The following is a 53,398-nucleotide window of genomic DNA, read 5'->3' as shown; positions in this document are numbered from 1 at the left end:
CGGTAGTTGTCGAAGCGCATCTGGAAGTGCCACGCCTGCTGTGCGCCGACCGGCACGCATGCGGTCTTCGGCAACGCGATCCCCTGCACGCCGTCCGGAACTTCGAGGCATTCACCGGCGAGCGCGCCATCGACCTGGAACGCACCGCGCCGCGCGATCGCGAACGGCAGGTCAGGCAGATGGTCGAGCGCCACGAGCTCAGGCAGGTACCCGACGGTGAGTGCTACGCCGCTGAACGAACTGGCTGCCGACACTTCGACATACCACGTGGCCGCGGGGGTCTTGGGGTCGTTCGGATCGCTCCACCCCTGCGTGCACACTTCGTTGCTGGTGAAGTGGCGCAGGTCGCATACCGGCACCGCGTTCGGCGAATCGCGGAACACCTTGAGGTTGGCGTTGCCGTTGCCGCCGGCGGTTTCGATGCGCAGTTGGGTGATGCCGACCGGCGTCGTGAACGAGAAGTACAACTTGCCGCCGGCCGCTTGCTGCAGGCCAGTGAGCGTGTGGTAGTACGCTTCGGTAGGCTCGATAACGATGCTGTTCCAAGTCTGCGCGAATGTCGGCGCGGAGAACGTGGCGCAGGCGAGCGCTGCGCAGGCGAGCAGCGACTTGGTCGGAAACGATCGGTGTTGCATGCAGGTGACTCCGTCGAAAGGAGCCGCCAGTGTTTTGCGCGAATGCAACCTGCACCATGCGCACGCATCCCTGCGTGCGCATGGAAGACTCGTTTTGCGGCGTCAGAGTTGGAGTAACGCCGTCGCCCCAATTGTTACGCCAACAGCTGGCTGAAGTCGCTCGCGCTTACCGGGTGACCGAGCCAATAGCCCTGCGCGAGATCGCAGCCGCGTTCGCGCAGGATGGCGTACTGCCCTTCCTTCTCCACGCCTTCGGCGACGACGGTGATGCCGAGCGAATGCGCCATCGCGATGATCGCGGTGGTGAGTGCGAGGTCGTCGGGGTCGCGCAGCACGTCGGCGACGAAGCTGCGGTCGATCTTCACGCCGTCGACCGGCACGCGGCGCAGGTGGCTCAAACCGCTGAAGCCGGTGCCGAAGTCGTCGAGCCAGATCTTCACGCCCGACGCGCGCAGGCGTGCGAGCAGGCCGCTCGCATGCACTTCGTCGCCGATGACCGCGGTCTCGGTGAGTTCCAGGTGCAGGCGCGAGGCTTCCAGGCCGCACTCGCGCAACGTCGTCGCGACCTGGCGCGGCAAGTCGCCGCTGCGCAGCTGGCGCGGCGACACGTTGACGGAGACGAACATTTTCTCCGCGTTCGGATGCGCCTGCTGCCAGCGCACGGTGTCTTCGCACGCGGCGCGCAACACCTGCGGACCGATGGTTTCGATCAGGCCGCTCTGCTCGGCGACGTCGATGAACACCGACGGCGAGATGGCGCCGTGTTCAGGATGCTGCCAGCGCAGCAGCGCTTCGGCGCCGCGCAGCTGGCCGTCGGCGAGGCTGTACACCGGTTGATACGCGAGGCTGAGTTCGCCGCGCTCCCACGCGCCGCGCAGGTCCTGTTCCATGCGCACGCGGCGTTCGACCGCCTGGTCCATCGCGCGCGAATAGAAGCGGTGGCAGTTCTTGCCGGCGACCTTCGCCTGGTACATCGCGATGTCGCCGTTCTTCATCAGCATCGTCGAACCGGAGGCGTCCTCCGGGAACAGCGTGATGCCGATCGACGTGCCGAGGAACACTTGGCGTTCCTGCACCACGATGGGTCGGCTGAGTTCGGCGACGAGCGCTTCGGCGAGGCGGCTCGCGGCGGTGCGCACGTCGCCGTGGTTGCCGGTCGGCGAGAGCACGCTTTCGATGAGGATGACGAATTCGTCGCCGCCGAAGCGCGCGAGCATCGCGCCCTCGCCGCCCATGCGGTCGACGGTTTCGCGGATGCGGTTGGAGAATTGCACCAGCACTTCGTCGCCCGCGTCGTGGCCGAGCGTGTCGTTGACGCGCTTGAAGTCGTCGATGTCGGCGAACAGCAGCGCCAGCTGGCGGCCGGCGCCGCGCAACTGCAGCAGGCGGCGATCGAGCGATTCGCGGAACGCGAGGCGATTGGCCAGGCCCGTCAGCGCATCGCTGTACGCCATGCGGCGGATGTCGCGGTCGTGGCGCGCGACGCTGCTGCTCATGCGGCCGAATGCGCGCACGAGGTCGCCCACTTCGTCGCCGCGGCTGCTGACCGGGGCGTCGGCTTCGAAGTTGCCCGATTCGATTTCCTGCGCGACGTCGGCGAGCTGGCGGATCGGACGCACGAGCGTCTTCTGCACCAGGCCCACGACGATCGCGCCGAGCGCGAGCAGCGCCATGCCGATCAACGCGATCCAGCCCACGTGCTTGCGGCCGATCGCTTCCAGGCGTTGCTGCATCGCCTTCGTCGCGCTGTCTTCGTCGCGCTGCATCGAGGCGAGCGAATAGCCCACGCGCACGCCGCCGAGGCGCTGGTCGCCGATCATGATCGGGCTGGCGATGTCGACGATGCGATCGGAGCTTTGCGTGTGCGTGTTGCGCGCGGCGACGACTTCGAACGCGAACGGATCGTTCATCGGCTGGCCGAACGCCGGGATGTCGCCCGAGCCGTCGTGCACGATCCGGCCCTGCGCGTCGAACACGAGCACGTAGGCGACGTCCGGCTGGCGCATCGCTTCGCGCGCGAGCCGGCCGATCGTGTCCAGGTCCGAGTAGTACATCGGGTTGGTCAGCGCATCGGCGAGCTGCACGACGGTGCTTTCGCCGCGGCGCTTGAGGCGCTCGCCGACGAGTTCGCGCATCGTCTCCCGGCCCACGTCGAACACCTGCGCCTGCATCGACGCCTGCCGCTGCCACATCACGGCCATGAGCGCGAGCACGCCCACGAGGACGATCGCCATGCCGGCGAGGAACTTCGACTGCAGGCCGAAGCGCACTATTCGACCTCCGCCCGGATGCGCTTCACGCCTTCGCCGATGTAATCGAGCGCGTGGTCGGCGTTGTCGTCGAGCGGCATGAAGCGCGTGGTCTTGAAGAAGCGCAGCAATGCTTCGCGCGCGTCGGGATCGCGGGAGGCTTCCATCAGCACTTCGCGCAGGCGGGCGGCGACCTTCGGATCGAGGTCGCCGCGCACCATCTCCAGCGCGCGCGGATACGCGGGCGTCTCGTGCACGATGCGCAGGTCGCCGCGGAAGGCGGCCGGCACGCGTTGCGGGTTCTGCCAGTCGAGGTTGCTCATCACGCCGACATCGACCAGGCGCTTGTGCACCCACGTCGCGATGTTGAGTTCGGTGCGCGCGAAGAGATAACCGACCTGGTTCGACTCCGGGCGATCCATCGGCGACAGCAGGATCTCGAGCTTCAACCCGTGGTCGAGCAGCTCGGCGGCCGGCACGTAGTAGGCGCTGGTCGAATACGGATTCTGGAACGCGACGCTGCGCCCGCGCATGTCCTTCAGCGATTCGATGCCGCTGTCGCGACGCGCGAAGAACACCGTGGTGTAGCGGCTCACGCCGTCGCGCTCGGTCAGCAGCAACGGCTTCGCGCCCGAGCCCTGGCGCAGCAGCATGCCGGTGCCCGGGGTTTCGGTGACCCAGTCGACGCGGCCGCGGCGCAGGTAGGAGTTCATCTGCTGCACGTCGCGGGCCATGAGGATGCGGCCTTCGCGGATCCCGACGTTCGCCATGCGCGGCACGACGTAGTCGAGCAGGGGCTTGAGTTGCTCGTAGTGCGCCTTGGGGTCGTCGCTGATGCGGCCGATGACGAGCACGTGCGCGTCGTCGGCCGGGTTCGCGGCCCGGGCGCCAGACGAAAATAGAGGGAAGGAAAGCGCCGCGGCGATCGACAACAGCCCAACGGCGATGCGATGGAACGCAACCAAAGCCTTCTGCCCTGCTGACCCCCCAGCGGCGAAGCCTATCCCAACTGCAAGACCGGAAACAGCAGGCCGTCGCAGTTTTTTCAGTCGGATCGCGAATCCTGCTCGCCTCCCGTTCGCCCGGCCAGCATCGCCATGCGCTGGGTATCGGCGAGCACCCCGCGCAACAGGCGGATTTCGGCGCTGCCGAGGCCAGCGCGCAGGTACAGGCGACGCAACTTGCGCATTGCCGAATCGGGGGTGCGGCCCTTGTGGAAGTCGATGGCGTCCAGGGTCTGCGCGAGTTGCGCGAAGAAGCCTTCGAGTTCCTGGTGCGGCGCGGGGCCTTCGCCGGACGCGACCACGGCCGCTGCCGCCGCCGGTCGACCGCCCTCCCCGCCCAGCGCCGCCACGCGCACTTCGTAACTCAGCACCTGCACCGCCGCGGCGAGGTTGAGCGAACTGAAGTCCGGGTCCGACGGGATGTGGATCGAGGCGTGGCAGAGCTGCAGTTCGTTGTTGTCCAGGCCCGTGCGTTCGCGGCCGAAGACCAGGGCCACCGGGCCCTGCGCCGCGAAGGCCAGCGCGCGGGCAGCGCCTTCGGCCGGTTCCAGTTGTTCCAGTTGCACGCGCCGGCTACGGGCGGTGCAGCCCAGCACGAGGGCGCAGTCGGCGACCGCATCGGCCAGCGTGTCGAACACGGGCGCGGCCTCGACGAGGTCGTCGGCGCCGGCGGCCATCGCCACCGTGTCGCGGTCGGGCGCCTTTTCCGGGGCGACGAGGACCAGCCGGGCCAGGCCCATGGTCTTCATCGCGCGGGCGGCCGCACCGATGTTGCCGGGGTGCTGGGTGCCCACGAGGACGATGCGGACGCGCTCGCGCGCGAGGGATTCACGGGTCGACACGGATTCGCTCATGGCGCGAATGTTAAACTCCGCGCCCCTCGAATCCGGCCCCCACGATGCAGAAACCCGCCGTCACCATCATGGTCAAGGCCGCGCGCGCCGCGGGCAACGTGTTGCTGCGCCACATGAACCGCCTCGAGGCGATCAACGTCATCGAAAAGGACCGGCTCGACTACGCGAGCGAAGTCGACGAAGAGGCCGAGGCGATCATCGTCAAGGAACTCAAGCGCGCGATGCCGGACTGCGCGATCCTCGGCGAGGAAACAGGCGCCAGCGGCCGTGGCCGCTCGACCTTCGTCATCGATCCGCTCGACGGCACCAGCAACTACCTGCACGGCATCCCGCACTGGTGCGTGTCGATCGCGCTGGTCGAAGGCGGCGAACCGCAGCACGCGGTGATCTTCGATCCGCTGCGCAACGAGCTGTTCACCGCGAGCAAGGGCAGCGGCGCCGTGCTCAACGACAAGAAGATCCGCGTCACCGAGCGCAAGGACCTGTCCGGCGCGATGCTGATCACCGGCTTCCCGCCGCGCGAACGCGAACGCATCGGCCCGCACCTGGCGTGCGTGGGCGAACTGCTGCGCGACGCGGAAGACATCCGCCGCACCGGCTCGGCCGCGCTGGACCTCGCCTACGTGGCGTGCGGTCGCGTCGACGGTTACTTCGAGGCCGGCGTGAAGCCGTGGGACATCGCCGCGGGCGTGCTGCTCGTGCGCGAAGCCGGCGGCCGCGTCGTCGATTTCCGCGGCGCCGCGACGGGCCCGATGGACCAGCGCGGCGTGCTGGGGCGCCACCTGGTCGCGGGCAACCTCAAGCTCAGCGAGCAGTTGCAGAAGGCGATCGTGAATTCGGGGTACGCCGCGGCGTTCTGATTTTCGCGAGGCCTGGAAAACAAAAAAGCCGCGCAATGCGCGGCTTTTTTGTTGCCTGCGCCCCCGTTACGGCCGGCGCGCCAGGGCGGCTTCGTCGCGCGCCTTCGGCATCAGGTCCTGCTTCGTGACGCCGAACCACAGCAGCAGCGGGCACGCCACGAAGATCGACGACAGCGTGCCGATCAGGATGCCGATCAGCTGCGACTCGGCCATGCCGCGCAGCGAACCGCCGCCGTAGACGTACAGCGCGACCACGGTCAGGGCCGCGACGAACGAGGTGATCACCGTACGCGACAGCGTCTGGTTGATCGACTTGTTCAGCACTTCGCTCGGGTCTGCGCGCATGCTGCGGAAGTTTTCGCGGACGCGGTCGAACACCACGATCGTGTCGTTGATCGAGTAACCCATCACCGACAGCACGCCGGCGAGCACGGTGAGGTCGAACTCGTGCCCGGTCAGCGCGAACCAGCCGGCCACGACGATGACGTCGTGCAGCGTGGTCACGATCGCGGCGAGCGCGAACTTCAGCTCGAAGCGGAACGAGATGTAGATCAGGAACCCGAGCACCACGAAGATCAGTGCGTACACGCCGTTGAGCGCGAGTTCCTTGCCGACCTGCGCGGAGATCTGCGCGCTGCTTCGCACCTCGGCCGGGTTGTCCGGCGTCGACACGATCTGGCGCACGTCCTGCGCGACGCTCGTCGCGTGGCCGCCGTCCGTGCCCTGCGCCTGCGCCCGGGGCTTGTCCTGCAGGCGCACGAGGATGTCGGTACCGGTGCCGAAGGTCTGCACCTGCGCGGCTTCGTAGCCGGCGCTGGTGAGCTTGGCGCGGATGTCGTCGACGTCCGGGGCCTTCGGGAAGCGCAGCTCGATGCCGACGCCGCCGGTGAAGTCCAGTGCGAGGTTGAAGCCCTTGGTGGCCATCGCGCCCAGCGCGACGAACATCATCAGGGCCGCGATCGTCAGCGACACCCAGCGCAAGCGCATGAACTGGATGTTGCTGTCGTAGGGGAAGACGTTGAACGGTTTCATGTGTGCTGCTTCCCGTCAGACCGCGATGGACTTGAGCTTGCGGCGGTGGCCGTAGATCAGCGTGGCGATGCCGCGCGAGACCGACACCGCGGTGTACATGGACGTCAGGATGCCGACGATCAGCGACACCGCGAAGCCCTTCACCGGGCCGGTGCCGAAGGCGAACAGCGCGACGCCGGCGAGGATGGCGGTGATGTTCGCGTCGGCGATGGTGCCCGCCGCGCGTTCGTAGCCTTCCTTGATCGCGCCGAGCGGCGGCATGCCGAGACGCAATTCCTCGCGGATGCGTTCGTTGATCAGCACGTTCGCGTCGACCGACATGCCGACTGTCAATGCGATGCCCGCAAGGCCAGGCAACGTCAGCGTGGCGCCGAGGACCGACATCACCGCGACCACCATCAGCAGGTTGATCAGCAGCGCGATGCAGGTGATCACGCCGAACATGCGGTAGTACACGAGGAAGAACACCAGCGCGAAGCCGAAGGAGAACAGCACCGCGGTGAGGCCGCGCTGCACGTTCTCGGCGCCGAGGCTCGGGCCGACGGTGCGTTCGTCGATGAATTCCATCGGCGCGGCGAGCGCGCCGGCGCGCAGCAGCAGCGCGAGGTCGGCCGCATCCTGCGGGCTGTCGAGGCCGGAGGTCTGGAAGCTCTTGCCCAGCGGTTCGCGGATGTTGGCGATCGAGATCACCTCTTCCTTCACGCGCGTGGTGCGCACTTCCTTGCCGTCGACCAGCTTCACCTCGGGGATGCGCTCGATGTAGACGACCGCCAGGCCCTTGCCGACGTTCTCGCTCGAGTAGTCGAACATGCGCTGGCCACCCTGGCTGTTGAGCTGGATGGACACCGCCGGCGAACCGTCGTCGGGCGAACGCGTCGACTGCGCGCCGACGAGCTGGTCGCCGGAGACGATGACGCGCTTCTTCAGCAGCACCGGGGACGCGGGGCGATTCGGGCCGCCACGCGTGAAGAACAGGCGCGCGTCGCCCGGCACGTTGCCGGTGGTGACCGCGTCCTGCAGGTCGCCGCCTTCGTAGACGCCGCGGAATTCCAGCGTCGCGGTCGCGCCGAGGATGCGCTTGGCCTGCGCCGTGTCCTGCACGCCCGGCAACTGCACGACGACGCGGTCGTTGCCCTGGCGCTGGATGATCGGTTCGGCGACGCCGAGTTCGTTGATTCGGTTGCGCAGCGTGCTGACGTTCTGCTCGATCGCCTCGGTCGAGACGCGGTCGAGGTCGGCCTGCGGGATGCGCACGACGACCTGGTTGGCGACTTCGCTGTCGCCGATCTGCAGCGTCGGCAGGTTCTTGGCGATCAGCTCGCGCGCCTTCGCCGGATCGGCGTTGCTGGCGAGCGTGGCGACGATGCTGTTGTCGGGACGGCGCTCGACCGCGGTGTACGCCACGCGGTTTTCGCGCAGCAGCACGCGCACGTCTTCGGCGGTCGCTTCGAAACGCTTGGCGAGCGCGGCCTGTTGGTCGACCTGCATCAGGAAGTGCACGCCGCCCTGGAGATCGAGGCCGAGCAGCATCGGACGCGCGCCGATCTTCTGCAGCCAGTCCGGCACGGTCGAGGCGAGGTTGAGCGCGACGACGAAGTCGCTGCCCAGTTCGTCGCGGATCGCGTCGGCCGCCTTGATCTGCACGTTCGGATCGCGCAGGCGGACGAGCAGGTTGCCGTCCTTGGAGATCTCGAGTTCCTTCGGCGACACCCCGATTTTCTTCAGCGTGCCTTCGATGCGCGCCTTGAGCGCGGCATCGACGGTGGAACCGCGATTGGCGGTGACCTGCACCGAAGGATCCTGCGGATAGATGTTGGGCAGCGCGTAGACCGCGCTCAGCAGCAACACAAACAGGATGAGGACGTATTTCCAGCGCGCGTATACAAGCATCGGGCGACCCCGCGGCGACCGTCAGGCCGCCGCATCACAGCTATCGGTAAAAAGAATGGATCAGGCGGACTTCAGCGTGCCCTTGGGGAGCACGTTGGCGATCGCGGCGCGCTGGATGCGCAGCGTGACGCCACTGGCGACTTCGACGGAGACGAAGTTGTCGCCGAGGTCGGTCACCGTGCCGGCGATGCCGCCACTGGTGATCACCTCGTCGCCGCGCTGCAGCTTGTCGAGCATCGCGCGATGCTCCTTCTGCCGCTTCATCTGCGGGCGGATCATCAGCACGTACATCAGGCCGATGAAGACGATCGGGAGGAGCAGGGTCTGCCACATGCTGCCGCCGGGGGCCGGAGCGGCCTGGGCGTAAGCGGGGGCGATGAACAGGTCGAGCAGGTCCATTCTCGTGTCCGTCATGAATAAAAGGCGGGGGATTATGCCACGGTGGCCGGTTCGGCCGGGCCGGGCACGTCCAGCCCCCGTGCGGCGTAGAAGGACTCGCGGAACTGCGTGAAGTTCCCCCGCTCGATGGCCGCGCGCATGTCGGCCATCAGCTTTTCGTAGTACCAGAGGTTGTGCAGCGTGCCGAGCATCGGGGCCAGCATCTCGTTGCAGCGGTCGAGGTGGCGAAGATACGCACGCGTATAGCCGCCCGAACACGTCGGGCAACCGCAGCCCTCCTCGATCGGCCGCAGGTCCTTCTCGTACTTCGCGTTGCGGATGCGCACGGTGCCCGTGCTCGTGAAGTAGTGGCCGTTGCGCGCGTTGCGCGTCGGCATCACGCAGTCGAACATGTCCACGCCGCGCGCGACCGCCTCGACCAGGTCTTCCGGCCGGCCGACGCCCATCAGGTAACGCGGGCGGTCTTCCGGCAACTGCGGGACGGTGTGGTCGAGCATCGCGTTGCGCTCGTGCTCCGGTTCGCCGACGGCGAGGCCACCGATCGCGTAGCCGTCGAAGCCGATCCCGCGCAGGCCCGCGGCCGACACCGAACGCAGGCTGCGATGCACCCCGCCCTGCACGATGCCGAACAGCGCCGCGTCGTTGCCTTCGTGCGCACGCTTCGAACGTTCCGCCCAGCGCAGGCTCAGTTCCATCGACTTGCGCGCGACGTCCTCCGTCGCCGGATACGGCGTGCATTCGTCGAAGATCATCGCGATGTCCGAATCGAGCACGCGCTGGATGCGCATGCTTTCCTCCGGCCCGAGGAACACCGTCGAACCGTCGGTCGGCGCGGCAAACGTCACGCCCTGTTCGGTGATCTTGCGACGGTGCGCGAGCGAGAAGACCTGGAAGCCGCCGGAATCGGTGAGGATCGGCCCGTTCCAGCGCGCGAAACCGTGCAGGCCGCCATGCGCTTCGATCACCTCGAGGCCCGGGCGCAGATAGAGATGGAACGTGTTGCCGAGGATGATCTCGGCGCCGAGCGCGCGGATCTGTTCCGGCAGCACGCCCTTCACCGAACCGTAGGTGCCGACCGGCATGAACGCCGGCGTTTCCACCGTACCGCGCGGGAAGGTGAGACGGCCGCGTCGCGCCGCGCCGTCCTGCGCGAACTTTTCGAACGTCATGCGGCTCATTCGGCGTGCTCCGGCCACAGCAGCATCGCGTCGCCATAGGAAAAGAATCGGTAGCGCTCGGCGATCGCGTGCGCGTAGGCCTCGAAGATGCGCGCCTTGCCGGCGAACGCGGACACCAGCATGAGCAACGTGCTCTCCGGGAGGTGGAAGTTGGTCAGCAGCGCGTCGACGCTGCGGATGCGATAGCCGGGCAGAATGAAGATCGAGGTTTCGCCGGCGAAGGGATGCAATTCGCCGCCGGCCATCGCCGATTCGAGCGCGCGCACCACGGTCGTGCCCACCGCGATGACGCGGCCGCCGCGCGCACGCGTGGCGCGCACTTGCTGGACCAGCGCGGCGCCGACGTTCAACCACTCGCTGTGCATGCGGTGTTCGGTCAACTCGTCCACGCGCACGGGCTGGAACGTACCCGCGCCCACGTGCAGCGTGACGTGGCCGAACTCGACGCCCTGCGCGCGCAGCGCATCGAGCAGCGCGTCGTCGAAGTGCAGGCCCGCGGTCGGCGCGGCCACCGCACCGGTCTCGCGCGCGAACACCGTCTGGTAGCGCGCGTCGTCGTCGGCGTCGGGGTCGCGATGGATATACGGCGGCAGCGGCAGGCGGCCCGCGTGCTGCAGCCATTGTTCGAACGGACCGTCGACGTGGAAACGCAGGCGATAGAACTCGCCTTCGCGGCCCAGCACTTCCGCTTCGCCGCCCGCGTCGAGCGCGATGCGGGCGCCCGGCTTCGGCGACTTGCTCGCGCCGATCTGCGCGCGCGCCTCGGCGTTCGGCAGCAGGCGTTCGATGAGGATTTCGACCTTGCCGCCGCTCTCCTTCTGGCCGAACAGGCGCGCGGGAATCACGCGCGTGTCGTTGAACACGAGCAGGTCGCCCGCGCGGAGCAGGCCGGGTAGGTCGCGGACGCCGCGATCCAGCAGCGGCGCGGGCGCCGGCGGAACGACCAGCAGGCGGCTGGCCGATCGTTCGGGCAGGGGCGCCTGCGCGATCAGCCCGGGCGGCAGGTCGTAGTGGAAGTCGGAACGCTTCAAGGCGGGAAGGCCGCTGGGCTGGGGGTTCGCAAGGCCGCGCATTGTACCGGGCGATGGGGGTTATATCGGGAAAACCGGGGTGGTAGACTCGCGCAAGCTTTTGAAATCCCTCGGAAACACGCACTGCGCGGCCCCGCCGCGTTTTTGTTTTCAAGGCCCCCCATCGTCAAGATTTTCCCGAGGTTCGTCCCATGAACGCCAACGCTTTGCTCGCTCCCCTCGCCCCCCTGCGCGCCCATACCGGCACGCGCCGGACGCAAGGCCTCGACGACGCCACGCTGCAGCGCTTCGCGCCGGACCACGCGGACCTGGTCGAAGCCATCGCGTCGGCCGCGCAGGAATACGCGCGCATCAAGGGCGAGTTCGCCGACCTGCTCGACCTCGACGAAGACGCGCAGATCCGCGCCGTGCAGGCGGGCTTCGTGAACTTCTACTCCGCCGATGCGGTGAACCCGTACATCGCGCTCGCCGCGCGCGGCCCGTGGGTGATCACGCTCAAGGGCGCGGTGCTGCACGACTCCGGCGGCTACGGCATGCTCGGCCTCGGCCACACGCCGGACGCGGTGATCGCCGCGATGGCGCGCCCGCAGCCGATCGCCAACATCATGACGCCGAGCCTGGCGCAGCTGCGCTTCGACCGCGCGATGCGCAAGGAAATCGGCCACAGCCGCGGCGGTTGCCCGTACACGAAGTTCCTGTGCCTCAACTCGGGTTCGGAAAGCGTGTCGCTCGCCGCGCGCATCGCCGACGTCAACTCCAAGCTGATGACCGATCCGGGCGCGCAGCACGCGGGCCGCGCGATCAAGCGCGTCGTCGTGAAGGGCAGCTTCCACGGCCGCACGGAACGCCCGGCGCTGTATTCGGATTCCTCGCGCAAGACCTACATCCAGCACCTGGCCAGCTTCCGCGGCGAGGACTCGGTGATCACGGTCGAGCCGTACGACATGGACGCGCTGAAGAAGGTGTTCGCCGACGCCGACGCGAACGGCTGGTTCATCGAAGCGATGTTCCTCGAGCCGGTGATGGGCGAAGGCGACCCGGGCCGCAGCGTCCCGCCGGCGTTCTACGCCGCCGCGCGCGAACTGACGAAGTCGCACGGCTCGCTGTTCCTCGTCGACTCCATCCAGGCCGGCCTGCGCGCGAACGGCGTGCTGTCGATCGTCGACTACCCGGGTTTCGAAGGCCTCGAAGCGCCGGACATGGAAACCTATTCGAAGGCGCTCAACGCCGCGCAGTACCCGCTGTCGGTGCTCGCCGTGACCGAACGCGCCGAGAAGCTCTACCGCGCCGGCACCTACGGCAACACGATGACCACCAACCCGCGCGCGCTCGACGTCGCGGTCGCGGTGCTCGGCCAGTTCACGCCCCAGATGCGCACCAACATCCGCGAGCGCGGCAAGGAAGCGATCGCCAAGCTCGAAGCGCTGCGCGTCGAACTCGGCGGCCTCATCACCAAGGTCCAGGGCACCGGCCTGCTGTTCTCGTGCGAACTCGCGCCGCAGTTCAAGGGCTACGGCACCGGCTCGACCGAGGAGTGGCTGCGCGAGCACGGCCTCGGCGTCATCCACGGCGGCGCGAACTCGCTGCGCTTCACGCCGCACTTCGCGGTGAAGAGCGACGAGATCGATTTGCTGGTCGCGATGGTGAAGCGCGCGCTGGTCGAAGGTCCGCGCCAGGCGCAGGCCGCCGCGGCGTAACGCGCCGCGATCCTGGCGAACGAACGGCGACCGAGAGGTCGCCGTTCTTGTTTCAGCGCATCGCGCTTCAGCACATCGCGCTTCAGCGCATCGCGATCCAGAGCGCGCCGATCGCCCCGGCGAACATCACGCTCCACGTGATGCCGGTGCCGACGAAGCGGCCGATCGAGAATCCCGCGTGCCGCGACAGCCCCCACGCGTGCAGCGATCGCCCGACGAACAACGCGGTTCCGCCCGCGAGCAACCACGCGCGCGGCGCGCCGCCGATTTCCAGCAGTGCGAGCAGGAGCAGCGCCAGCGGCACGTATTCGATGAAGTTGCCCTGCACGCGGATCCAGCGCGCGAGCTCGGGGTTGCCGCCGTCGCCGAGGTTCGACTTCGCGCGGCCGCGCCAGCGCGAGACTTGCGCGGAGAATGCGAGCAGCATCAATGCATGCAGCGCGGCGAAGCCGAGCGCGAGGCGTGGCACGGGCATCGGCGCGTAGCCGCCGCCGTTCGATGCAGGCATCGCGTCGAGTGCGAGCGTCGCCGGATCGATCGGGTCGCCCGCGATCGGGAACCAGGTGTCGCGTTCGAGCGACACGTGTCCCTGCAACGCCGGCAACGTCAGTTCGCGCCAGCCGATGCGCAGGTCGCCGACCTGCGGGTCGAGCGGGTTTTCCGCGCTGCCGAGGCCGTCGCCTTCGGGCTGGAACGTCGCGGCGAGATTGCCTGGCAGCGCCGAGAAATTCGGGCGGAACACTTTCCACTGGCCGAACTGTTCGATGACGCTGCGGTCGACCGGCTTGTCGTCGAGCGTCACGCGTTCGGCGAGCCATCGACGTCCGCGCAACGGGAACGCGGGGTTTTCGTGGCCTTCGGCGTAACCGGTCGAATCGATCGGCGATTCGCTCCACACGCGTTCGAAGCCGCCGTCCTTCGCGCGCCACTGGTACATCTCGACGCGACGCTCCAGGCCGAAGTGCCGCGCGCTGACGCCGAACTCGCGGTCGCGCACGACTTCATCGGAAACCGGCTCGCCTTCCTGCGCGTGCAGCACGCCCGCCGCCAGCAACATCAGCAGCGCCAGCATTCCCCGCAGCGCGAGGTTCATGCCGCGAGCGCCCTCGCGTGCAGTTCGGGGACTTCGTGCGTGGTGCCGAAACGACCCGCGTCGTCGCGCGTGACCTGCGCGAGCGCGCAACCGGGATCGTGGGTGAAGAACAGATGCACGTTGCGCGCGAGCTTGTCCTCGAGGAACTCGCGCTTCTCGTCGATCAGCAATTCGGCGTTGCGGTCGTAGCCCATCGTGATCGGCACGTGGACCCACGGGCGACCGGGGATCAGGTCGGCGCAGAACACGACGCCGCCATGCGCGTCGCCGCTGCTGGTGTCCGGACCGACGATCTCGCTGAGCACCAGGCCCGGCGTGTGGCCGTCGCTGTAGTGGAAGCGCACGCTCTTGCCGAGGGCCTGCGAGTGCGCGCCGTCGACGAGTTCAAGACGCCCGCTGCGTTCGAGCAGGCCTGGCAACTCGGGGATGAACGACGCACGGTCGCGCGAGTGCGGCGACTTCGCGCGTTCGAAGCATTCGCGGCCGACGACGTAGGTCGCGTTCGGGAACAACAACTCCGGCGCGCGCCCTTCCGACCACGGTGCGAGCAACCCGCCCGCATGATCGAAGTGCAGGTGCGAGAGCACGACGACATCGACGTCTTCGTGTTCGAAGCCCGCCGCGTGCAGCGACTCGAGCAGGATGTGGCGGTCTTCGACGACGCCGTAGCGTTCGCGCATCTTCGGTTCGAAGAACGCGCCGATGCCGGTCTCGAACAGCACGGTCTTGCCGTTGAGCGGACTTGCGAGCAGCGCGCGACAGGCGAGCGCGATGCGGTTGCCTTCGTCGGGCGTGGCCCATCGCGACCACAATGCGCGCGGGGCGTTGCCGAACATGGCGCCGCCATCGAGCTTCTGCGAGTTGCCGAGGATCGACCAGAGCTTCATGCGGTCGATTCTAATCCGTCGCGCGGTTAAGGGTTCGCTATCTGGCGGCGTCGGCCGAGAGGTGGAACACGAAGGCGCCCTCCTCCGGTTTGTCCGCCGCGACGCGAATCGCGCCGATGCCGCCGGTCGCAGACAGGCGGCCCTCGCCGGTGACGTCGGGCTCGCCGGCCAGGCCCAGCAGGCGACCGCGCCAGCCCTTGACCACGATGCGCACGCCGGGGCGGCCTTCCATGCGCAGCGTGCCTTCGGCGTCCTTCGGCGCGGCGACGTTGCGGCCGCCGGTGTCGTCGAGGTCGTCCTGCTGGAAGGCGAACAACGCATCCGCGTCCGCTTCGACGGTGAAGCGCCAATCGGTGGTGCCGGGCGAGCCGTCGTGTTCGACCGCGATGCGGTCGACGCGCACGGTGAAGCGATCGATCGGCTTCGGCGTTTCCTTCGCGGGCGCCTGCGCTTCACGCGCGGGTTGCACCGCGGCGACGGGCGCAACAGCGCGCTCGCGATCGCTGCGCAGGTTCACGTACACCGCGGTCAGCGACGCGATCAGCGCCGCCAGGCCCGTGAGGATCGCGGGCAACTGGTGCAGCACGGGTTTCTTCTGCGACGGATCGGTCATGGCGACTTCGCGGTGGCGCGCACATCCGCCTTGCCGACCGGATTGCGCGGATCGCTGCCGCCCGACAACGTGTTCGTGCGGCGATCCCATTGCACGGTCTGAAGGTTGCCCCACGTCGATTCGCCGACGTTGACGGTGTGCCCCATCGCCTGCAGCGCTTCGACGACCTGCGGCGAGAACGTGTTCTTCTCCGCCGAGATCGCGTCGGGCATCCACTGGTGGTGGAAGCGCGGAAGCGCCGCGACTTCCTGCGGCGACAACCCGGCGTCGTAACCGAGCATGCCGATCAGCACCTCGGTGATGATGCGGCTGCCGCCCGGACCACCGATCGCGATGACCTTGTCCTTCGACTCCATGAAGCTCGGCGTCATCGAGCTGAGCATGCGCTTGCCCGGCTTCGGCGCGTTCGCTTCATAGCCCATCACGCCGAACGCATTCGGCGTGCCGGGACGCAACGCGAAGTCGTCCATCTCGTCGTTCAGCAACACGCCCGTGCCCGGCGGGATCATGCCCGAGCCGTACAGCAGGTTGACGGTCTGCGTGGTGCTGACGCGATTGCCTTCGTCGTCGATGATCGAGAAGTGCGTCGTCTCGTCGTCTTCGAGCGGCGTGGGCTGGCCGGAGAGCAGCGCGCTCGGCGTCGCCTTTTCCGGGTGGATCGATGCGCGCAGGCCGATCGCGTAGTCCTTGCTCATCAGGCGCTGCACCGGCACCTGCACGAAATCGGGATCGCCGAGATAGAACGTGCGATCGCGGAACGCGCGGCGCATCGCTTCGACGATCAGGTGCACGCGGTGCGCTTCGTCGAGTTCCTGCAGATCCCATCCCGCGAGGATCTGCAGCATCTGCGCGAGCGCGATGCCGCCCGACGACGGCGGCGCCACGGTGGTGATGGTCCAGTCCTTGTAGGCGAAGCGCAGGGGCTCGCGTTCCTTCACGCGATAGCCCGCGAGTTCTTCCGCGGTCCACTTGCCGCCTTCGTCGGCGACGCCTTTCAGCAGCTTTTTCGCGGTCTCGCCCTTGTAGAAACCGTCGAAACCTTTCTCGGCGAGCAGCTCGAGGGTGTGCGCGAGTTCGGGCTGCTTCAGGATCTCGCCGACCTTCGGCGCATCGCCGTCGGCGAGGAACACCGCGCGCGTGCCGGGATAACGCTCCATCACTTCGCGGCGCGAACCGTAGCCGCGTTCGAGGCGCGGGTAGATCTCGAAACCTTCGCGCGCGATGCGGATCGCGGGGGCGAGCGAGGTGCGCAGCGGGAGGCGGCCGTACTTCGTCGCGACGTGCACGAGTGCGGCGGGTAAACCGGGAATGCCGGCGGACCACGGACCGTTCTCGGCGCGGTCGTGGTCGAGTTCGCCGGCCTTGTCGAGGTAAGCCTCGGGGGTCGCGGATTCGGGCGCGGTTTCGCGCGCGTCGACGAACACGTCGCGACCGCTCTTCGCATCGTGCAGCAGGAAGAAGCCGCCACCGCCGATGCCCGAGGAGATCGGTTCGACCACCGCGAGCGCCGCGGATGTCGCGACCGCGGCGTCGAAGGCGTTGCCGCCCTTGGCGAGCGCTTCGAAACCGGCTTCGGTCGCGAGCTTGTGCGCGCTGGCGATCGCCGCACCGTTCGGACGTTGCGCGAGCGCGACCTTCGCATCCGCCGCCGCGACCTGGAAGGTCGCCAACAGCAGCCACGTTGCGCACAGGACGAGGACTCGGCGCAACGTTCGCGTCATGCGTGGGGCTCCTGGCTTTCGCGCTGCAGGCGCAGCAGCTTGGCGATCAGCTGGTCGTGGGATTCGGGGTGTTCCGCGTCCGGGTCGATGCATTCGACGGGACAGACGACGACGCACTGCGGCTCGTCGAAATGGCCGACGCACTCGGTGCAGAGCGCCGGATCGATCACGTAGATCGTTTCGCCCTGGGAGATCGCCTTGTTGGGGCAGACCGGCTCGCAGACGTCGCAGTTGACGCAGAGCTCGTTGATCTTCAGGGACATATGCGGGGACTTCGATCAGGGCCGGCTAAACAGGGGTCGGCTAAACAGGGGTCAGAGCACCATTTCGTTCGAAATGGTGCTCTGACCCCTGTTTAGCCCTGTTTAGCCGGCACCGGCAAGGTTACTTCGCTTCGACGAACACGTAGTTGACGCCCGACGCGGCGACGGCGGCCTTGACGCGCTCGCTGTCGGCGGCCTGGCCGATGAAGACGAGCTTGACGCCCTTCAGCGTGTCCGGCTCGACTTCGGCGAACGCGGCGGTGACGAGGTCGGCCATCTTGCCCGACGACGGCGAGGCGAAGGCGAGCATGTTGCCTTCGACGATGCCGCGCGTGGTGTCGGTCTTCACCTTGTCCAGCTGCGCGTCGTACTGCGCCTGGAAGTCGGCTTCGCTTTCCTGCGGCAGGAAGTACACGAACGGGCTGTAGGTGACGCCGTCCATGTTCCGCTTCACCACGTCGACGGTGTAGTTCTGCCAGGCGTTGGCGTCGCCGGAGGTCGGCACGGCGACCGGCGCGGCCGGACCGGTTTCGGCGGCCTTCTCTTCCTTCTTGCACGCGGCCAGGGCGAAGACGGCCAGCAGCGCGAGAAGCGCGATTCGAGACAGCTTGATCATGTTGTGGCGCATGGTGGTTCCCCCGGGAAAATGCATCAAACGGATGTGCGCTGCCATTCGGCCTGCAGCGCGGCGGCAACCGCCGCAGGCACGAACCCCGAGACATCCCCGCCGAGGCGGGAGATCTCGCGTACCAGCGACGACGAAATGAAGCCGTATTGCTCGGCGGGCGTGAGGAACAACGTTTCGACACCCGGGATGAGGTGCCGGTTCATGCTCGCCAACTGGAACTCGTATTCGAAGTCCGACACCGCGCGCAGTCCGCGCAACAGCACGCCGGCGCCGAGCTCCTGCACGAAGTGCGCGAGCAGTCCGGAGAAGCCGCGCACTTCGACCTGCGGATGGTGCGCCAGCGCGTCGCGCGCCAGCTGCACGCGCAGATCGAGCGGCAGCGCCGGGCCCTTGCCGGGGCTCTGCGCCACGCCGACGATCAGGCGTTCGAACAGGGGGGCTGCGCGGTCGACGAGGTCGACGTGCCCGTTCGTGATGGGATCGAACGTGCCGGGGTAGACCGCGATGCGGGTGGCCACGCTCATTCGGTCGCGCTGTTCGGGTCGGAGATTGGAGCGAGTGTAACAGTGTCGTCACCGCCGGCGCTGGAACCCGCGCCAGCCCTGCGATAGAGGGCGTAACGGACGTCGCGCGTGCGGCCTTCCCGGTGCAGGCGCCAGCCCTCGGGCGGCGGTGCGTCGTCGGTAGCGGGGGCCTCGATGTAGAGCCATGCGCCCTCGCGCATCCGCGGCACGAGCGCGGGCAGCACGCCGCCCCACAGGTTCGCGTCGAACGGCGGGTCGACGAAGGCGAGGTCGAAGCTCGCCTCCGGTTGCGCGTGCAACCAGGCGAGCGCGTCGGCCTGCACGACCTGCGCCGCGTCGCCGCCCTGCAGGCGCGCGCACACGTTGCGGAGGTGGGTCGCCGCTTCGCGATCGTGTTCGACGAGCACCGCCGAGGCCGCGCCGCGCGACAGCGCTTCGAACCCCAACGCTCCGGTGCCCGCGAACAGGTCGAGCACGCGCGCACCCGGCAACATCGGCGCAAGCCAGTTGAACAGCGTTTCGCGCACGCGGTCGCTCGTCGGGCGCAGGCCCGGTCGATCGGGCACGGGCAACTTGGTGCCGCGCCAGCGGCCGCCGACGATGCGGACGTGACCAGTACGGACGTGACCGGGCGGCCTGGAGGCGGGTGGTACCATGCCGCCATTCTCCACGATCGACACGCCGCGGCCGCATGCGCTGGTTCCGACGCAAGAAATCCGACGCCGCCGACGCCGTCGAAAAACAGGGGTCAGAGCCCTTTTCCGCGGAAAAGGACTCTGACCCCGCGCTCGCTGCCGACCCCGCGTTCGCTGGTTACGTTGCTGCGGAAACGCACGCCGACCCCGAGTTCGCGCACCCTTCGCCCGTCGAACCCGCCCCCACTACCCCGCCCGCCCCCGCCGGCAAGCCCGGATGGCGCGAACGCCTGCGCGGCAGCTCATTCGCGAAGAGCCTCGGCGGCCTGTTCTCGCGCAATCCGAAACTCGACGACGACCTGCTCGACGAGATCGAAACCGCGCTGCTCACCGCCGACGTCGGCGTCGCGGCGACCACGCAATTGCTCGAAGGCCTGCGCCAGCGCATGAAGCGCCGCGAGTTCGCCGATGCGAAGGACCTGTTGCGCGCGTTGCGCAGCGAATTGATCGCGATGCTCGCGCCGGTCGCGCAGCCGCTGGTCATCGATACGAATGCCAAACCCTTCGTGCTGCTCACCGTCGGCGTCAACGGCGTCGGCAAGACGACGACCATCGGCAAGCTCGCGCGTCGCTACAAGGACGAAGGCCGATCGCTGATGCTCGCCGCCGGCGATACGTTCCGCGCCGCCGCGGTCGCGCAGTTGCAGGCGTGGGGCGATCGCAACAACGTGCCCGTCGTCGCGCAGGGCCAGAACGCGGACGCAGCGTCGGTTGCGTTCGACGCATTGCAGGCCGCGAAGGCGCGCGGCGCCGATGTGCTCATCGCCGACACCGCCGGCCGCCTGCACACGCAGCAGGGCCTGATGGCGGAACTCGGCAAGATCCGCCGCGTGATCGGCAAGGTCGACGAAACCGCGCCGCACGAAGTGTTGATGGTCATCGACGGCACCACCGGCCAGAACGCGCTGTCGCAGCTGCGCCAGTTCAACGCGGCGGTCAACGTCACGGGCCTCGTGGTCACCAAGCTCGACGGCACGGCGAAGGGCGGCGTGGTGTTCGCGCTCGCACGCGAGTTCGGGATCCCAATTCGCTTCGCCGGCATCGGCGAACGTCCGGAGGATCTGCGCGTGTTCGACGCGGAAGCCTTCGTCGACGCGTTGCTCCCGGAATCGCTCGGCGCCTGATGACGCGCGCACGCCGCTGGCTCGTTGCGTCGGCGGTGCTGGCGCTGCTGCTCGCGCTGCTCGCGTACTGGGCTTCGCGCCCGCAGTACGTGTCGAAGCTGGTGCTGTCGCAGATCGGCGATGCGCTCGGACTGGAAATCACCGCGAGCGACAAGTCGCAGTACTCGCTCGAAGGCGGCCCGCGCCTCGTGTTGCACGATGTCGTCGCGCGCGCGCCCGGTGCGCCGCGTCCGTTGTTGCGCGCCGGTCGCGTCGATGTCGCGGTGCCGTGGACGACCGTGCGTTCGGGCGGCAAGCAACTCGACTTCAAGCGCGTCGAACTCGATGCGCCCGTGCTCGACCTGCCGATGCTGCAGGCGTGGCTCGCGTCGCGCCCGGCAAGCGAACAGACCACGCCGACCTTGTCCGACGGCCTGCAGGTGCGCGATGGCCGCGTGCTCGGCGATGGGTGGTCGCTCGACGCACTCCGGTTCGACGTACCGCGCGTCCTGCCCGACAAGTCCATCGATGCGCGCGTCGCCGGACGCTATGTCGCCGCGGGCACGCGTGTGCCGTTCGATCTGTCGCTCACGATGGTCAAGCCCGCGAACGATGCGGGCGTCGGCGTGCATGGCACCGCGACGCTCGAACAAGACGATCTGCGCATTCCGGCGACGATCCGCGCTTCCGGTCCGCTCCACGTCGGCGAAGAAATCCGCATCGCACCGCTGCGCATGTCGGTCGCCGCGCGCTACGTGCAAGGCGATACGGACCTGCCGTTCGCGTTCGCGCTCAATGGTCCGTTGCGCATCGCCGACGGCGCGGTCGCGTTGTCGCCTGCGGGCATCGCGGTGCGCGGCAAGGGCGTCGTGCCGCAACTCGATGCGCGCGCAGCGTTCGCGTACAAGAACCAGGCCGCGTTGCACATCGACGGCGTGCTCGCGACGTGGCCCGAAGCGTGGCCCGCGTTGCCGCCGCCGATCGGCGCGTCGGCGTCGCCGCTGCCGGTCGTGCTCGATTACGCGGGACCGTTCGACTTCTCGTCGATCGCGCGCCTGCAGTTGACGCGCGACGACACGCGCTTCGACGGTCGCTTCAAACTCCCCGACGTCCTCGCGTGGATCGATGCGACCGATGCATCGCCGCTGCCGCCGCTGAGCGGCCGCATCACCACGCCGACGCTCGACATCGCCGGCGCGATCCTCGAAGGCGTCGACGTGCGCCTTCACGAACCCGCGCTCGACACCGCCGCACCATGATCGACGCCGAGTCTTTCGCGGGCCGACTGCTCGCCTGGTTCGACGTCTCCGGTCGACACGACCTGCCGTGGCAGCATCCGCGCACGCCGTATCGCGTGTGGCTGTCGGAAGTGATGCTGCAGCAGACGCAGGTGCGCGTCGTGATCCCGTACTTCGAACGCTTCGTCGAAGCGATGCCGAGTGTGCGCGCGCTCGCGCAAGCGCCGCTCGACGACGTGCTCGCGCTGTGGGCCGGCCTCGGCTACTACGCGCGTGCTCGCAACCTGCACGCCGCCGCGCGTGCGTGCGTCGAACGCCACGACGGCGACTTGCCGCGCGACCTCGATGCGTTGATGGCCCTGCCCGGCATCGGCCGCAGCACCGCGGGCGCGATCCTTTCGCAAGCGTGGGGCGATCGTTTTCCGATCCTCGACGGCAACGTCAAGCGCGTGCTCGCGCGCCTGCATGGCGTCGAAGGCTGGCCCGGCCTGCCCGCGATCGAAAAGCGCATGTGGTCGATCGCGGAATCGCAGTTGCCCGACGCGCGCATGGCCGATTACACGCAGGCGCAGATGGATTTCGGCGCGACGCTGTGCACGCGCGCGGACCCCGCGTGCGTGTTGTGCCCGATGCAATCGCGATGCGTCGCCTTGCGGGCGGGTCGCGTCGATGAACTTCCGACACCCAAACCCGGCAAGCCCCTCCCCGAACGCAGCGCGTTGATGTTGTGGATCGAAGACATCGAAGGCCGCGTGTTGCTGCAGCGACGACCCGCGACGGGCATCTGGGGTTCGCTGTGGTCGTTCCCCGAGCACGCCGACCACGACGCCGCGCGCGCATGGTTCGCCGAACACATCGCCGCCGACTACGACCACGCCGAAACGCTGGCGCCCGTCGCACACGGCTTCACCCACTATCGCCTGCAGATCCAGCCGCTGCGCTGGCGCGACACCCGTCCGCCCGCGACGAGCCTGCTTTCGACGAGCCTGCAGTCGACGAGCGATAATGGCGACCTGCGCTGGATCCCGCGCGACGCACTCGCCGCACTCGGCCTGCCCGCGCCGATCCGCAAGTTGTTGGACGCCCCGCTCTAGAGAAGGCCGCCATGCCCCGCACCGTGTTCTGCATCGTCGACCAGGTGGAAACCGCCGGCCTGGATTTCATCCCGTGGCCCGGCCCCGTCGGCAAGCGCGTGTTCGAACACGTCGGCAAGCCCGCGTGGCAGCGCTGGCTCGCGCACCAGACGATGCTCATCAACGAAAACCGCCTCTCGCCGCTCGACCCGAAGCATCGCGCGATGCTCGAGGCCGAAATGGAGAAGTACCTGTTCGGCGGCGGCGCCGACAAGCCCGCGGGTTACGTCGCGCCCGACGCCTGATCCGTCAGCGCGTTTCCATCGCCGCGCGCGCCGCGCGCACGCCATCGACGTTGATCGCGCGGATCTCTTCGATGCGGCAGCTGATGGGCGAGCCGCGGAAGGACACGCGATCGAACTTCGGCTGGATGAAGCCGCCGATCTGGCTGGTGAAGAACATCGTGGCCGCGCCCTGGTCCCAATCCAGGCACGGGCCGCTCAGCCGGAACAGGTACTGCTCGCTCGGCCGCATCGTCACCACGATGTGGTCGCTGTCGACCTCCTCCCAACCTTGCGGCGAGAAGTAGGTGATCTGCCTCAGGGGCTCGCTGGCGTTGGACTGGTAGAGGGAAAGGCGCTCGGCGCGCGTCATGTTGGAAGCGCAACCCGCGAGACCGCCACCGGTGAGAACCAGAGCCGCGGCCACGGCCGCGAAGAACGACGTGCGCAACATGAGCAATCTCCGGTGCAGGCGCCCTCGCCGAGGGCTTCGCGCCCATCTTGCGCCCGCGCGGGCGAAGCGGCGGCACGCACCCGCACGCCATTCAGCGATCATCCGGCTTGCCCTGCCCCGGCCGCGCCGGTAACATGCGCGGCTCGCTGGCCGGGTAGCTCAGTTGGTAGAGCAGGGGATTGAAAATCCCCGTGTCGGGGGTTCGATTCCCTCCCCGGCCACCAGCATCAAACAAAGGCCCTGCAACGGATTCAGCCGATGTAGGGCCTTTGTCACTTAGGGGCTTCACTTCCGCTTGTCCGGCCGTTGTCCGGCGATTTGTGTGGCGCCAATTCGCGCTGGGTGCTCTTGAACTGGCCGAACTCGGTTCCGGCCTACGTGGAAGGGGTGTATGCGACCCCGAATTCGGACCTGATAAACTTCATCCCATGACCGTGTCGACTGTCCGAGCCCACCGGGCAACTACCGAGACCGTAGAGACCGTGCGCCGCAAGTTGCGCACAGCAGCGACGTCGGCCGAGCGAGAAAAGGTCATTAAGCGCATCGCGCGCACGATTGCCACCAGTCCGCATTTTTCGACCGACGCGGCGTTCGAAGACTTCGTTGTAAATCGCCGCAAGTAACCGCCTTGCCGCATGGCGGTCTTGGTCACGGAAGCCCTCGCCAAACGATTTCAGGACGCCGGCCTAGATGTCTGGCCGTTCATGGAAGAGTTTGCCGACTGGAAAGACGGCTGGCCCGCCAAGGAATACGACTTCGAGTTGTTCGGTAAGGACGGCATGTACGACCAGCCGCGCGTCGGTGGCGCGCGCGTCTTATGGCATGTCCACCTAGAGCCAACCGAGGATCTAGTTGGTTGGCAAGATTGGATGCGAGCATTCACTTTCCGAAAGCGGAAGACCAGCAACCGTGTCCTGGTCTACGCTCGTCGACACACCGACTATCTCCTGATCACGATTCTGGACGAGCCAGATGCGCACCTCATCGCACAGATGCGCACTCCAAGGCATAAGGCTCTGATGGAGTCATTCGCGGAGATTGCGCGGGCCTGGATTGAAGACGATGAGATCCTTGCCTGACGTCGGCATCGGGCTACATGGTGACTCTTGCCAGCCAACCCGGCTCGGATTGGAAAACGACTCACTCGGGATCGATCTTTGCGATCGAAAGGAAGCACTCCTCCGCAGCCTGGAGTTCCTTGTAAAGCGCCTCCACCGATACCTTGATTTCAGCGACCAGGTCTGCAGCGTGGTAGTGATCTCGACTATCGCCATGACTCTCAGTTGCAAGGCGAACCACTTGGTCAGACTTGGATCTGATCTCAGCGATCCGTCGTAGGATCTTGGTTAACGCAACCAACTCCGAGTGCGCCAGGTAATGGAGTCGATCAATGACGGAGTCGAGCACAGGCGTTTGTAATGAGCCCACTGCAGAAACAAGGCGCTGTCTCTTAACCTCTTCGCTCGCAATATCCTGCGCAAAGGTTTGAAACTCGTTTCCTTCTACGCTCTTCCATGAGTGAGGAAGCACCGACCACATCGCACCTGCTTTCGACGCAAGCGAGTTTAATTCTCCGGCGATGAGCGCAGCGACAACTCGCTTTGACGACCGTGCTTGGTGGGCACCGATTATCCACCCAACGATCGCAACGCCAGTCGCGACAAATACGCTTATTGCTGTCCAATCCAACACGCGCGCCTCCTAGTTCGACTCTGAGCTGCTAAGGGGACGTCGCTACGCATCCCGTCGCAATCATCTCCCCGGTCCCTTCGACGCGCGAGTCCTTCGCAACGACCCAACGCCCGTTGTAGCGGTCGACGAATACTCCATTACTGCACGCACGACTCCGGCCTTCTATGTCAGCCATCGCCGGACCAATGTCGTGCGGCATCACTGAGCACGGGGTGCCGTACTGCATTTGGCAAATGTCTTTTGACGGCGGCGCCATCGCTTCGGCATGCACCGATTGAATCGGCGTAGGGCTCGGACAGAGCTGCATCGAAACAAAGTAGCCCGCGACAAAGCCAACGGCCAGAAGTAGAACTGACGCGACGACGCGCCCCATGGTGACATGCATTCACTCCCCCCCCTTAGAGGCAGGCCCCCACCCTACCACCGCGGAGACTCCACTCAGCACTCCGCCACCTCACGTCAACCTGACAGCAAAACTAGCCGCCCCAAGGTCTCAGCCGGTGCGATTTGCACCGGTTATCCACAGACCTGTCTGCAACGGCCAAGGCGCCAGTAGGCGTACGTTGCCGAAACAACCTCACTCTTGGAGAACTAGAAATGAGCGGCCCTGAATGAGTATGCGTCGTCACTGCGGCCAGCCGGATTCGGCTGGTTCGTTAGTATGTCGGCAGCCAAAAATAGCTAGCCTAGCGGCGCATAGGAGTCCGCGGCGATGAAGTCTTCAATCGTTGTCCTGGATCATCTGGATGGCATCACGTTTGATCGAGCAAGGCCGCCGTTCGCTAATTTTGAAGCGTTCGCGTCAACTGCACACGGCGTGCATTGGCTCGCCAGACTGGTTCGCGAGTGCGAGAAGCAGCATCAGGCGAACAAACCAGAATTGGCGTGGTCGCTTGTAAGCGCGCCGCCATCTCCGATTCTGCCGTCGGCATTTAATTGGTTCGCTGTAACGCTGGTGAACTATATGCGTCTCGTCGCGTTGGTTCAGAAGATGAACGCCGAAGGATGGGGCTCGGATGCATTGGTGGAGAAAAGGAATCGCGACGCAATAAAGAAGCATTGCGGTGACTACGTAGAAGGGGTCATTCCTGAAATCCTGCACTGGCGGCACAAGGTCGCTGCGCATTTCGCGGCGACCGATCCATGGAAAGACGACAACTTGGGGACCATCGAGCAATCGGTGATGGGTGACGTTCAGTACATCAGACCGCACTTCTTCGTCGGGCTCGCGAGATGGGCACGCAAGGGAGAGTTGTCCAGCCTTCGACCTTGGGCGGTGACAAGCACATATAACCGACTGGTCCCTCGGTACTGGCCCGAACTCGCTAGCCAAGAGTAGGCAAGCCATAGATCCACCGGAAGGAGCTATCTGCGCATAATGCGACCGGTCAACGTAACAACCTGTCGATATCGCTCGATTGGTGTTTCGAAGTTCCGGCCGGGCCTTATGCCGACCGGGTGGTGCTGGGATGTTGCAGGCGCTCGCGCTTCCACGCCTCGTACATCGGAATACGCGACTGCTCCCATGGCGGATAGCCCTGCATTTCTTGCCAGAGGCTTTTTAGGATGGGTTCCAGTTGCGCCCATGGCATTGTGGACAGCGCGCCCGAACTCTTGCCCATCGCGGTGGCGTAGTCCCAGTCCTTGCCCGAGAAGTCCATCGCATGGCCGGGGACGTACCAGGGCGGATCAGCGATATCGGCAGGTCCGTCCATGTGCATCCTGAAGGAGGGGCTTGGAATGGATGCTCGCCAATACGGGGTGTACTTCAGGCGAACGGGCATGACTGCGCTAGAGTCACGCTCGACGCTCGGCCTCCAGGGGCAATGCATGATGACCAACAGAGAGTTCGTCGACGTCCACGTGGACGATCTGCGCGACAAGCTCCCGTCGATGCTGCACCAATTCCCGCGCGCGATCGCGTTCCTAAAGGCGTTCAACGAGCGCGCCGAACCCATCGTCGAGGCGGCAACGATGCTCAGCGACGAAGACGGTGCGTACGCAAAGCAGCGGCTTGCCGAGGTGTTGATTGCCTTTGGCCGGGAAACAGGTCTCCGATCGGTTTGAACCGCTGCCGCGAGCAGCGTACGACGCTGTCCCCTCAGTCTGAGAGGGCCTGACTCCCGCGCCTGATCAAACACGTGGTGCAGCGCCATTCCCGCCGGTGCGTACACGAGGTATCCAAGCGAGATGCCGTCCCGCCGCGTGTAGGGCACCATGCCGCCACCGGGCAGGATGTGTGCGTAGTACGCGACGGCGTCGTCAAGTTGCCGCCAGCGCCCGTCTAAGGGGCCTCCAATGAAAAGCGCCCATTGCCCTGATTGCCACCTGCGTCCCCACGCGCTCCCCGTTCTGCTTGCGACACCACGATATTGGAGTCGCTTTTCGCTGAATGAGACTTTCACACGGCCGTGATTTGAAGCCGCGCGAGCCCCGGATTAAGCTCGAACCGAACACACAGACCCGGCGCGGTGCCGCGCGCAGTCGTCGGTCAACAGGGGAGCCGATGAGCAACGACAAGCATCCAAAGTGGTATGACCCCGGCATGGACTACTCGGCCCCGCGTTACGCCCACGCTCGCGCCATGGGCGAAGACGCGGCACGCGCGCTGGAAGCAGGCTGGGATGTATGCGAGCCGATGCTGCAAGGCATCTGGCGGCCCCTACCAGGGGACCTTACCTGGAACGAAGCGCGGGGGGCGATTTACGAAGGGTGGCTCGATGCGAGGAAACGTCGCCCCGCCTAGGATGCCCGCGGCGCGCGCCTGGTTCGGTATATGAACACTGACGGTGATCGCTAGTAGTACGGCGCGGCGGTCCTTCGCATTTGCGTAGGTGCATTGGGCATAAAGTGCTCTCGCTGGTCGACGCGCCTTCGCACGACCAAGTCGGCAAAGGCACACGCGTCAGCGACGTTGCGCTCGAGGTTCCGCCGCAGTTCTCGGCTTTCCGCGAGCGCATTAATAAGTCGCGCACTCAGCTCTTCCCGTGTATCCATGCATCGAGCCTGTGCCCTCACGCATTCGGCGCGGGTTACGCGGGCCTGCCATCACCTGAACACTTCAGTTCGGACGCAAAAAAGCCCCCGGTTTTCCGAGGGCAAAGTGGGTGTGGCCTATCCTTGATTCCGACACGGCGCTCGTACGCGCGCATCGACGACCCTCCCTTGGTCTGGAAGCGAGCATTCGCCAGCGGCCGTGACAGCGGCGGCAAGAACGTCTGATAAATGGGGGCCTGCTCGAACCGCTCGAGCCAGTAGGCTCGCCGCCGAATCAGACTACGCCGAGCCAGTTCGCGGCCCGTGCTCTCCAAACCTGACAGCGAAGGCATCCTTGAACTGCATCGCTATCACCCCGTCGCGTGCTCCAACTGCCCGCAGCACCGGCTTCCGACTCGGAGCGCAAATGCATTGAACGATGACAGCGCGCTCAGTGCGTAACCTGCGGTCACCGGGTGACCTATCTGGAACTTGAAGCCGAGCATCGCGCAAGTCTTGCGGCGGAAAATACGAGTTAGGCAGAATCTCCGCGGGATCTACTGGCTACGGGCTCCACAGGGGCTCGACGAGTCCGCGGTAATGGCGACGCCAGCGCTGCGCGAATCCTCCCCGAAGAACGTTCGCGCCGATCCTCGAAGCCCCGCTTTGGCGGGGTTTCGCTTTGGCGAAAGGTGCTACCCAACCACCCAAGTTCTGCGAATTCGATCGCGCAGTTCCTCCCAGCTCCGACCGGTCTCCAACTGCTGCCACGCGCGTCTAGCGAAGGGTTCGACGCCTTCCCACGGCTGCCCCATCCACACGGCGTGGAGTGACCGGATAAAGGCAGATTCCTCAGCGCTCTGGGTTTCGGCGCAGTCTTGGCCGTCTTCTTCCATAACGCCTCCTTCCTGAGACGGCACCTTACGCCTGGACATCGGGGGCAAGCGTCAAATCCCGTAGGATGAGAAGCTCAGCAACGATGGGCAGGATGACACGTGGCAGCAAACGGCGCAGCATCGCGCTGTGGATCGTCTCCCGCCCGAAGCACGGCTCGCATGTCCCAAGTGCGGAGGCACAATCTTTACCCTGCCAGTGAAAGGCGGGGGCGAGAAGCTGACCGGCATCGTTGAATGCCTGCGATGTGGCGCGCTTTTGGAGCACGCGCAGCTAGTCAGTTCCGCAAAACCAGACGATCGGCCTCTTGACCCAGCCTGACGTTTAAGAGCCCGGTGCGCTATGTTGGCCCGCCATGCACGCGTTCGGACATGAGCGAGATCGACGCCTCGAAATACCTCAAACTGTCCTGCCCACGCTGTGGTGGCGCTGGGTTCCGGATGTACCGGGGCCAAGATCGCGGCCCGTTTTTGGAATGCCTAACCTGCGGCGCGCGCCTCGATGAGCGGGACCTTGTTCCCAAGCCTCAACAACCGCCGAAAACCTAGTTGCGCCACGCTACGTGGCCGGTGCCAGAAGGAGTGCGCGTTGCCACAGGTGCTGGAATGGCTCTCCCCCCGAGGCCATCGACGCACGCCGTGAGGCGACCGAAGCCAGCAGGCAGGTGCCCAGACTGTTTCCCCCCAGTTACACGCCGCACCGCCTTGGAAGACGAAACCCCGCATCGGCGGGGTTTCGTTTAAGTGCAGCGCACAGTGGCTGCGGAGGCATCCGCCGTGGGAGTGTCCGCGATTTGCCAAGGACCGGCCTCTGTACCGAAGTCGCTGTCCTATGGTGCGACTCCGATGATCGCCTCGATAAGTGAATCGTAGGCTGACGTATCGACGTCGTATTGCGCGAGGTTGTCCAGATCCATGACCGCGCCAATGGAACCGTCCCCGCGACCTCCCAGGTAGACGGTGTTGGCGTTGAAATTACCGGTTTGCTCAGTAGTGCCGCCGAAGCCGTTGATTAGTTGGGCCGCGCCATTTTGTCGCGACACGAATTCGCCGGCGCCCACGATGGCGCGGTTGAATCGAAACGTGTGTTGGACCACCGTGTTGAAGCAGTCCACCCACCCTGATCGGTGCGCTCCCGCTGCATTCTGGCAGTACGGATAAAGGCGATTGAGGGCTGCCGAATAGAGAAATGCGGCCTGAGGGTTCGAGCCTGAGGCGTTCAGCGATTGCTCGATGAACACGCGTGTTGCTTGAGCGTCGAATTTCTTGCGCGAGTAGATGGACCAATGCGGCGTGCCGAACGGCATTACGTTTGCAGTGCCCATAAACTGGCTGCCACTGAACTTGATCTTGTTTTGGAACGCGCCGCTGACGACGATGGAAGGCTGTTTGGCAACGGTCGCTTGATCGAAGTGGTATCCGGCACTGGTTTGATCGACCTGGTCGTAGAGCCGAGTGATGTCGACGTAGTCGCTGCCGGAGAACACGGCGAGCACTTGGGCCACATTGATCGAGTCACCCGAGAAACCGATCGTTGCCGTCGCGCCGCTTCCGCGATTGCGTACATCCATGCACTTCGTCGCGGTAGAAATGAGCTTCCGCAGACCGTGCGCGGAACGTGGCAATACACCAAGTTGATCGAGGTAAGGGCCGGCCGCGACGCTTGCGAAGGCGTACGGGTTGATGATCATCGAATTCAACTCTCCAAAGATGGTCGCCGAGTCACGCGCAGACCGCGGAACTGGCGCCTCGGCTGCCGGTGTTGTTCGGGAGTGGCGGACACCGCCGGCTGGTCCGCACGGGTCTCACGCTTCCAGCACTGCGCGAGGATCGGCATCGCCGCGTCGGTTGATTCGTTGGCCGGCTTCTTCTGCCTGGACGATGAGGCGTTCTTCCGCGACTTCGAGCTCGAACAACTCGCGCTCAAGCGTCGCGCGCTTCTGGTCAACAGCGTGGGCGTCCATCGCAACAGCGCCCTCGTACAAGCGATCTAGCTCGTCGCTGAAGCGTTTCCGGACCAGGTCGGGCGCAATCCAGCAAAGCAGGTTGAAGGCCGAGATACTGTCGGTATATCCACTGAGCCCACGGCCTTCCGCAAACGATGCAGCGGATAGACTGCCGCGGGCCGCGTACATTTCAATCGAAGCATCGAGGGATCGCGCTGCTTCCTCGCGCGGTACCTTGACGTAGTCGAGGTCGGCGAGGTCCCGCTTCTTCGCGGCGATCTGCTCGCGCAGGCGGGCCAGTTTCGCGTTTGTCTTGTCAGTGCTCATTCGACACCCCACGCATGCAGTTCGCCCTGTAGGTGGCGGCGAAGGTTCTCGAAAAGGCGCGCGTCTTCGATCATCGACTCGACTTCTTCGGCAGCGGTTTCCGCGATGGCGAGCAGCCCGCGGTAGACAGCGATCGAGCGTTCGTTCTTGCGGACCATGTCTTCCGGGTAGATGGTTCCCGGCGCGTTCTGCCCTCGGCTGGGAAGGCGGGCCTCGTGGCGCAGCTCTTGGTTACGCCTTTCCAGATCGCGAATCGAAGCCAGGATGTCCTGGACGCGCTCGTTGATCGCGCGTCGCTGCGCGAAGTAGCGAATGTGGCGCGAGCGAAGGTGCTCGAGCTTGAGGAGTGAGGATGGGACCTCGATTCGTTCGTCAGTCACGTTTGACCTCGGCGAGCAGTTGATTGGTCAGGTCGATCGGGTAACTATCGGCCAGTGCACGCTGCACCAGTTCGGAGGAGCGAATCGCCTCGACGACGATGTCGATCACTTCGTCGCCGCTTTGACGTGCAGCTGCCTGCAGTGCGTCGGCGATGGGTTTCGGAAACTCGAGGACGATCTTCATGCCGGCGATTCAACACCGGTCCCACAGTGGGGGTCGTGACATCGCGTGACATCATGCCGCCATGTCGTCGGGCCTGGTTTCCATGAAGTCGAGTAGTTCCATCAGGCTGTAGTACACGCGCCCCATTACGCGGTAGTAGTCCGGCCGCAAACCCTTGCTCGCGCGGTTTCGAAGCGTTGCCTCTGAAACGCGCAGCACTCGCGCCGCAGTCAGACGTGTCACGCGGTACTGGGGCGTATCGCCGACCCAGTGACCTTCCGCCCGCAACTGCACGGCGAGGGCCTCAGCCGCGTCGAGGGCTTCAGGGCGGCTCAAGGTCCGCCCCAGTGCTTCGCGACGAAGGCATCGAGTGCGCCGGCCGAATCGGCTTCAAGGGCGTCCCGCAACAGGCCCTGCGGAATCGCGAACTCGAGCTTTTCGCGGGCCAAGTCGTCCAAGGCACTCATGGCGATCAGGCAGAGGTCGAGATGCGCGCGGACGGCCTGGGCACGAGTCAACTTCAGATCGGAGGTGAAGTAGCCGATCGCCCCCAGCATGAAGTCGCCGGCGAACAGCGCCGGGAATAGTTGCTCTGCGGCCCAGCGTTTCAACGGGCGCTCTGTGTCGCCAGATGCAGATGCAACCCGGCCGAGGTGGCGCAGGACGTCAGCCAATCGATAGAACCGCTCCTCGCGGCTCTTGAGGCGCTTCGTGCGAACGGGGCGCAAACCCTCCAGCCGCCTCCCCAAGGTCCGCCGATCGATCTGCAGTTCATCTGCAAGCGCGTTCTCCGACCATTCCTCACGAGCCATCAAACACCTCCGTTGTTGTGGAGCACAACTTTTCGCGTGGTGCATCCAAATGCACTGGGCTTCGAACTCCCCCCAGTCCGGCAGGCTCTCCAGGGTCCCCGGCGATTAGGCCGCATGCCTCAAAGCCGCTCGACGCCGGTTGTCGCTCTTGCGCAGGTCGGAATCCGTCGCACGCTGTCGATGCAGGCGTCGGAGTTCATGGCCACAGGTCTCGCTGCATACACGGCGCTTGCCTCGATGGATCGCCATGCCGCGCCCACAGCACGCGCAGGGGCGCTTCGACTTGCCACTCATGCAGCCTCCCTTAGCCACGGCCAAGTACGCTCCATGAGTCGGGCGTGTTTGGGGTGACTGTCCCTGTAGGTTCGGTATTCCGTCAGGATGCTTTCACGCTCTTGGTGACGCTTTGCTTCTTGCTCTTCCGGAGTCAGGACAGGCGGTGTTCTTTTAACGGGTTGCTTTTGAGCGAGTTGCTTTATAGGGGTGCCAGATTCGGCACCTTGTTCGTGCTGTCCCTTGGCACCTTTCGCGTCGTCAGTTGGCACCTGATTCGCGTCAATGGGTGCCAAAACTGGCACACGTCCCGGGGATTCCAGATTGAGCACGTAGACGTTTGATCGGCCGTTCTTCTCGATCTCGACATAGCAGGTGTTCTGCAGCGTCGCGATCGACCGGAGGACGGTTCGCCTCCCCTGCTTCGTCATGCGCATGAGGCGCTCCAGGCTGGGCCAGGCGGCGAAGTCCTCCCTGTGGTTGGCGTGTTGCTCGATTGCGCTGAGAACGCGCAGATCGGCTCGCGAGAGGCGCTTGTCACCAATGGCCGTGCGCAGTAGTTCATGGCGGGCGACGATGCGTGTCCGATCATTCGCTGCCATCCCCGCACTCCCCGCGAATGAGTGAGGCGCGAAGCATGGACACGATCTGCCTTGCGCCCTCGAGCTGCACGAGCATCAGGTCGCAACGGTCGGGAGTGGCGTCCCTCGCGAGCTCCGAAAGCTGTGCGGCTGTCCGATCGCCGTCCGGGAGGTAACGGGTGATCTCGTCGGTGCTCGGGTCATGTGCGGCCGCTGCGCGCGCCGCCAGCGTGTCGGGCGTCATTGCACACGTACCGTGCGCTGGGCCTTCAGATAGGCTTCGACGTCTTCCGCGAGATAGAAGATGCGTCCGCCCTCCACGCTTCTGCCCCAAGCTGGGCCGATTCGAAGGCGGCGCCAGCGCGCGAGCGTCTTGAGCGAGCAGTTCAATTCTCGCGCCAATTCGGCGGGCGTTAGTTTGGGGACTAGTTGCTGTTGCTGGTGCATGGCTTGGCACCCGTTGGTAGGTGCCGAGCATGTTCTGGCCTGATCCGTCCCGACTAAAGCCGGGTATTACTCGGGAAGCCGCGGATCCACTTTCATTTGTTGGTAGATGTTCAAGATGGTCTTCGCATCGAGGCCTGGAAATATTCCGCTGCGCTCAAGTTCGGCTGCTGCGTCGGACTCTGTCAGTCTGAAGTCAGGTTCGCTAAATATCCCTTGCCTGATTGGTGCGTACGCCTCGATTGGATCGCCCACGAGAAAACGCATCTCGAAATCGATCTCAAAATCGCGGTCAATGTAAACCCATCGCTGGTTGCCACGTGTGCGCTTGCGCAGCATCGCCTTCTCTACATCTCGGCCCCTGAGCACCCGCAGGAGCATGCGCGCGAGAATTCTTCGAGCTACGGGTGTTAACTCTTTTCGTTCGCCGAGCCCTAGGAGCTGACCGATCAGCTGGCGATACAGGAAGTTTGACGCCCAAAGATTGCCTGCCTGAGCGTGGCGCGCGTAGCTCAACAGGTTCTCGTCATCCGTTGGCGCCATGTCCATGCGCCGCTCCTCACGCACCGGCATTTGCTCGCGATTCGTAAGCCAATCCTGTATCTCGCGCCGAAGCGCTTCGGTCATCAAGCTTTTCTGCTCCGGCAGTTGCGCGGCGCGTCGACCAGGGCGCGACCGCTGACCGCGCCCGTTCCCTTTCCCTGCGTTGGCCGTCATGTCGGTTGACGAATCGACGCTTGGATATCAGCCATTGCCACGCGCGGAGTCTCCGCACGACAAGATTCACGAATCGCGTCGACGACCTGGAGCAGGAAGTAGTGCACGGCGAACTCCTCACGCGCAGGTTCAGCGTCCGCAAGTTCCCATGCGCGATCTGAGAGAAACGAGAGCAAGTGGCTTGCGAATCGCTCCGCGTCCTCGGTTGGGATCCCCGCGTTGATGCTGAAAAGTTCTCCGCCTTGAACGTGCCGCACGTTGAACGCAAGGTCGCGGGTGAGCATTGGAATGGCCATTCGAATCTCCTAGAAGAGGTTAGACCGCTTGGCCCGCGGCATGCCGCAGGGCTTCGGACGCTTCCATTGCAAATTCGCACAGCCAAGCCAACTGCCCGTCCATGCCTCCCACGATCGAGTCGTGCAGGAACCGACGCACACATTCTTCAAGGCACTGGGCCATTGAAACGGCCGTATCGACGTTGACACCGGCTTGAATGCAGAACAGGTCCATCCCCTCAGCGGGGATGGCCGAGAAGGTATGAGCAAAAGTTACACTTTCGGATGCCATGATCGTTCTCCAGTGGAACGGTTGTGGAAGTCGGCCGGGACGTGTCGCCCACGCCCGGCCGGCGCTTTATCCGGATCGTTTCCGGAATTGGGTGACGTTGCTAGCCTTGCCCTTCGGCTCGAGCATTGATCGGAGCCTGCGAAGCGCTAGGCGCTTCTCGTCGTCGTAGTGGTGAGCGTTGTAGTTGCGCGCCTGAACCCCGCCGAGACCGTGTGAGAGGAGACGCGCGAGGACTTCGTCGGGCACGCCCTTCGCGGCAAGACGCGTCTCGACGGTCTTACGGATCACGCCTGGCGAAAACGGTCGATCGATCTCCTTCGCCGCAAGCATCGCGTCTGCAACCGCGCGCATGGCCGCTCGGACCGTCGTGTAGACGGCACCGTCCTTGCCCGCGGAGATCGTGAAGAGATGGTCGCCTGCGTCGCCGCGCATCGCATCGAGCGCCTTCTGAGCGTCTGGGATTAGGGGTACGACGTGCGCATATGCGTGCGATCGCCGGCCCTTCGTGTCGTGCAGCGTGACTGTCTTCTGATCGGCGTCGTAATCGGACGCGGCGAGGCGTGACAGCTGGTCTACACGTTGACCACCGGTCAGCAAGTGGAACCGCAGGGCAGCCCCGGTGCTCGATGTGTCCGCATGGATGCGACGCCAGTACGCGGCAAGCTGAGCCTCGGTCAGCGCCCACTTCCGCTCTGCCGCCGCCTGGTGCGCGCGTGCCGCGGCTTCCTTGGGGCGGGTGACGTCCAGATCCTGCAGCGGATTCACGGCGATCCTGAAGCCGCTGAAGGCGAACATGCCGGCGTCGTTTCTCGCCTTCCTGGCAGCCGTGTACGCGGCACGCAGGTACGCCCGCAGCTTCTCCGCCTCGCGCAGCTTCCCGGCCTTGGTGAGGTCGTGGAAGAGCGGCATGACGTCGTCGACGGTGATGGCATCGGCCGCCGCCGCCGCGAGCCGTGGCCGCCCCTTGATCACGTGTCGGTTCACCGCGGCGTTGACCTCCTTCCAGCTTGGCTTGCCCGCGGCCTTCAGGTGGTCGGCGTACGCCTGCAGGAGTCCGCCCAACGTCGCTGAGCGCCTCGCAGCGGCATCCTCCGCACGTTGGCGCTCCTGCTTCGCATCGAGCCATGGATCGCCGCCCATTTCGACTTGGGCGCGCTTCTGCTTCGCTTCCTTGCGTGCGGCCGAGAGCGACAAGCTCGGGGCCGGTCCGTACTTCCCCAGCACCATGCGGCGTTCGCGACCGGTCTGCTTCGCGACGTAGACCAGAAGGAAGGTCTTGGTCCCGGAGCGAGTCGTCTGGATCGCGAATCCCGGAATGTCGCCCGTCGCGTCGTAGTCGATGCGGTGCACACCCGCGGGGGGTGGCAGCGCGTCGATCGCGTTCGTCGTGAAGTGGACCTTCGCCATATCCCCATTCCGAAATTGTCCGGCCGTTGTCCGGCAGATCATGTATCGGCTTTGAGTCCCTGTGTACCCCTGTGTCCCCGTGCGGTCAAGAGAAAATAAGGCTTTTTCCGGCGAACGGCGCCGGACACGGCTCTATGGCGCGACCAGGCTCAGGACGCTTTCAGGGATTGAAAATCCCCGTGTCGGGGGTTCGATTCCCTCCCCGGCCACCACCTAATGCAGCAGAATCAAGCACATTTTAAGATTCTTGCTTAGGTGTATGTGGCAACGGTTCGGAGCAATTCCGCCGGTTTTTCCGACATGATTACACCGAAATTACACCGGTTCGAAGGCCCGCCGAGCGCGGGCCGTTTCGTGTCTACAAGATGCTTGTAAATCCTGGACGTATGGTCGGCCGCGTAGACCGGCCCAGTCCAAGCTGCGGCACCAAACGGTGATTGCGCCGCGGGTATCGGCGGAAGGCTCTTCGTAGGCGGTGGCGCAGTCGTCACAAGCGCGATGCCCTATTCGTGAGAGTGTGCACTGGCATCGCGGCCCGCGTTTGGCGCCGCTGACCTTGGGCCTCCGTTCAGCTCCTAGATTGGAGCGCCCCTGGCGACCTTCGAAATGCAATGAGATGCGCCGTAGAGACCGCGCACCGACTTGGGTCACAGCTCTGCCGTGTTGGACTTCGGCGCATTGGCGCGGGAATCCAAAGGCAGGCCAACGCGGTCAAAGTGACTGTTGGCGGCAAATGAGCGTCACGCAACGCCCATGCTCCAGCGCGCAATCTCCGGCGATGACGATATGCATAAAAGACGTCAACCGGCAGAGACTCGCCAAAGCGATTTTCGAAGGCTGCTTGCTGCGGGCGAAACTGAGACTGATTGCGGTGGAAGGCCACCAAGCGATTGCCGAAAGCGAGGTATTGCGAGCTGGATGCTTTAGCTGCTCCTTCCATCGACTAGGTCACGCGCAGCGAAGCGGCAGTTATGAGAGAGTGTCACCGCATCGCGTGCGCGCCATTGGCGCCGCTGACCTGGAGCCTCCGTGCAGCTCGAGCGCCGAGGCCAACATGAACACTTCAACCGCCCCTTGGTTACGGGAGGCGGAAGTTCGTGCGTTCGCGCGAGCGCTCCGCATCGTCTTTAAATCCGACTCATGGGAATACGTGTGCGAGCATGCCGCTGAGGCGTGGTCGACGGGTAGCGCAGTCCCGTGGGGCGAGGTCGCCGCGGAAGTTCAAGTTGAGTGGACGAAAGCTGCCCCCCCGTGACACGTTGCAGTCCTCCTACGTGTTTCCCCGCCCTTTGCGTCTAAGCCCTACGCCCCCAGGAAGATCAAGCTCCCATGACGAAAGCTACCAACAGCACCGGGCATCTTTTCGCTGGAAAGAGTTCAAATAAAAACGCTCGGGATCGCACGAGCGAGAGCATCGCTGCGGACATCGTGGCCTTCCAGCTCGCAGGAGGCTCAATCGAGGAGCTTGGAACTACTCGCACCCTCAAACACATTCCGGCGGCGAAAGTTGTTACGCCCGCTCCAATTCGTTCTCTCTCCAAGGCGAAATCAGCGCAATCATCTTCTTAATCCCTGCGGGGTAACGCCAATGGACCGTGCCAAATTCTTTGAGCTAGGCGAGTTCTATCTTCGGCTAGAACACATCTCTTTGGTCAGTCCGTTATTGGGGAGTCGCGGCGGCTTCGGTTTTTCGGTAGTGCTTCTGGGGAATCACACCCACACCTTCGCCTTCAGCTCCCACGAAGAGGCTAAGAGTGCGCATGCGCGCTTGGTTGATGCGATCGAGACTGGGTAGTTCGCCCTCGCTCAGTCACGAAGTGACCGCTTTCGTCCCCAACGTGATTGCCTGGCATGGCCGCTGTATTGGGCCATCCATTACGCGTTCTTCGCATCTGAACCACTAGGTTGGAGCGTCGAAAACGGAGGCCGCCATGACGCATCACACTGCTCAGCACCGTTCAAAAGGGATGAACGACTGCATCCAGAATTGCACCGATTGCCACGCGGTGTGCATCGAGGCGATTGCGCATTGCCTGAGCATGGGTGGCAAACACGCAGAGGAAGAGCACATTTCCCTTCTGCAGACCTGCGCTGACATCTGCCGCACCAGTGCGGATGCAATGCTTCGGGGATCGCATGTTCACGGCTTCATTTGCGGCGCGTGCTCGGCGGTGTGTTCTGCTTGCGCTGATGCGTGCGCCGCAATGGCGGACGATGCGGAGATGGTTCGGTGTGCTGAGGCTTGCCGCCAATGCGCAAGGAGTTGTGAGGAGATGTCGCGAGGGATGTAACCGTTGGCGTTTCGCCATCTTCTGACGAAAACTACGCAGCTTTGCGCGCGACATTGGGGACATCTGCGGTCTCGCTGGAGCCCGCGGAGTTTGGGCGAGTGAGCGCGTCGAATTGTTCTTCCAGAAGCGGAACGGCGCGATCCTCGGCGTCGGCAGGGCGCTCACGAATCGACACGGTGTCGCTGATCCGGCCGTGGTCGCTGTTCTTCTGCGTGTGGTGGCGCGAACGACGCATCGCCCGCGTGCGTCGCAGGTGCTCCAGCAACTCCTTCTTCAGCGCGCCACGCGACTGGATGAAGAGCGTGCGGTAGATCGTTTCGTGGGACACCTGGCTGGTCGCATCGTCGGGAAAGGTACGCATCAGCCAACCTGCGATCTGCTGCGGCGACCAGCGCTGTTGCAGCTTGTCCGCCACCCGTTCCGCCAGCGTGGGATGCAACGCCAGCTTACAAGTCTTCGGCCGATGTGCCCGGTCCCAGGCCGCCTGGTCGGCACGGCTTGCGCGATAGCGTTCGGCGCCACCGTTGCGTCGGATCTCCCGGCTGATCGTCGACGGTGATCGACCAAGCTTCGCCGCAATCGAACGAATGGATTGCCCGACCACCAGCGCCCGCGAGACGTCTTCGCGTTCGGCCAGGCTCAATGCTCGAACCGATCGACGTCGCGCCGGCGGTCGAATGCCGCCGGACTCGGCGAGGACCCCGCGCACCGAGGTGTGGTGCCGATCAAAGAGCCGGGCAATCTGGTGCAGCGACTCGCCCTTCGCCCAGCGATCCCACATCAGGCCCTTCTGGGCGTCGGTGTAGCGGATCCGGGTCCTTTGCTTCAATCGCAACACTCCTGCTGCCTTGGCAGCTAGTCTTGTGTTGCATTGATCGTATGAAACCGCCGCCGAAAGCAGACATGAGTCGCACCCAACCGACGACTGAGGGGGCTGGAGCCGCCGGCAACACTTCCAGTCACCATTCGACTGCCTGTATCCCTCCATCTCGCTTCCGCAGCGCAACAAATTGGCCCTCGTCGCCGTGAGCCACTGAGTGCGGGGTTAAAAACGGGGCTCGACAGGAGTAGCGGCCACGGACAGACCGCACAAATTTCGCGTTGTGTGTTACGCGTCACGGAGCGTCCGAGTCGCCACCCATAGGCGACGCCTAGCCACCGATCGTCACCTGCGCTCATGTGACGTTGCCCGCCGCCATCAACGACGGTGGCGTTACCTCAAGGATGACTTATGACCAAGGTAGTGATTGGGGCACTCTTGGGTTTGCTCGCGGGTTTCGCATCCACACCTGCCAATGCAGTGCGTTGCATGGACTGTGGTACATCTTCCGAAATGTCGTGCCGGCCTGTCAGCATCACCACGCAGCTTGCGAACGGCCCGGTGACCGAAACCAATACGTACTGCGAGATGATGTACTACGACACGGGATCGAGCTTGTACACGCCTTCGACGTTCTTCGACTTCTGGGACAACTCGTACGCGGGCGGTGGCGGTTGGCGCTTCTACAACTCCGGCAAGGTTTACAACAACCCATCTAATCCGAACCGGGCAAATTGCACCAGCCCGCAGAACGATCGATGGGCCCATGCGGAATGGGAGATTCGGGCGCATCAGCTCATGGGCAACGTGTACAAGTTCAAGGCCGGGGATGTCGTCACCGTCACATACGACGACGGTGGCACGGAGAAATGGGTGGTGTTTTCTACCCAGTCAACGATGATGCTTGTCGATATCCCTGTGCACATGTCCCGTAGCTGCCAAGGTTGACCGATGAAGCCGATGATCGCGTGGTTCACTGTGGTGGTTGCGCTCGCGGGCGCAATGGTGTGGTGGCTTTCCATCGACCGCGGCGGTGCTCCGAGGGGAGGTATGTCCGTCACCCGAACGGCACCGAGCGACGTCGGCAAGCAGCCCGCGCGCGTGCCTTCGGGTGCGCGCGCGGTCTCCACGATCGCCCAGCCGGGGTTGCCGGCAATCCAACTCGCAGGGGGCGGACTACGCCTTCAGCACGAACTTGAGCAGGCGATGGCGCGTCTGGGCCCCGAGGATCCCGTATTCGAGAGCGCGGTCGGGGTGGCTGGCGCGGCGTGCGCCGAAATTGAGAATGTGTCCGCCGGTGCCAAAAAGGACCCGGAACGCGCGTGGGCGGTGTCATACATGGAAAACTCGTGCCAGGGCTTCGATCCCGCCGTGCTGGTGCCCACCAGCAAGGACCATCCGGCCGACTGGTATCTGTGGAAAGGCACCGATGAACAGGCACTAGCCAAGGCCAAGGCGGATTTGGGGCGTACTGACAGCATGCCGATCGTTGCCAGCGCGGCCACACTTCTAGTGGAGCGCGGGATGCTGCCTGGTCAGACGGAACTGCGCCTCTCCCGGGAACAAGCCTTTACCGCCGCGCTCGCTGCAGCAAAGCTTCGCACGTGCAACGCAATCGGTGCGTGCGGGGCAAATTCACTGTTGACTGCCTCTGCATGTGCGCAAGTGGGGTGCCGGTATGGCACGACCTATCGTGATGCTTTGCGACGCCAACTCAGCGCGCCAGAGTTCGAGGCCGCGCTCGCACTGGAGCAATCCCTTGCCGATTACACAGCGCCATAATTCAGCGAGATCGGCAATGCAGTTTTACATCGAGGGAATCGAGCGCGTCTTGGTCGTCAAGACGTCCAGCGCGCGCTGCTGACAAATGTCCGCTTTTGGCCGATAGCGGACATTAGCCTGGTGACCGCTTTCGACCCAAAGCGGACACTCAGCGCGACCCTCCTTCATTAGGCTCGCTTGGCGCGCGCTTCTTGAGCGCGTCCGGTTTCCCGAACCGATTCGTTCGCGATTAGGTGAAAGAAAAACGAAACCCCGCGCAGGGCGGGGTTTCGAGGATCGGAGCGAACGCGATATTGCCCTCGCGCGTAGCTGGCGTCGCCAACTACGTCGGTCAAGTAGACCCCCTGTACGAGCCGCAGCCAGTTGATCCTAGGCGAAATCTTGCCCGACGGAATTTACGCTCGGCAAGCCCTAGATGCTGGCGTGTAAGCAGATTCGCGAGGCTCCTGGCCGCATTGTGCGCCGCAACAAATATGCCTGAATTTTTCCTGAGAACGCTCATCGCCGATGGCTTGAAACTAGCAGAGGAATTGGTATTTTCCCGCGCGACGGAACCCCCGTCGCCACCAGGATCAACACAGGAAAATCCGGAGACTTGCCATGAACATGGTCCGTCAGACTGACTGGCCCACGGGCCTCAACTTGCGTAATGAACTTCGCCGCGTCGTCGACCGCATGTTCGAAGGCGGCAGGTTCGAACAAGACGCTTCCGACGATAGCTCCATCGTCACCAGCCAATGGACGCCACGCGTGGACGTCCTCGAAGAGCCCGAGCGATTCGTCCTGCTCGCCGACTTGCCGGGCATGGAGCCTGCCGACATCGAAGTCTCGATGGACGACGGCATCCTCACCATCAAGGGTGAGCGCAAAAGCGAGACTGCATCGCGCACCAATCGCTTCTCGCGCATCGAGCGCAGCTACGGGGTCTTCCATCGGCGATTCGCCTTGCCTGGCAGCGCCGATGCCCAGGGCATTTCGGCGCAGGGCCGCAATGGCGTGCTGGAAGTGTCCATCCCGAAGCGACCCGAAACGACCCCCCGCCGCATCCAGGTGAACCACCTGGGTGGCCGCGCGCTGGAGGATCAAACCTCCAGGCAGTGAACGTTTCTCCGGCCGGCTCACGTTGGGTGGGCCGGCCGCTATACCGGGTGGATGCCATGGATACAAGGGAGCTCCTCTCCGATGCCGCCGAGGTCGCGTCCTTCGCCACGTTCCTGCAGAAACTCTGCCGGGGCTTGCGCTGGAACGAGGTGGAGCCACGAGCCCGCCAGGCATGGACCGAGCGCTCACCCCTCCGGGAACGTCTGCCCTGGGAACACGTGCGCGACTTCGTCCGCGAAACGTGGCTCCTGCATTGAGGTTCGACGACCAAAATTGCATTCGATCGGTGGTGCCATGTCGTACTACAAGACCATGCCAAACACAGCCGAGACCCACTTGCTGACGGCGATCATCCGCACAGCCAGGGAGGAATGCGCGCACGCGACGTGGGAAGAATTGGAGCCCGTGCTCGCCGAAGCATGGGAGGATCTGCGCGGAGCCGACGAGCCACCGTGGGATCTCGTTGTAGACGAGATTCAGAAGGCCTCCCTCGCGACAGCGACGAGCGAGTCCAATTGACCACCGCCCGGAGAGCGGGACATGGAAACCTTGCGCGACGAGCTTGCGATTATTCAAGCCCAAGTGGCGGTGCAGAACCTGGTGTTGCAGAGCCTGGTGCACAGTCACCCTCAACCAGACCTGCTGCTGCAGCAATGGCGCAGACTTCGCGCCGACCGCGTCGCGCAGTCGTATGCCCTACCTGCCGACGCAAGATCGAGCGACTGGCTCTCGCAACACATGCAGGTGTTCGCGGAGGACTGGACTGCGGAACTAGTCGAAGTGATCGCGCCGCGCGGGGCGGACCACCTTGGCGGAGAGGCAACGTTTCCGGATCATCTGGGCTCTCGACTCCCGCGACCCCACGTGACCCCCTGCGAGCACGGGAAAGATTAAGTCTCGCGCGTGATTTTGTTGAACTCTCAAGGAGACGCGAGTAGGCCGGCCTAATGTCCGCGTTTGGCCGAAAGCGGACATGGACACAGCCTGACCACTGAGGGTGGGAGTCGGGCGTCCCCAGTGCTATTTCAGGTACTTCGTATCAGTCGGCCCGTAGCCAGTAATCAACAGAACGGCCCCGTCCGAACCCGTTCTCGCAAAATGCGGATCCCCCGCAGGCTCGGTATAGAAGCTCCCGGCCGGCAGCTTGCGTACGGCCTCGGGGACGCTCTTCTTGCCATAGCCGAAGTACCACGTTCCGCTGACGACCGTCGCGGTGCGTGCGTCTTTGTGCGTATGCGCCTGGATCACCGTGTCCGGTGCCACGCGCAATTGAATCGAATACAGGCCCGCCTTCGCAGGGTCGCCGTAAAGCACGGTGGTCGTCACTGCAGGCAAGCCTGAAGTACCGGCGCCGCCCGAGGAACTGGCGAGGCGATCGATCTCCTCCGGCGAGAGGCGGCGTTGCAACGCGGCGTCCGACGCCGACAGCGAACCGGTCGCAAGGATCAGCAAGGCAAGGACAGTCTTGATCGGGAACATCGCATGCACCTCATTTGCGCAAGTACGCTTCAATGATCCGAACGGCCTGATCCGTTTGTTCTTCCATGATCCAGTGTCCGGAGTCGGTGATCACGGCGCCATCGACGTGATTGGCGACGGATTCGACTTCGGTCTTCATCGAAGCACCGTAGGAGTGATCCCCGCCGATCGCCAACACGGGCAGTTGCAGCTTGCCCACCTTCGCGAACAGCGCTTGGTTGTCCTTGGCGTCCTGCGCGAACGCGCCGAACTGGCCGCTCGTTGCGTTGTGGATCGCGCCCGGGCGCGCATAGAGTTCGGCGTAGTGGTTGCGAGTTTGTTCGTCGATGCCGGCAGGGTTGGCCGATAGCTCGTTGTAGAAGCGATCGAGCAGGATGCGTTCGCGGCCTGCCACGAGGCGCTCGACATCCGGTCCGCGGAAGTTGAAATGCCACACACGTGGATTGAGAAGTTGTTTCTCCCACGTGCCGAGGCCCGGGAGGGGGGCATCCATAACGACCCAGCTCGTCACGCGCTCCGGAAACTGTGCAATCAGCGCGTAGCCCACCATGTTGCCGATGTCGTGCGTCACCAGTTGCACCTTGTCGACCTTTAGCGCGTCGAGGATCCCCGCAAGGTCGCGCGCCTGCGCGGTTTTTTCGTAACCACCTTCGGGGTGGGACGACAGCCCCATGCCACGCAAGTCGGGAATGATCACCGTGTGGTCCTTCACGAGTCGCTCGGCGAGTGGCTGCCACATATCGCCGGTATCGCCGAAGCCGTGCAGCAACAACACTGCAGGGCCCTTGCCGCCGACGCGCACGTGCTGCGTGCCGCCGCTGACCGCCATCTCGGAGGCGTGGAACGCCGCGGAGTAGGAATGGACTTCCGCGTTCGCCGCGCCGATCCCGAAGAGTAAAGCGAGCGAAGCGGGCAGCAGGGTCCTACGGAAGAAGTTCAGACGGGCCATGACGTCCTCGAAGAGTCGGTGGTTGTTGGGAAAACGCCGGAAAGGACCCGGCGCGGTCAGTGCGGCCGGGCCTTCTGTCGGCGGGTGGCTCAGGTGCGCGTGATAGACACACCGCCGTCGACGAGCATCGCCGTGCCGGTGACAAAGGACGCGTCGTCCGACGCCAGGTACGCGACCGACTTCGCCATTTCCTCGGGCGTCGCCACGCGCTTGAGCGCATGAAGCTGAGTGATAAACGCCTGCGACTCGGCGGTATCGTTCATGTCCTGATACATCGCCGTGTCGACGGCGCCGGGAAGGATTGCATTGACGCGAATGCCCTCCGGTCCGAACTCGGCCGCGAGCGCCTGCGTCAGCCCGATCAGCCCGGACTTGCTCGCCGCATACGCCGCGACACCGGGGAACGCCGCCGTGTGGCCGACGAACGTCGAGGTAAAGATGACCGAACCTCCGCCATGCGTCTGCATCTGCGCGATCTGGTGTTTCGCGCCGAGGAATGCAGCGGTCAGGTTGACGGCGACGGCGTTGCTGAAGCCGGCCTCGCTGACGCCGGTGCTTGGGCCGGCTTCGCCGATCATACCGGCGTTGTTGAACGCCACGTCGAGGCGACCGTAACGCGCGATCGCCAGCGCGACGAGCGCCTTGGCGTAGTCCTCCGAGCGCACGTCGCCTGCAAGGGCGACGGCGTCGCCGCCGTCGGCGCGGATCTCGGCGACGAGGGATTGAAGCTCGGCATCGCGGCGCGCGCCGACGACGACCTTGGCGCCCTCGCGGGCGAATTGCTTGGCGGTGGCACGACCGATGCCAGAGCTTGCGCCGGTGACGATGGCGACTTTGTCCTGGAGACGCGACATGGGAATTTCCTGAGAACGGGGCGGGATTGCCTTGGAACGGCATGCTGCGCGCCGACCGTTCGCTTTCCGTGCCAAGATTTGCCCGGACTCGATCGATGGTGTCGAATATGTTGTCCACGGAAGAGCTTGCGCTGCTCGAAGCCATCCGGGAGACCGGCAGCCTTTCTCGCGCCGCCGCGCGGCTTGGCAAGGCGCCGTCGACCGTCTCGCATGCCGCGCGCACGCTGGAATCGCGCTTCGACGCGCTGTTGTTTGACCGCAAGGGCTACCGCCTTCGGCTGACGCCGGCGGGTCAATTGCTGGCGAACGAGTCGGCACGCCTACAGCAGGACGTCTCGCGACTGACGCGCCGCGTCAAGCAGGTCGCCAGTGGATGGGAAGACCGGCTCTGGATCGTCACCGACGAAGTGATCGAGTTCGAAACGCTGTTGCCTCTAATCGCGGCTTTCGATGCGCTCGGTTCGGGCGTCGGGTTGCGTATGACGCGTGAAGTGCTGTCGGGCACGTGGGACGCGTTGCAGGACGGCCGCGCTGATCTGGTGATCGGCGCCACCAACGAGCCGCCAGCGATTCCTGGACTGCAGTGGCGCGAGTTGGGCGTGATGGATTGGGCGTTCGCGGTGTCGCCGGAACACCCCCTCGCACGGATGCGCGAGCCGATCGAACGCCATGTGTTGGCGACGCATCGCGCGGTCGTCGTGGCCGACACCTCCCGACGTATCGATTCACGTGGTTACGGCGTCGTCGGCGGGCAGTCTGCGCTGGCGGTTCCGAGCATGCATGCGAAAGTGCTCGCCCAGCGTGCGGGTCTTGGTGTGGGCTGGGTGCCGCGCGAACGCGTGACGGCGCTGCTCGCTCGCGGGGAACTCATCGAGAAGCGCTTAGCCGATCCGCGGGAACCCAACGTGCTGTATGTCGGATGGCGGGGGGACCATGAAGGCCGTGCGCTCGCGTGGTGGCTGGAACGGTTAGCCGATCCGCGTCTGGCGGATCGGCTGGTGCGCGGATATGACATCGTCATGTGATCGACGTCCGGAAGGGCTGGAGTGACCGCTATCGACCCAAAGCGGACACACGGCCCCCCCGGATTTGCGGAGCGTCATTGCAGTCGACCGCCAAGGAGGGACGTAGCCCGCCTGCACAAAGCCGGCGACCCTGGCTACGCTGCTTGCGCCATGTCCGACAGACGGCGTACGTACCCGGCCACGTCTTGGGATCCACTGAAGAAGAATTGGCCGTCCAGCAGGTAAGCGGGAACGCTTTGCACCCCTGCAGACTTGATGGCGGCGTCGAGCGCGCGAACTTCGTCGTGGCCTTCGATCGATCGCGCGAGGGCACCGGGCGCCAGCCCGGCGGAAGTTGCGATTGCTCCGAGCACGGCCGCATCCCCGATGTCTTTGCCTTCGGAAAAATATGCAGCGAACAACGCATCGACGACACGCTCCTGGGCACTTGGGCCGCCCTCAGCGCGTGCCAGACGCACCAACGCATGAGCTGCCACTGTATTGGACGTCCGGCCTTGCAGGTCGTAGCGGAACGTCGCGCCGACGGAGCGGCCAGCTTCCACGGCGCGCGCGTCCATAGCAAGCGCATTTTCCCAACCAAACCGCATTGTGCGGAATTTCCTGCGATCCATGCCTTCGGTGGGCAGGGTGGGGTTGAGGAGGAACGGAATCCAGTCAACGTCGATTTGGAATCCTTGCCTTGCCAGGACCTCCAGTGCCAGGTCCAAGCTGCGCTTGCCGATGTAGCACCAGGGGCAGATCAGGTCAGCGACGACCTGCAGGTTCAATTTGCGAAATGTATTCATGGATGGACTCCGCTGCTGGGGCAACCCGCCGCGCGCACGGCACGGCGGGCGAACCGTTTCATCGCGTCAGTGACCTGCGCTCTGGCCGCCGTCGACATGCAGGATCTCGCCAGTGGTGAACCGCGCGGACTCCAGGAACATTACGGCCTGAACGACTTCGTCGATCTCGCCCAAGCGCCCGACCGGATGCAGCGCAGCCAGCCATTCGTGCGTTTCCGGCGCGTGCATCGGCGTCTTGATCACACCCAGCGACACCGCATTCGCGCGGATGTTGCGCTTGGCATATTCGATGGCCAGCGACTTGGTTGCCGCGTTCAAGCCCCCCTTGGTGAGCGAGGCAAGCACGGACGGCACGCCGTCGATCGCATGGTCGGTGAGGCTGGTGGTGATCGTGACCACGTTGCCCCCGCCCTGCCGTTCCATCTGCGCGATAGCGCGCTGCGTGATGTTGAAGAACCCGTCGAGGTTGACCGACAGGTTGGCTGCGTAATCCTCCGCGGTGAACTGCGTGAAGGGCTTTGCGGTGAAGATGCCGGCGTTGTTGACCAGCGTGTCGATGCGGCCGAACTTGGCGAGCGTCTCATCGACGATGCGCTGCGCGACGGCCGGATCGGCGATGTCGCCGGCGACGCTCAACACGTCGGGATCGTTGGACGGCGGGATCGAGCGCGAATTCGCAATAACTCGGTACCCGCGTGCACGGTAGGCCTGGACCAGGCCGGCGCCGATGCCCTGCGAGGCTCCAGTGACGATGGCGACTTTGGGAACATTGTTCATGGGGGGACTCCAGATTGGGGGAAGCCGGGTGTTTCCGACGGGCGCCAATCTGCGCGTGTCGAGCGCGAAGCGGAATCCACCGATTAAGGCAGACATTCTTCCGCGCGGCGGAAGAATCGGCCTACTGCGCGAGTTCCGTGAACGCGGCGCGCAGGCGTGGCGTGGCGAAGTCGACGAACGCGCGCACCTTCGGGACGGATAAGCGTCCGTAGGGCGCAACGAGATGCACGGGCACGTGCCTGGGCTCGACATTCGGGAGCACGATGCGCAACGCACCCTGCGCGATTTCCGGTGCCACGTGGTACGAGAGCAGTCGTGACACCCCATGTCCCTCGACGACCGAGGTGATCACGGCGCGCACGTTGTTCACCACCAGCCGCGGCGCGAATGTCACCGCACGCGGAAACGACGAGACTTCGGCCGGCGGAAAGCTCCACGAATCCAGTCCGGTATGCGGCGTGGTGATGATGGCGTGTTTCGCGAGATCGGCGATCTCTTCGATCGGATCGTGCGCATCGAGGTACGCCGGCGAGGCAATGACGATCCGGCGCACTTCGCCGATGGGCAGTGCGACCAACGAGGAATCCGCGAGTTGCGAAATGCGCAGCGCGAGGTCCATGCCTTCGTCCACCAGGTTCACCGCGCGCTCCAGCAGGTGCAGGCGGATGGCGACTTCGGGATGCGCGTCCATGAACGCATCGGCGATGGGCCGCAATACCTCCGCGCCCGCGAACACGGTGGACGTGATGGTCAACGTGCCGCGCGGGACAGAACGTTCGCCCGCGACCTGACGGTCGGCTTCTTCGAGTTCAGCGAGCACGCGGCGACAGGCTGCCGCGTAGCGTTCGCCCGCTTCGCTCAACCGATTCGACCGCGTGGTGCGATGCAGGAGCGGCACGCCGACGTGCGCTTCTAACGCGGCGATCGCGCGGCTCACCGCCGCCGCTGAACGTCCGGTCACGCGGCTCGCGCCGGCCAAGCTGCCCTCGTCCAGGGCGGCGATGAAGATCTTCATCGCTTCAATGCGATCCATCGCGATCCGTCCTTAGACAGGCGGAGACGTTGCGCTGACGAAGGCCAGTTCGCGTACGGAAGCCGCGTCGTGCTGATGGACGATGACGCTCACTGTGCCGGGAGAAGCACCGAGCATCCGTTCGGTCGCATCGACCAGATCGACGATCAGTTGCTTCTTGCGCGTATCATCGAGCGGCACCGAGACGTGGCACTGGATGAGTGGCATGGACGTGCGCCTTCAATCGGCCGGCGCGCCGAACTCGGGAAGGTGGCGTGCATTCTCCACCATGTTCACGCCGCAGTTTTCGTGCAGCACGACATGGATGTTCTCGCGCGGTTCCTCAGTGGCCTTGCTGACGACATCCAGGATCGCCGCGGCAAACGTCTTCTTCTGTTCGTCGGTGCGACCGATGCGCATGTCGACTGTCACGATGGCCATGGCGCCTCCCTATGTCAGCCACCCTTGCTAAGCCGCGCCTTCGATGACGCGAACATCGCGTTCGGCCGCACCAGCGAGGTGGACGAGCGTGGCCTGGTAGTCGGGATGCTCATACGCGGCGATGGCCTGTTGCAGGCTGTCGAACTCGACGATGACCAGACGTGTTGCCGTGCCTTGTTCGTAGGCTTTCGCCGGTTCGCCGCCCGCGAGGACACGCCCCCCGTTGGAAAGGATCGCTTCTGTCGCGGGTGCGACATAGCGTTCGACTGCGGCGGGATTGGAAATGGACTTCCACGCAATGACCCAATAACCCTTGGCCATCTTGCACTCCTACTCGATCCGCAAGGTCTGCTCCATCGAAAAACACTGGTCCCAGATGTAAACGTCGAACGCCGCCAATCGCGTCTGCCACTTGGGGGCCAGCGTGTTCACGCACTGCACGACGACGCGGTCGACGTAATTGTCGAACACGGCCCACGGGTTCTTCATGTCCGCGGCATCGACGCCTTCACCTGGCCGCGTCGACGCCAGCGCCTGGCCCGCCGCGTCCTTGAGGTCGTGGTAGAACGCGACCTGCGTGTCGACGTCTTCATGCGTGCCTGTCCGCTCGACATGGCCGCCGACGAACGTCTTCCAATCCATATTCGCGATTTCTTCGACCTGCGACATCGACCCGAGCACGTCCTGGGCGACGGCGAAGCGGCGCCATGGCATCCAGCCGGGGAAGACGGTGTCGACCACCATCAACACCTTCTGCTTCGGTGCGCTGATGAAAATATTGCCCGGCAAGTGACCCACGCCGTGGTATGACAAGTCGAGCACCTTGCCGCCGACGGTCAGTGTGTACTTGTCCTTGAACGCCACCGTCGGAATCGGGCGGTCCGGATCGTTGTCGCGCTTGAGCCGCCAAGCGGTCTCCTCCTGCGCGATGATGATCGGTGTTCCGCCCAGGCTGTGCGTGCCGCCGATGTGATCCTTGTGTGCGTGGCTATAGACGACGTGCGTCACCGGTTGGCTGGAGATCTCCTTGATCGCTTCGGGCAGGTGCGACGAAAACGTAGGCGGCGTATCGATGACGACGACGCCCTTGTCGTAAGCGAGCAGCATCGATTGGTAGATGTTGTCCGTCACCATGTACAGGCCGTCGCCGAGATCCTGCAGGCGATACCCCTTCTTTGGATCGACCGGTGGTCCTTTCGCCGCCGTGGGCACGTCAAGGTACTTGCCGATGCGCACGCCGATCGGGGCGATCTCCGGCATGTTGGCGTACGGTTGCCTGGATTGTGCCCCGGGTTTGTCCTGCGAACGTGCGGCGCTCGCTGCGCAGATCAAGCTGGCCATCAAGAAAAAAACGAGTGTACGCATAGCGACATCCTCAGGCGCTGCTGCCAAGCGGCGAACTGGCCGCGCTGTAGTGCTTCTTGAAGAGTGAGGTTCGAGCACGCCTTGTCCGCGGCCAAATATCTCGGCGCGTGGGAAGGTGACGCGCTAAAGGCCGTAGCAATGCGTTCTCGATGGGTGAACGCAGCACGGAGGGCGAAACAATCGCAACGAACGTACCAAATGGAGTAGTCGACGCCCATCACCGTAACGGGTGCGCCACAACTTGCGCATATTTCGCGCGAAATTGACTTACGTGCGCGTCTCTTCGCAGATTCGGATGGATGACTCGTGTTGTGCGGCAGTGACGCAGGAGTTGCTTATGAAAATCGCAAGCGGGCGCACGAAGTTCGCCGTAGCGGGATTGGTGCTCGTGGCTGTCGCGGCCAACGCTGCCATTTCCGTGCGGGACAAGTACACGGTGAAAGTCCAAGGCGGACTTGCCATCTCGGAGTTCAAAGGATATGAGTCATGGGAGGCAATCAACATCAGCCACAGTGGCCCACTCATGGCTGTGATACTCGGCAACAAGACGATGATCGACGCATATAAAGCGGGAATACCCGAGAATGGAAGGCCGTTCCCCGACGGCGCCAGGATGGCGAAGATCCATTACACGGCTTCGAAGAACGAAGCGGCACCTGGTCAACCACTCGTGGGCGGTGCCCTGCATGACGTCGACTTCATGGTGAAAGACAGCAAGCGATTCGCAGACGGGAATGGATGGGGCTACGCCGCCTTCAAGTACGATCCCGCGTCGGACACCTTCAAACCACTATCCACGTCAGACACCCCCCCCCAGGGGAATGATGCGAAATGTGGTGTTGCATGCCATACGGCTGCAAAAGATCGCGACTATGTGTTCACGAATTATGGCCGCAGGTGAGACTGTTCGCCTGCTTTGATCTGCCGTTTCTCCTTTGTCGACCTGATGCGGTGAGCGCTTTGGCGCGCCCACCAGCGTCGCGACCCTGCATAGAACGCCATGTTGTTAGCGGCCATCCCAGCCGCCGACTTACCCAAAGGAAGCTCCGATGACGCGTCCTCTCGAAAAAATCATCTACACAGCGCACACCCATACTACCGGTGGACGCCACGAGGGCGTTGCCAAGTCCGACGACAGTCAGCTCGAAGTTGCCTTCAGCACGCCGGGCTCGGGCAAGCCGGGCACCAATCCGGAACAGTTGTTCGCCGCGGGGTGGTCCGCGTGTTTCATTGGAGCATTGGGTAGCGCTGCGCAGTCGCTGAAGATGCGGCTTCCCAAGGAAACCTCAGTCGATGCCGCGATCACGCTCGGAAAGACCAGCGAAGACAAGTATCAACTCTCTGCGAGGCTAAACGTCAACCTGCCGGGGTTGGACTCGGAGACCAAAAGCAAGCTGGTCGAGATGGCGCACCAGACCTGTCCGTACTCGCGCGCAACGCGCGGCGACATCGAAGTGGAAATAGTTGTTGCAGCCTGACCGATTGAAACCACCGCCGAAAGCGGACATCCATGGCCTCGCCCGGCGCAGGTATCTGCTCCCACCCGATTCGGAATTGTCCGAGCCTGAATGCGGATCCCCTACGTCGGCGAAAAGCTCAGTTGATATAGTTTTGATTCGGCAGCGCGCCGCGTTTCCGCAACACTGGACGGCCATGGATGCAATCTCGCTAGAAGAACTCGCCTTGCTCGAGGTGTTGAAAAGAATCTCGCAGCACGAGGCACTGACCGATGATGACTCCGTCGTTCGCGAGAGAATGATCGAGAGCGGTTTGGTGACTGAGAACGATGAAGGACTGGTACTGACATCGGCCGGGATCGAGATGTGCAAGTCGCTGCAGCATCGGGTTGCCGCCGACGCACAGGTGGCCAAGATCCTGCAGCAACGCGAGAACGGCGACGTCGAAGCCTCAGCGGGCTAGGGTCCGCTTTTGGCCGATTGCGGACATTCGCCCTCGAGTGATATCGACTCATCAGAAAGTGAGGCCCCGCCAATGGACGGGGCCTCTGCGGATCGGCGCGAGTGGAAGCTGGGGAGCGCGCGCGGGGCTGGCATTCCCCGGTGTTGCGGGTCGCATAGCGCCCAGTGCCAGTCATGATCCTGCTGCAATTTTGACCTCGCGGTCAGGGCCTTACAAG

Annotated in this window: 63 protein-coding genes, 1 tRNA gene and 1 pseudogene (1 of these 65 cut by a window edge); 21 read left to right on the top strand and 44 right to left on the bottom strand. The window is 64.6% G+C overall.

Features of this window, described 5'->3' with window-relative positions; genetic code table 11:
- The 4 genes from LK996_RS15750 to LK996_RS15735 all read right to left on the bottom strand — a co-directional run.
- Positions 1-635 carry the 5' portion of a ricin-type beta-trefoil lectin domain protein gene (locus tag LK996_RS15750; protein ID WP_230528331.1) on the bottom strand. Its footprint begins 715 nt before the window's first position, so only the first 635 of its 1,350 coding nucleotides appear in the window; it begins with the start codon at positions 633-635; its stop codon lies beyond the left edge, outside the window.
- Between the two features lie 134 nt (positions 636-769).
- Positions 770-2,869, bottom strand: a complete 2,100-nt coding sequence (locus tag LK996_RS15745; protein ID WP_230528443.1) for a putative bifunctional diguanylate cyclase/phosphodiesterase — start codon at positions 2,867-2,869, stop codon at positions 770-772.
- 35 nt (positions 2,870-2,904) lie between these two features.
- Positions 2,905-3,849, bottom strand: a complete 945-nt coding sequence (locus LK996_RS15740) for a phosphate/phosphite/phosphonate ABC transporter substrate-binding protein (protein ID WP_255657243.1) — start codon at positions 3,847-3,849, stop codon at positions 2,905-2,907.
- An 80-nt stretch (positions 3,850-3,929) separates the two neighbouring features.
- On the bottom strand, positions 3,930-4,742 hold the full coding sequence (locus LK996_RS15735) for an RNA methyltransferase (RefSeq protein ID WP_230528330.1): 813 nt from the start codon (positions 4,740-4,742) through the stop codon (positions 3,930-3,932).
- Between the two features lie 44 nt (positions 4,743-4,786).
- Here LK996_RS15735 and LK996_RS15730 point away from each other — a divergent pair, with 44 nt between their 5' ends.
- Positions 4,787-5,602, top strand: a complete 816-nt coding sequence (locus LK996_RS15730; RefSeq protein ID WP_230528329.1) for an inositol monophosphatase family protein — start codon at positions 4,787-4,789, stop codon at positions 5,600-5,602.
- A gap of 66 nt (positions 5,603-5,668) precedes the next feature.
- Here the strand turns inward: LK996_RS15730 and secF are convergent, their stop codons facing one another.
- The 5 genes from secF to queA are packed head-to-tail and all read right to left on the bottom strand — an operon-like array spanning position 5,669 to position 11,174.
- Positions 5,669-6,634 (bottom strand): protein translocase subunit SecF, encoded by a 966-nt coding sequence (gene secF, locus LK996_RS15725; protein ID WP_230528328.1) that lies wholly within the window; start codon positions 6,632-6,634, stop codon positions 5,669-5,671.
- Positions 6,635-6,649: 15 nt separating this feature from the next.
- A complete protein-coding gene (gene secD, locus LK996_RS15720) occupies positions 6,650-8,524 on the bottom strand; it encodes a protein translocase subunit SecD (RefSeq protein ID WP_230528327.1) in 1,875 nt (624 codons plus the stop codon).
- A gap of 60 nt (positions 8,525-8,584) precedes the next feature.
- Positions 8,585-8,923, bottom strand: a complete 339-nt coding sequence (gene yajC / locus LK996_RS15715) for a preprotein translocase subunit YajC (protein ID WP_230528326.1) — start codon at positions 8,921-8,923, stop codon at positions 8,585-8,587.
- 32 nt (positions 8,924-8,955) lie between these two features.
- A complete protein-coding gene (gene tgt, locus LK996_RS15710; protein WP_230528325.1) occupies positions 8,956-10,101 on the bottom strand; it encodes a tRNA guanosine(34) transglycosylase Tgt in 1,146 nt (381 codons plus the stop codon).
- Complete coding sequence (gene queA / locus LK996_RS15705; RefSeq protein ID WP_230528324.1) at positions 10,098-11,174, bottom strand: tRNA preQ1(34) S-adenosylmethionine ribosyltransferase-isomerase QueA; 1,077 nt, start codon at positions 11,172-11,174, stop codon at positions 10,098-10,100. The genes tgt and queA overlap by 4 nt, the downstream gene beginning before the upstream one ends.
- Before the next feature lie 149 nt (positions 11,175-11,323).
- Between queA and LK996_RS15700 the strand changes: the two genes are divergently transcribed.
- Entirely contained in the window at positions 11,324-12,829 is a 1,506-nt protein-coding gene (locus LK996_RS15700; protein WP_230528323.1) for an aminotransferase class III-fold pyridoxal phosphate-dependent enzyme, read from the top strand.
- 82 nt (positions 12,830-12,911) lie between these two features.
- Here the strand turns inward: LK996_RS15700 and LK996_RS15695 are convergent, their stop codons facing one another.
- From LK996_RS15695 to rsmD, 8 genes are all read right to left on the bottom strand, one after another.
- On the bottom strand, positions 12,912-13,922 hold the full coding sequence (locus LK996_RS15695; protein ID WP_230528322.1) for a TMEM43 family protein: 1,011 nt from the start codon (positions 13,920-13,922) through the stop codon (positions 12,912-12,914).
- The gene (locus LK996_RS15690; protein ID WP_230528321.1) at positions 13,919-14,809 is read right to left on the bottom strand and encodes an MBL fold metallo-hydrolase; all 891 of its coding nucleotides are present in this window, start codon (positions 14,807-14,809) and stop codon (positions 13,919-13,921) included. Before LK996_RS15690 ends, LK996_RS15695 begins: the two co-directional genes overlap by 4 nt.
- Positions 14,810-14,846: 37 nt before the next feature.
- Positions 14,847-15,422: a hypothetical protein gene (locus tag LK996_RS15685; protein WP_230528320.1), complete on the bottom strand. Its 576-nt coding sequence runs from the start codon at positions 15,420-15,422 to the stop codon at positions 14,847-14,849.
- Positions 15,419-17,143: a gamma-glutamyltransferase gene (ggt, locus tag LK996_RS15680; RefSeq protein WP_230528319.1), complete on the bottom strand. Its 1,725-nt coding sequence runs from the start codon at positions 17,141-17,143 to the stop codon at positions 15,419-15,421. Before ggt ends, LK996_RS15685 begins: the two co-directional genes overlap by 4 nt.
- The gene (locus LK996_RS15675) at positions 17,140-17,406 is read right to left on the bottom strand and encodes a YfhL family 4Fe-4S dicluster ferredoxin (RefSeq protein ID WP_230528318.1); all 267 of its coding nucleotides are present in this window, start codon (positions 17,404-17,406) and stop codon (positions 17,140-17,142) included. Before LK996_RS15675 ends, ggt begins: the two co-directional genes overlap by 4 nt.
- A 121-nt stretch (positions 17,407-17,527) precedes the next feature.
- The gene (locus LK996_RS15670) at positions 17,528-18,034 is read right to left on the bottom strand and encodes a hypothetical protein (protein WP_230528317.1); all 507 of its coding nucleotides are present in this window, start codon (positions 18,032-18,034) and stop codon (positions 17,528-17,530) included.
- A gap of 23 nt (positions 18,035-18,057) precedes the next feature.
- Positions 18,058-18,558, bottom strand: a complete 501-nt coding sequence (gene coaD, locus LK996_RS15665) for a pantetheine-phosphate adenylyltransferase (RefSeq protein ID WP_230528316.1) — start codon at positions 18,556-18,558, stop codon at positions 18,058-18,060.
- Positions 18,555-19,214 carry a 16S rRNA (guanine(966)-N(2))-methyltransferase RsmD gene (gene rsmD / locus LK996_RS15660; RefSeq protein WP_230528315.1) on the bottom strand — a complete coding sequence of 220 codons (660 nt, stop codon included), beginning with the start codon at positions 19,212-19,214 and terminating at the stop codon, positions 18,555-18,557. The genes coaD and rsmD overlap by 4 nt, the downstream gene beginning before the upstream one ends.
- A 35-nt stretch (positions 19,215-19,249) precedes the next feature.
- On the opposite strand from rsmD, the gene ftsY reads away from it, so the two are divergent.
- The 4 genes from ftsY to LK996_RS15640 are packed head-to-tail and all read left to right on the top strand — an operon-like array spanning position 19,250 to position 22,972.
- Positions 19,250-20,377: a signal recognition particle-docking protein FtsY gene (gene ftsY / locus LK996_RS15655; RefSeq protein WP_230528314.1), complete on the top strand. Its 1,128-nt coding sequence runs from the start codon at positions 19,250-19,252 to the stop codon at positions 20,375-20,377.
- Complete coding sequence (locus tag LK996_RS15650; protein WP_230528313.1) at positions 20,377-21,615, top strand: AsmA family protein; 1,239 nt, start codon at positions 20,377-20,379, stop codon at positions 21,613-21,615. The genes ftsY and LK996_RS15650 overlap by 1 nt, the downstream gene beginning before the upstream one ends.
- Positions 21,612-22,688 carry an A/G-specific adenine glycosylase gene (gene mutY, locus LK996_RS15645; RefSeq protein WP_230528312.1) on the top strand — a complete coding sequence of 359 codons (1,077 nt, stop codon included), beginning with the start codon at positions 21,612-21,614 and terminating at the stop codon, positions 22,686-22,688. Before LK996_RS15650 ends, mutY begins: the two co-directional genes overlap by 4 nt.
- An 11-nt stretch (positions 22,689-22,699) precedes the next feature.
- Positions 22,700-22,972, top strand: a complete 273-nt coding sequence (locus LK996_RS15640) for an oxidative damage protection protein (protein WP_230528311.1) — start codon at positions 22,700-22,702, stop codon at positions 22,970-22,972.
- 4 nt (positions 22,973-22,976) lie between these two features.
- Here LK996_RS15640 and LK996_RS15635 read toward each other — a convergent pair whose 3' ends face one another.
- Positions 22,977-23,402, bottom strand: coding sequence for a DUF6491 family protein (locus LK996_RS15635; protein ID WP_230528310.1), 426 nt, complete (start codon positions 23,400-23,402; stop codon positions 22,977-22,979).
- A 148-nt stretch (positions 23,403-23,550) separates the two neighbouring features.
- Here LK996_RS15635 and LK996_RS15630 point away from each other — a divergent pair.
- The 3 genes from LK996_RS15630 to LK996_RS15620 all read left to right on the top strand — a co-directional run bounded on the left by LK996_RS15630 (position 23,551) and on the right by LK996_RS15620 (position 24,481).
- Positions 23,551-23,626 (top strand) — tRNA-Phe (locus LK996_RS15630).
- 204 nt (positions 23,627-23,830) lie between these two features.
- Positions 23,831-24,025, top strand: coding sequence for a hypothetical protein (locus tag LK996_RS15625; protein WP_230528309.1), 195 nt, complete (start codon positions 23,831-23,833; stop codon positions 24,023-24,025).
- 12 nt (positions 24,026-24,037) lie between these two features.
- Positions 24,038-24,481 carry a type II toxin-antitoxin system YafO family toxin gene (locus LK996_RS15620; protein WP_230528308.1) on the top strand — a complete coding sequence of 148 codons (444 nt, stop codon included), beginning with the start codon at positions 24,038-24,040 and terminating at the stop codon, positions 24,479-24,481.
- Positions 24,482-24,542: 61 nt separating this feature from the next.
- Here LK996_RS15620 and LK996_RS15615 read toward each other — a convergent pair whose 3' ends face one another.
- Positions 24,543-25,094, bottom strand: coding sequence for a hypothetical protein (locus LK996_RS15615; RefSeq protein WP_230528307.1), 552 nt, complete (start codon positions 25,092-25,094; stop codon positions 24,543-24,545).
- Between the two features lie 712 nt (positions 25,095-25,806).
- Between LK996_RS15615 and LK996_RS15610 the strand changes: the two genes are divergently transcribed.
- The gene (locus tag LK996_RS15610) at positions 25,807-26,433 is read left to right on the top strand and encodes a hypothetical protein (RefSeq protein WP_230528306.1); all 627 of its coding nucleotides are present in this window, start codon (positions 25,807-25,809) and stop codon (positions 26,431-26,433) included.
- A gap of 106 nt (positions 26,434-26,539) precedes the next feature.
- Here LK996_RS15610 and LK996_RS15605 read toward each other — a convergent pair whose 3' ends face one another.
- Positions 26,540-26,809, bottom strand: a complete 270-nt coding sequence (locus tag LK996_RS15605; RefSeq protein WP_230528305.1) for a hypothetical protein — start codon at positions 26,807-26,809, stop codon at positions 26,540-26,542.
- A gap of 25 nt (positions 26,810-26,834) precedes the next feature.
- On the opposite strand from LK996_RS15605, the gene LK996_RS15600 reads away from it, so the two are divergent.
- Positions 26,835-27,161: a hypothetical protein gene (locus tag LK996_RS15600; RefSeq protein WP_230528304.1), complete on the top strand. Its 327-nt coding sequence runs from the start codon at positions 26,835-26,837 to the stop codon at positions 27,159-27,161.
- Positions 27,162-29,793: 2,632 nt separating this feature from the next.
- Here the strand turns inward: LK996_RS15600 and LK996_RS15595 are convergent.
- The 13 genes from LK996_RS15595 to LK996_RS15535 all read right to left on the bottom strand — a co-directional run bounded on the left by LK996_RS15595 (position 29,794) and on the right by LK996_RS15535 (position 36,580).
- A complete protein-coding gene (locus LK996_RS15595) occupies positions 29,794-30,654 on the bottom strand; it encodes a hypothetical protein (RefSeq protein WP_230528303.1) in 861 nt (286 codons plus the stop codon).
- Positions 30,655-30,768: 114 nt separating this feature from the next.
- Positions 30,769-31,236, bottom strand: a complete 468-nt coding sequence (locus LK996_RS15590) for a hypothetical protein (protein ID WP_230528302.1) — start codon at positions 31,234-31,236, stop codon at positions 30,769-30,771.
- Positions 31,233-31,616 (bottom strand): hypothetical protein, encoded by a 384-nt coding sequence (locus LK996_RS15585; protein ID WP_230528301.1) that lies wholly within the window; start codon positions 31,614-31,616, stop codon positions 31,233-31,235. The genes LK996_RS15590 and LK996_RS15585 overlap by 4 nt, the downstream gene beginning before the upstream one ends.
- Positions 31,609-31,800, bottom strand: coding sequence for a hypothetical protein (locus LK996_RS15580; protein WP_230528300.1), 192 nt, complete (start codon positions 31,798-31,800; stop codon positions 31,609-31,611). The genes LK996_RS15585 and LK996_RS15580 overlap by 8 nt, the downstream gene beginning before the upstream one ends.
- Positions 31,801-31,851: 51 nt before the next feature.
- Positions 31,852-32,115, bottom strand: coding sequence for a MerR family transcriptional regulator (locus LK996_RS15575; RefSeq protein ID WP_230528299.1), 264 nt, complete (start codon positions 32,113-32,115; stop codon positions 31,852-31,854).
- Positions 32,112-32,591 carry a hypothetical protein gene (locus LK996_RS15570; RefSeq protein WP_230528298.1) on the bottom strand — a complete coding sequence of 160 codons (480 nt, stop codon included), beginning with the start codon at positions 32,589-32,591 and terminating at the stop codon, positions 32,112-32,114. Before LK996_RS15570 ends, LK996_RS15575 begins: the two co-directional genes overlap by 4 nt.
- Positions 32,592-32,881: 290 nt before the next feature.
- The gene (locus LK996_RS15565; protein ID WP_230528297.1) at positions 32,882-33,466 is read right to left on the bottom strand and encodes a helix-turn-helix domain-containing protein; all 585 of its coding nucleotides are present in this window, start codon (positions 33,464-33,466) and stop codon (positions 32,882-32,884) included.
- The gene (locus tag LK996_RS15560) at positions 33,453-33,689 is read right to left on the bottom strand and encodes a hypothetical protein (protein WP_230528296.1); all 237 of its coding nucleotides are present in this window, start codon (positions 33,687-33,689) and stop codon (positions 33,453-33,455) included. The genes LK996_RS15565 and LK996_RS15560 overlap by 14 nt, the downstream gene beginning before the upstream one ends.
- On the bottom strand, positions 33,686-33,892 hold the full coding sequence (locus LK996_RS15555) for a helix-turn-helix domain-containing protein (RefSeq protein ID WP_230528295.1): 207 nt from the start codon (positions 33,890-33,892) through the stop codon (positions 33,686-33,688). Before LK996_RS15555 ends, LK996_RS15560 begins: the two co-directional genes overlap by 4 nt.
- A 66-nt stretch (positions 33,893-33,958) precedes the next feature.
- Positions 33,959-34,516 carry a hypothetical protein gene (locus tag LK996_RS15550; RefSeq protein ID WP_230528294.1) on the bottom strand — a complete coding sequence of 186 codons (558 nt, stop codon included), beginning with the start codon at positions 34,514-34,516 and terminating at the stop codon, positions 33,959-33,961.
- Positions 34,517-34,602: 86 nt separating this feature from the next.
- A complete protein-coding gene (locus LK996_RS15545) occupies positions 34,603-34,902 on the bottom strand; it encodes a hypothetical protein (protein WP_230528293.1) in 300 nt (99 codons plus the stop codon).
- Between the two features lie 19 nt (positions 34,903-34,921).
- Entirely contained in the window at positions 34,922-35,173 is a 252-nt protein-coding gene (locus LK996_RS15540; RefSeq protein ID WP_230528292.1) for a hypothetical protein, read from the bottom strand.
- 66 nt (positions 35,174-35,239) lie between these two features.
- On the bottom strand, positions 35,240-36,580 hold the full coding sequence (locus tag LK996_RS15535) for a tyrosine-type recombinase/integrase (RefSeq protein WP_230528291.1): 1,341 nt from the start codon (positions 36,578-36,580) through the stop codon (positions 35,240-35,242).
- 1,931 nt (positions 36,581-38,511) lie between these two features.
- Between LK996_RS15535 and LK996_RS16795 the strand changes: the two genes are divergently transcribed.
- The gene (locus tag LK996_RS16795) at positions 38,512-38,871 is read left to right on the top strand and encodes a four-helix bundle copper-binding protein (protein ID WP_484549426.1); all 360 of its coding nucleotides are present in this window, start codon (positions 38,512-38,514) and stop codon (positions 38,869-38,871) included.
- 127 nt (positions 38,872-38,998) lie between these two features.
- On the opposite strand, the pseudogene LK996_RS15525 reads toward LK996_RS16795, so the two are convergent.
- Positions 38,999-39,700, bottom strand: a pseudogene (locus LK996_RS15525) (IS30 family transposase); the annotation flags it as partial.
- A 402-nt stretch (positions 39,701-40,102) separates the two neighbouring features.
- Between LK996_RS15525 and LK996_RS15520 the strand changes: the two are divergent.
- From LK996_RS15520 to LK996_RS15500, 5 genes are all read left to right on the top strand, one after another.
- Positions 40,103-40,639, top strand: a complete 537-nt coding sequence (locus LK996_RS15520) for a hypothetical protein (protein ID WP_230528289.1) — start codon at positions 40,103-40,105, stop codon at positions 40,637-40,639.
- Positions 40,640-40,642: 3 nt separating this feature from the next.
- Positions 40,643-41,473, top strand: a complete 831-nt coding sequence (locus tag LK996_RS15515; protein WP_230528288.1) for a hypothetical protein — start codon at positions 40,643-40,645, stop codon at positions 41,471-41,473.
- 600 nt (positions 41,474-42,073) lie between these two features.
- The gene (locus LK996_RS15510; protein WP_230528287.1) at positions 42,074-42,574 is read left to right on the top strand and encodes an Hsp20/alpha crystallin family protein; all 501 of its coding nucleotides are present in this window, start codon (positions 42,074-42,076) and stop codon (positions 42,572-42,574) included.
- A 294-nt stretch (positions 42,575-42,868) separates the two neighbouring features.
- Positions 42,869-43,093 (top strand): hypothetical protein, encoded by a 225-nt coding sequence (locus LK996_RS15505; protein WP_230528286.1) that lies wholly within the window; start codon positions 42,869-42,871, stop codon positions 43,091-43,093.
- Positions 43,094-43,114: 21 nt separating this feature from the next.
- Entirely contained in the window at positions 43,115-43,468 is a 354-nt protein-coding gene (locus LK996_RS15500; protein ID WP_230528285.1) for a hypothetical protein, read from the top strand.
- 126 nt (positions 43,469-43,594) lie between these two features.
- Here the strand turns inward: LK996_RS15500 and LK996_RS15495 are convergent, their stop codons facing one another.
- From LK996_RS15495 to LK996_RS15485, 3 genes are all read right to left on the bottom strand, one after another.
- On the bottom strand, positions 43,595-44,053 hold the full coding sequence (locus LK996_RS15495) for a cupin domain-containing protein (RefSeq protein WP_230528284.1): 459 nt from the start codon (positions 44,051-44,053) through the stop codon (positions 43,595-43,597).
- Between the two features lie 10 nt (positions 44,054-44,063).
- Positions 44,064-45,002 carry an alpha/beta fold hydrolase gene (locus LK996_RS15490; protein WP_230528283.1) on the bottom strand — a complete coding sequence of 313 codons (939 nt, stop codon included), beginning with the start codon at positions 45,000-45,002 and terminating at the stop codon, positions 44,064-44,066.
- Between the two features lie 89 nt (positions 45,003-45,091).
- Positions 45,092-45,856 carry an SDR family oxidoreductase gene (locus LK996_RS15485; RefSeq protein WP_230528282.1) on the bottom strand — a complete coding sequence of 255 codons (765 nt, stop codon included), beginning with the start codon at positions 45,854-45,856 and terminating at the stop codon, positions 45,092-45,094.
- A 41-nt stretch (positions 45,857-45,897) separates the two neighbouring features.
- Between LK996_RS15485 and LK996_RS15480 the strand changes: the two genes are divergently transcribed.
- Positions 45,898-46,881 carry a LysR family transcriptional regulator gene (locus tag LK996_RS15480; RefSeq protein ID WP_230528281.1) on the top strand — a complete coding sequence of 328 codons (984 nt, stop codon included), beginning with the start codon at positions 45,898-45,900 and terminating at the stop codon, positions 46,879-46,881.
- Between the two features lie 134 nt (positions 46,882-47,015).
- Here LK996_RS15480 and LK996_RS15475 read toward each other — a convergent pair whose 3' ends face one another.
- The 7 genes from LK996_RS15475 to LK996_RS15445 form a co-directional block, all read right to left on the bottom strand.
- Entirely contained in the window at positions 47,016-47,666 is a 651-nt protein-coding gene (locus tag LK996_RS15475; protein WP_230528280.1) for a DsbA family oxidoreductase, read from the bottom strand.
- Between the two features lie 66 nt (positions 47,667-47,732).
- On the bottom strand, positions 47,733-48,443 hold the full coding sequence (locus LK996_RS15470; RefSeq protein ID WP_230528279.1) for an SDR family NAD(P)-dependent oxidoreductase: 711 nt from the start codon (positions 48,441-48,443) through the stop codon (positions 47,733-47,735).
- Between the two features lie 121 nt (positions 48,444-48,564).
- Positions 48,565-49,476, bottom strand: coding sequence for a LysR substrate-binding domain-containing protein (locus LK996_RS15465; RefSeq protein WP_230528278.1), 912 nt, complete (start codon positions 49,474-49,476; stop codon positions 48,565-48,567).
- Positions 49,477-49,488: 12 nt separating this feature from the next.
- A complete protein-coding gene (locus tag LK996_RS15460; protein ID WP_230528277.1) occupies positions 49,489-49,683 on the bottom strand; it encodes a tautomerase family protein in 195 nt (64 codons plus the stop codon).
- Positions 49,684-49,695: 12 nt separating this feature from the next.
- Positions 49,696-49,896: a tautomerase family protein gene (locus LK996_RS15455; protein WP_230528276.1), complete on the bottom strand. Its 201-nt coding sequence runs from the start codon at positions 49,894-49,896 to the stop codon at positions 49,696-49,698.
- Positions 49,897-49,923: 27 nt separating this feature from the next.
- A complete protein-coding gene (locus LK996_RS15450) occupies positions 49,924-50,217 on the bottom strand; it encodes a DUF1330 domain-containing protein (protein WP_230528275.1) in 294 nt (97 codons plus the stop codon).
- 9 nt (positions 50,218-50,226) lie between these two features.
- Positions 50,227-51,156, bottom strand: coding sequence for an MBL fold metallo-hydrolase (locus LK996_RS15445; RefSeq protein ID WP_230528274.1), 930 nt, complete (start codon positions 51,154-51,156; stop codon positions 50,227-50,229).
- Positions 51,157-51,598: 442 nt separating this feature from the next.
- On the opposite strand from LK996_RS15445, the gene LK996_RS15440 reads away from it, so the two are divergent.
- The 3 genes from LK996_RS15440 to LK996_RS15430 all read left to right on the top strand — a co-directional run bounded on the left by LK996_RS15440 (position 51,599) and on the right by LK996_RS15430 (position 53,181).
- Positions 51,599-52,162 (top strand): cytochrome P460 family protein, encoded by a 564-nt coding sequence (locus LK996_RS15440; protein WP_230528273.1) that lies wholly within the window; start codon positions 51,599-51,601, stop codon positions 52,160-52,162.
- 148 nt (positions 52,163-52,310) lie between these two features.
- Positions 52,311-52,739, top strand: coding sequence for an organic hydroperoxide resistance protein (locus tag LK996_RS15435; RefSeq protein ID WP_230528272.1), 429 nt, complete (start codon positions 52,311-52,313; stop codon positions 52,737-52,739).
- 175 nt (positions 52,740-52,914) lie between these two features.
- Positions 52,915-53,181, top strand: coding sequence for a hypothetical protein (locus LK996_RS15430; RefSeq protein ID WP_230528271.1), 267 nt, complete (start codon positions 52,915-52,917; stop codon positions 53,179-53,181).
- The last annotated feature ends 217 nt before the right edge of the window (positions 53,182-53,398 follow it).

This window comes from Noviluteimonas lactosilytica (assembly GCF_020866925.1).
Taxonomy (GTDB): Bacteria; Pseudomonadota; Gammaproteobacteria; order Xanthomonadales; family Xanthomonadaceae; genus Noviluteimonas; species Noviluteimonas lactosilytica.
Note: the sequence above shows the minus strand (reverse complement) of the source record. Positions and strands in the feature narration are given on the sequence as shown.

What these genes read in the sequence shown, in the direction of transcription:
- ggt (WP_230528319.1), bottom strand. Translation starts at nt 17,143, where the DNA reads ATGACGCGAACGTTGCGCCGAGTCCTCGTCCTGTGCGCAACGTGGCTG.
- LK996_RS15495 (WP_230528284.1), bottom strand. Translation starts at nt 44,053, where the DNA reads ATGTTCCCGATCAAGACTGTCCTTGCCTTGCTGATCCTTGCGACCGGT.
- LK996_RS15685 (WP_230528320.1), bottom strand. Translation starts at nt 15,422, where the DNA reads ATGACCGATCCGTCGCAGAAGAAACCCGTGCTGCACCAGTTGCCCGCG.
- LK996_RS15735 (WP_230528330.1), bottom strand. Translation starts at nt 4,742, where the DNA reads ATGAGCGAATCCGTGTCGACCCGTGAATCCCTCGCGCGCGAGCGCGTC.
- LK996_RS15595 (WP_230528303.1), bottom strand. Translation starts at nt 30,654, where the DNA reads ATGATCATCAACCCGTACGCCTTCGCAAGCGTCGCGGCCGGCCCTTAC.
- LK996_RS15445 (WP_230528274.1), bottom strand. Translation starts at nt 51,156, where the DNA reads ATGCCGGAGATCGCCCCGATCGGCGTGCGCATCGGCAAGTACCTTGAC.
- LK996_RS15730 (WP_230528329.1), top strand. Translation starts at nt 4,787, where the DNA reads ATGCAGAAACCCGCCGTCACCATCATGGTCAAGGCCGCGCGCGCCGCG.
- LK996_RS15510 (WP_230528287.1), top strand. Translation starts at nt 42,074, where the DNA reads ATGAACATGGTCCGTCAGACTGACTGGCCCACGGGCCTCAACTTGCGT.
- LK996_RS15690 (WP_230528321.1), bottom strand. Translation starts at nt 14,809, where the DNA reads ATGAAGCTCTGGTCGATCCTCGGCAACTCGCAGAAGCTCGATGGCGGC.
- LK996_RS15580 (WP_230528300.1), bottom strand. Translation starts at nt 31,800, where the DNA reads ATGAAGATCGTCCTCGAGTTTCCGAAACCCATCGCCGACGCACTGCAG.
- mutY (WP_230528312.1), top strand. Translation starts at nt 21,612, where the DNA reads ATGATCGACGCCGAGTCTTTCGCGGGCCGACTGCTCGCCTGGTTCGAC.
- yajC (WP_230528326.1), bottom strand. Translation starts at nt 8,923, where the DNA reads ATGGACCTGCTCGACCTGTTCATCGCCCCCGCTTACGCCCAGGCCGCT.
- secD (WP_230528327.1), bottom strand. Translation starts at nt 8,524, where the DNA reads ATGCTTGTATACGCGCGCTGGAAATACGTCCTCATCCTGTTTGTGTTG.
- LK996_RS15555 (WP_230528295.1), bottom strand. Translation starts at nt 33,892, where the DNA reads ATGCACCAGCAACAGCAACTAGTCCCCAAACTAACGCCCGCCGAATTG.
- LK996_RS15605 (WP_230528305.1), bottom strand. Translation starts at nt 26,809, where the DNA reads ATGGACGGACCTGCCGATATCGCTGATCCGCCCTGGTACGTCCCCGGC.
- LK996_RS15535 (WP_230528291.1), bottom strand. Translation starts at nt 36,580, where the DNA reads ATGGCGAAGGTCCACTTCACGACGAACGCGATCGACGCGCTGCCACCC.
- LK996_RS15670 (WP_230528317.1), bottom strand. Translation starts at nt 18,034, where the DNA reads ATGCGCCACAACATGATCAAGCTGTCTCGAATCGCGCTTCTCGCGCTG.
- LK996_RS15590 (WP_230528302.1), bottom strand. Translation starts at nt 31,236, where the DNA reads ATGAGCACTGACAAGACAAACGCGAAACTGGCCCGCCTGCGCGAGCAG.
- LK996_RS15570 (WP_230528298.1), bottom strand. Translation starts at nt 32,591, where the DNA reads ATGGCTCGTGAGGAATGGTCGGAGAACGCGCTTGCAGATGAACTGCAG.
- coaD (WP_230528316.1), bottom strand. Translation starts at nt 18,558, where the DNA reads ATGAGCGTGGCCACCCGCATCGCGGTCTACCCCGGCACGTTCGATCCC.
- LK996_RS15625 (WP_230528309.1), top strand. Translation starts at nt 23,831, where the DNA reads ATGACCGTGTCGACTGTCCGAGCCCACCGGGCAACTACCGAGACCGTA.
- LK996_RS15430 (WP_230528271.1), top strand. Translation starts at nt 52,915, where the DNA reads ATGGATGCAATCTCGCTAGAAGAACTCGCCTTGCTCGAGGTGTTGAAA.
- LK996_RS15490 (WP_230528283.1), bottom strand. Translation starts at nt 45,002, where the DNA reads ATGGCCCGTCTGAACTTCTTCCGTAGGACCCTGCTGCCCGCTTCGCTC.
- LK996_RS15515 (WP_230528288.1), top strand. Translation starts at nt 40,643, where the DNA reads ATGAAGCCGATGATCGCGTGGTTCACTGTGGTGGTTGCGCTCGCGGGC.
- LK996_RS15480 (WP_230528281.1), top strand. Translation starts at nt 45,898, where the DNA reads ATGCTGCGCGCCGACCGTTCGCTTTCCGTGCCAAGATTTGCCCGGACT.
- ftsY (WP_230528314.1), top strand. Translation starts at nt 19,250, where the DNA reads ATGCGCTGGTTCCGACGCAAGAAATCCGACGCCGCCGACGCCGTCGAA.
- LK996_RS15640 (WP_230528311.1), top strand. Translation starts at nt 22,700, where the DNA reads ATGCCCCGCACCGTGTTCTGCATCGTCGACCAGGTGGAAACCGCCGGC.
- LK996_RS15610 (WP_230528306.1), top strand. Translation starts at nt 25,807, where the DNA reads ATGAAGTCTTCAATCGTTGTCCTGGATCATCTGGATGGCATCACGTTT.
- LK996_RS15600 (WP_230528304.1), top strand. Translation starts at nt 26,835, where the DNA reads ATGGATGCTCGCCAATACGGGGTGTACTTCAGGCGAACGGGCATGACT.
- LK996_RS15675 (WP_230528318.1), bottom strand. Translation starts at nt 17,406, where the DNA reads ATGTCCCTGAAGATCAACGAGCTCTGCGTCAACTGCGACGTCTGCGAG.
- LK996_RS15485 (WP_230528282.1), bottom strand. Translation starts at nt 45,856, where the DNA reads ATGTCGCGTCTCCAGGACAAAGTCGCCATCGTCACCGGCGCAAGCTCT.
- LK996_RS15520 (WP_230528289.1), top strand. Translation starts at nt 40,103, where the DNA reads ATGACCAAGGTAGTGATTGGGGCACTCTTGGGTTTGCTCGCGGGTTTC.
- LK996_RS15620 (WP_230528308.1), top strand. Translation starts at nt 24,038, where the DNA reads ATGGCGGTCTTGGTCACGGAAGCCCTCGCCAAACGATTTCAGGACGCC.
- LK996_RS15550 (WP_230528294.1), bottom strand. Translation starts at nt 34,516, where the DNA reads ATGACCGAAGCGCTTCGGCGCGAGATACAGGATTGGCTTACGAATCGC.
- LK996_RS15450 (WP_230528275.1), bottom strand. Translation starts at nt 50,217, where the DNA reads ATGGCCAAGGGTTATTGGGTCATTGCGTGGAAGTCCATTTCCAATCCC.
- LK996_RS15475 (WP_230528280.1), bottom strand. Translation starts at nt 47,666, where the DNA reads ATGAATACATTTCGCAAATTGAACCTGCAGGTCGTCGCTGACCTGATC.
- LK996_RS15560 (WP_230528296.1), bottom strand. Translation starts at nt 33,689, where the DNA reads ATGACGCCCGACACGCTGGCGGCGCGCGCAGCGGCCGCACATGACCCG.
- LK996_RS15700 (WP_230528323.1), top strand. Translation starts at nt 11,324, where the DNA reads ATGAACGCCAACGCTTTGCTCGCTCCCCTCGCCCCCCTGCGCGCCCAT.
- tgt (WP_230528325.1), bottom strand. Translation starts at nt 10,101, where the DNA reads ATGAGCCGCATGACGTTCGAAAAGTTCGCGCAGGACGGCGCGGCGCGA.
- LK996_RS16795 (WP_484549426.1), top strand. Translation starts at nt 38,512, where the DNA reads ATGACGCATCACACTGCTCAGCACCGTTCAAAAGGGATGAACGACTGC.
- LK996_RS15465 (WP_230528278.1), bottom strand. Translation starts at nt 49,476, where the DNA reads ATGGATCGCATTGAAGCGATGAAGATCTTCATCGCCGCCCTGGACGAG.
- LK996_RS15455 (WP_230528276.1), bottom strand. Translation starts at nt 49,896, where the DNA reads ATGGCCATCGTGACAGTCGACATGCGCATCGGTCGCACCGACGAACAG.
- LK996_RS15565 (WP_230528297.1), bottom strand. Translation starts at nt 33,466, where the DNA reads ATGGCAGCGAATGATCGGACACGCATCGTCGCCCGCCATGAACTACTG.
- LK996_RS15460 (WP_230528277.1), bottom strand. Translation starts at nt 49,683, where the DNA reads ATGCCACTCATCCAGTGCCACGTCTCGGTGCCGCTCGATGATACGCGC.
- LK996_RS15650 (WP_230528313.1), top strand. Translation starts at nt 20,377, where the DNA reads ATGACGCGCGCACGCCGCTGGCTCGTTGCGTCGGCGGTGCTGGCGCTG.
- LK996_RS15500 (WP_230528285.1), top strand. Translation starts at nt 43,115, where the DNA reads ATGGAAACCTTGCGCGACGAGCTTGCGATTATTCAAGCCCAAGTGGCG.
- LK996_RS15505 (WP_230528286.1), top strand. Translation starts at nt 42,869, where the DNA reads ATGTCGTACTACAAGACCATGCCAAACACAGCCGAGACCCACTTGCTG.
- LK996_RS15470 (WP_230528279.1), bottom strand. Translation starts at nt 48,443, where the DNA reads ATGAACAATGTTCCCAAAGTCGCCATCGTCACTGGAGCCTCGCAGGGC.
- LK996_RS15545 (WP_230528293.1), bottom strand. Translation starts at nt 34,902, where the DNA reads ATGGCCATTCCAATGCTCACCCGCGACCTTGCGTTCAACGTGCGGCAC.
- LK996_RS15440 (WP_230528273.1), top strand. Translation starts at nt 51,599, where the DNA reads ATGAAAATCGCAAGCGGGCGCACGAAGTTCGCCGTAGCGGGATTGGTG.
- LK996_RS15695 (WP_230528322.1), bottom strand. Translation starts at nt 13,922, where the DNA reads ATGAACCTCGCGCTGCGGGGAATGCTGGCGCTGCTGATGTTGCTGGCG.
- LK996_RS15435 (WP_230528272.1), top strand. Translation starts at nt 52,311, where the DNA reads ATGACGCGTCCTCTCGAAAAAATCATCTACACAGCGCACACCCATACT.
- secF (WP_230528328.1), bottom strand. Translation starts at nt 6,634, where the DNA reads ATGAAACCGTTCAACGTCTTCCCCTACGACAGCAACATCCAGTTCATG.
- queA (WP_230528324.1), bottom strand. Translation starts at nt 11,174, where the DNA reads ATGCGCGGCCTTGCGAACCCCCAGCCCAGCGGCCTTCCCGCCTTGAAG.
- rsmD (WP_230528315.1), bottom strand. Translation starts at nt 19,214, where the DNA reads ATGGTACCACCCGCCTCCAGGCCGCCCGGTCACGTCCGTACTGGTCAC.
- LK996_RS15540 (WP_230528292.1), bottom strand. Translation starts at nt 35,173, where the DNA reads ATGGCATCCGAAAGTGTAACTTTTGCTCATACCTTCTCGGCCATCCCC.
- LK996_RS15745 (WP_230528443.1), bottom strand. Translation starts at nt 2,869, where the DNA reads ATGGCGATCGTCCTCGTGGGCGTGCTCGCGCTCATGGCCGTGATGTGG.
- LK996_RS15635 (WP_230528310.1), bottom strand. Translation starts at nt 23,402, where the DNA reads ATGTTGCGCACGTCGTTCTTCGCGGCCGTGGCCGCGGCTCTGGTTCTC.